The 57671-nt window shown below is 36.8% G+C and carries 45 protein-coding genes, 1 tRNA gene, 1 other RNA gene and 1 CRISPR repeat array (2 of these 48 running past the window's edge); of the genes, 24 read left to right on the top strand and 23 right to left on the bottom strand.

From position 1 onward, the window contains the following. Together EV200_RS16850 and EV200_RS16845 are read left to right on the top strand one after the other, a co-directional pair. Nucleotides 1-336: the final stretch of a 2,3-diaminopropionate biosynthesis protein SbnB gene (locus tag EV200_RS16850; RefSeq protein WP_132534707.1), read on the top strand. Its footprint begins 636 nt before the window's first position; only the last 336 of its 972 coding nucleotides appear in the window; its start codon lies off the left edge, out of view; it ends in the stop codon at nt 334-336. A 774-nt stretch (nt 337-1110) separates the two neighbouring features. Beyond that, entirely contained in the window at nt 1111-1629 is a 519-nt protein-coding gene (locus tag EV200_RS16845) for a UpxY family transcription antiterminator (protein WP_165877953.1), read from the top strand. Nucleotides 1630-2039: 410 nt separating this feature from the next. Here the strand turns inward: EV200_RS16845 and EV200_RS16840 are convergent, their stop codons facing one another. From EV200_RS16840 to EV200_RS16830, 3 genes are all read right to left on the bottom strand, one after another. Further along, nucleotides 2040-2270, bottom strand: a complete 231-nt coding sequence (locus EV200_RS16840) for a hypothetical protein (RefSeq protein WP_132534704.1) — start codon at nt 2268-2270, stop codon at nt 2040-2042. A gap of 140 nt (nt 2271-2410) precedes the next feature. Next, the gene (locus EV200_RS16835; protein WP_132534702.1) at nt 2411-2707 is read right to left on the bottom strand and encodes a UPF0758 domain-containing protein; all 297 of its coding nucleotides are present in this window, start codon (nt 2705-2707) and stop codon (nt 2411-2413) included. Nucleotides 2708-2770: 63 nt separating this feature from the next. Then, nucleotides 2771-3037 (bottom strand): DUF3276 family protein, encoded by a 267-nt coding sequence (locus tag EV200_RS16830; protein WP_132534700.1) that lies wholly within the window; start codon nt 3035-3037, stop codon nt 2771-2773. Between the two features lie 181 nt (nt 3038-3218). On the opposite strand from EV200_RS16830, the gene EV200_RS16825 reads away from it, so the two are divergent. From EV200_RS16825 to EV200_RS16800, 5 genes are all read left to right on the top strand, one after another. Further along, nucleotides 3219-3617, top strand: a complete 399-nt coding sequence (locus EV200_RS16825) for a hypothetical protein (protein WP_132534698.1) — start codon at nt 3219-3221, stop codon at nt 3615-3617. A 538-nt stretch (nt 3618-4155) separates the two neighbouring features. Next, nucleotides 4156-4686 (top strand): hypothetical protein, encoded by a 531-nt coding sequence (locus EV200_RS16820; RefSeq protein WP_132534696.1) that lies wholly within the window; start codon nt 4156-4158, stop codon nt 4684-4686. A 325-nt stretch (nt 4687-5011) separates the two neighbouring features. After that, on the top strand, nt 5012-5281 hold the full coding sequence (locus EV200_RS16815) for a helix-turn-helix domain-containing protein (protein ID WP_132534694.1): 270 nt from the start codon (nt 5012-5014) through the stop codon (nt 5279-5281). Nucleotides 5282-5806: 525 nt separating this feature from the next. Beyond that, the gene (locus EV200_RS16805; RefSeq protein ID WP_132534692.1) at nt 5807-6382 is read left to right on the top strand and encodes a BfmA/BtgA family mobilization protein; all 576 of its coding nucleotides are present in this window, start codon (nt 5807-5809) and stop codon (nt 6380-6382) included. Next, nucleotides 6355-7290 carry a DUF5712 family protein gene (locus EV200_RS16800; RefSeq protein ID WP_132534690.1) on the top strand — a complete coding sequence of 312 codons (936 nt, stop codon included), beginning with the start codon at nt 6355-6357 and terminating at the stop codon, nt 7288-7290. Before EV200_RS16805 ends, EV200_RS16800 begins: the two co-directional genes overlap by 28 nt. A gap of 116 nt (nt 7291-7406) precedes the next feature. Here EV200_RS16800 and EV200_RS16795 read toward each other — a convergent pair whose 3' ends face one another. The 3 genes from EV200_RS16795 to EV200_RS16785 are packed head-to-tail and all read right to left on the bottom strand — an operon-like array spanning nt 7407 to nt 8949. Continuing rightward, nucleotides 7407-8030 (bottom strand): hypothetical protein, encoded by a 624-nt coding sequence (locus EV200_RS16795; RefSeq protein WP_132534688.1) that lies wholly within the window; start codon nt 8028-8030, stop codon nt 7407-7409. 4 nt (nt 8031-8034) lie between these two features. After that, nucleotides 8035-8616, bottom strand: coding sequence for a HEPN domain-containing protein (locus EV200_RS16790; RefSeq protein ID WP_262707944.1), 582 nt, complete (start codon nt 8614-8616; stop codon nt 8035-8037). Nucleotides 8617-8640: 24 nt separating this feature from the next. Continuing rightward, nucleotides 8641-8949, bottom strand: a complete 309-nt coding sequence (locus tag EV200_RS16785; RefSeq protein ID WP_132534684.1) for a hypothetical protein — start codon at nt 8947-8949, stop codon at nt 8641-8643. A gap of 374 nt (nt 8950-9323) precedes the next feature. On the opposite strand from EV200_RS16785, the gene EV200_RS16780 reads away from it, so the two are divergent. Continuing rightward, nucleotides 9324-9644, top strand: coding sequence for a hypothetical protein (locus EV200_RS16780; RefSeq protein WP_132534682.1), 321 nt, complete (start codon nt 9324-9326; stop codon nt 9642-9644). Between the two features lie 118 nt (nt 9645-9762). Next, on the top strand, nt 9763-10311 hold the full coding sequence (locus EV200_RS16775; RefSeq protein WP_132534680.1) for a hypothetical protein: 549 nt from the start codon (nt 9763-9765) through the stop codon (nt 10309-10311). A gap of 284 nt (nt 10312-10595) precedes the next feature. On the opposite strand, the gene EV200_RS16770 is transcribed toward EV200_RS16775, so the two are convergent. The 4 genes from EV200_RS16770 to EV200_RS16755 all read right to left on the bottom strand — a co-directional run bounded on the left by EV200_RS16770 (nt 10596) and on the right by EV200_RS16755 (nt 13374). Continuing rightward, nucleotides 10596-11300, bottom strand: coding sequence for a nucleotidyl transferase AbiEii/AbiGii toxin family protein (locus EV200_RS16770; RefSeq protein ID WP_132534678.1), 705 nt, complete (start codon nt 11298-11300; stop codon nt 10596-10598). After that, complete coding sequence (locus EV200_RS16765; protein ID WP_132534676.1) at nt 11258-11758, bottom strand: DUF6922 domain-containing protein; 501 nt, start codon at nt 11756-11758, stop codon at nt 11258-11260. The genes EV200_RS16770 and EV200_RS16765 overlap by 43 nt, the downstream gene beginning before the upstream one ends. Nucleotides 11759-11841: 83 nt before the next feature. After that, a complete protein-coding gene (locus EV200_RS16760) occupies nt 11842-13053 on the bottom strand; it encodes a site-specific integrase (RefSeq protein WP_132534674.1) in 1212 nt (403 codons plus the stop codon). A gap of 248 nt (nt 13054-13301) precedes the next feature. After that, nucleotides 13302-13374 (bottom strand) — tRNA-Lys (locus EV200_RS16755). Nucleotides 13375-13790: 416 nt separating this feature from the next. Between EV200_RS16755 and EV200_RS16750 the strand changes: the two genes are divergently transcribed. Together EV200_RS16750 and EV200_RS16745 are read left to right on the top strand one after the other, a co-directional pair. After that, nucleotides 13791-15128, top strand: coding sequence for a sugar MFS transporter (locus tag EV200_RS16750; RefSeq protein WP_132534672.1), 1338 nt, complete (start codon nt 13791-13793; stop codon nt 15126-15128). A gap of 146 nt (nt 15129-15274) precedes the next feature. Beyond that, nucleotides 15275-15769 (top strand): D-glycero-alpha-D-manno-heptose-1,7-bisphosphate 7-phosphatase, encoded by a 495-nt coding sequence (locus tag EV200_RS16745; protein ID WP_132534670.1) that lies wholly within the window; start codon nt 15275-15277, stop codon nt 15767-15769. A gap of 210 nt (nt 15770-15979) precedes the next feature. Here EV200_RS16745 and fsa read toward each other — a convergent pair whose 3' ends face one another. Then, entirely contained in the window at nt 15980-16639 is a 660-nt protein-coding gene (fsa, locus tag EV200_RS16740) for a fructose-6-phosphate aldolase (protein ID WP_029285949.1), read from the bottom strand. A 112-nt stretch (nt 16640-16751) separates the two neighbouring features. Further along, nucleotides 16752-16851, bottom strand: an RNA gene (gene ffs / locus EV200_RS16735) — signal recognition particle sRNA small type. 681 nt (nt 16852-17532) lie between these two features. On the opposite strand from ffs, the gene gltB reads away from it, so the two are divergent. Next, nucleotides 17533-22032, top strand: coding sequence for a glutamate synthase large subunit (gene gltB / locus EV200_RS16730; RefSeq protein WP_132534669.1), 4500 nt, complete (start codon nt 17533-17535; stop codon nt 22030-22032). Between the two features lie 3 nt (nt 22033-22035). Beyond that, on the top strand, nt 22036-23502 hold the full coding sequence (locus tag EV200_RS16725) for a glutamate synthase subunit beta (RefSeq protein WP_132534667.1): 1467 nt from the start codon (nt 22036-22038) through the stop codon (nt 23500-23502). 286 nt (nt 23503-23788) lie between these two features. Here the strand turns inward: EV200_RS16725 and EV200_RS16720 are convergent, their stop codons facing one another. Then, nucleotides 23789-24991, bottom strand: a complete 1203-nt coding sequence (locus tag EV200_RS16720) for a DUF763 domain-containing protein (protein WP_132534665.1) — start codon at nt 24989-24991, stop codon at nt 23789-23791. Nucleotides 24992-25041: 50 nt separating this feature from the next. Beyond that, complete coding sequence (locus EV200_RS16715) at nt 25042-25875, bottom strand: alpha/beta hydrolase (RefSeq protein WP_229676862.1); 834 nt, start codon at nt 25873-25875, stop codon at nt 25042-25044. A gap of 263 nt (nt 25876-26138) precedes the next feature. Between EV200_RS16715 and EV200_RS16710 the strand changes: the two genes are divergently transcribed. Further along, entirely contained in the window at nt 26139-27185 is a 1047-nt protein-coding gene (locus EV200_RS16710) for a metallophosphoesterase (protein ID WP_229676861.1), read from the top strand. On the opposite strand, the gene EV200_RS16705 is transcribed toward EV200_RS16710, so the two are convergent. Continuing rightward, a complete protein-coding gene (locus EV200_RS16705; protein ID WP_132534661.1) occupies nt 27178-28350 on the bottom strand; it encodes a sensor histidine kinase in 1173 nt (390 codons plus the stop codon). The two genes, EV200_RS16710 and EV200_RS16705, sit on opposite strands and share 8 nt — an antisense overlap. 151 nt (nt 28351-28501) lie before the next feature. On the opposite strand from EV200_RS16705, the gene EV200_RS16700 reads away from it, so the two are divergent. Next, a complete protein-coding gene (locus EV200_RS16700; protein WP_132534659.1) occupies nt 28502-29974 on the top strand; it encodes a glycoside hydrolase family 130 protein in 1473 nt (490 codons plus the stop codon). A 131-nt stretch (nt 29975-30105) separates the two neighbouring features. Here the strand turns inward: EV200_RS16700 and EV200_RS16695 are convergent, their stop codons facing one another. Then, nucleotides 30106-32391, bottom strand: coding sequence for a glycosyltransferase family 4 protein (locus EV200_RS16695; RefSeq protein WP_132534658.1), 2286 nt, complete (start codon nt 32389-32391; stop codon nt 30106-30108). Nucleotides 32392-32528: 137 nt separating this feature from the next. Here EV200_RS16695 and ku point away from each other — a divergent pair, with 137 nt between their 5' ends. Then, nucleotides 32529-33299, top strand: coding sequence for a non-homologous end joining protein Ku (ku, locus tag EV200_RS16690; RefSeq protein ID WP_132534656.1), 771 nt, complete (start codon nt 32529-32531; stop codon nt 33297-33299). A 67-nt stretch (nt 33300-33366) separates the two neighbouring features. Here ku and EV200_RS16685 read toward each other — a convergent pair whose 3' ends face one another. Further along, the gene (locus EV200_RS16685; RefSeq protein ID WP_132534654.1) at nt 33367-34485 is read right to left on the bottom strand and encodes an alpha/beta hydrolase; all 1119 of its coding nucleotides are present in this window, start codon (nt 34483-34485) and stop codon (nt 33367-33369) included. Nucleotides 34486-34631: 146 nt separating this feature from the next. On the opposite strand from EV200_RS16685, the gene EV200_RS16680 reads away from it, so the two are divergent. Both EV200_RS16680 and EV200_RS21800 read left to right on the top strand, forming a co-directional pair. Further along, nucleotides 34632-35000: a SpoIIAA family protein gene (locus tag EV200_RS16680; RefSeq protein WP_132534653.1), complete on the top strand. Its 369-nt coding sequence runs from the start codon at nt 34632-34634 to the stop codon at nt 34998-35000. Nucleotides 35001-35021: 21 nt separating this feature from the next. Next, entirely contained in the window at nt 35022-35162 is a 141-nt protein-coding gene (locus EV200_RS21800; protein WP_165877952.1) for a hypothetical protein, read from the top strand. Nucleotides 35163-35323: 161 nt separating this feature from the next. Here the strand turns inward: EV200_RS21800 and EV200_RS16675 are convergent, their stop codons facing one another. After that, nucleotides 35324-35692 carry a response regulator transcription factor gene (locus tag EV200_RS16675; protein WP_132534651.1) on the bottom strand — a complete coding sequence of 123 codons (369 nt, stop codon included), beginning with the start codon at nt 35690-35692 and terminating at the stop codon, nt 35324-35326. Nucleotides 35693-35840: 148 nt separating this feature from the next. Here EV200_RS16675 and EV200_RS16670 point away from each other — a divergent pair, with 148 nt between their 5' ends. The 3 genes from EV200_RS16670 (at nt 35841) to EV200_RS16655 (ending at nt 39203) form a co-directional block, all read left to right on the top strand. Next, nucleotides 35841-38057, top strand: a complete 2217-nt coding sequence (locus EV200_RS16670; RefSeq protein ID WP_132534649.1) for an ATP-binding protein — start codon at nt 35841-35843, stop codon at nt 38055-38057. A gap of 199 nt (nt 38058-38256) precedes the next feature. Then, nucleotides 38257-38841 carry a biliverdin-producing heme oxygenase gene (locus EV200_RS16660; protein ID WP_132534648.1) on the top strand — a complete coding sequence of 195 codons (585 nt, stop codon included), beginning with the start codon at nt 38257-38259 and terminating at the stop codon, nt 38839-38841. Between the two features lie 182 nt (nt 38842-39023). Then, nucleotides 39024-39203: a hypothetical protein gene (locus tag EV200_RS16655; protein ID WP_029285984.1), complete on the top strand. Its 180-nt coding sequence runs from the start codon at nt 39024-39026 to the stop codon at nt 39201-39203. Between the two features lie 199 nt (nt 39204-39402). Then, nucleotides 39403-41572: a CRISPR direct-repeat array (repeat unit 46 nt; unit sequence GTTGTGATTTGCTTTCATTCTTTGAACTACTGATATTTACAACAAC). 122 nt (nt 41573-41694) lie between these two features. Here EV200_RS16655 and cas2 read toward each other — a convergent pair. The 5 genes from cas2 to cas9 form a co-directional block, all read right to left on the bottom strand. Next, entirely contained in the window at nt 41695-42024 is a 330-nt protein-coding gene (gene cas2 / locus EV200_RS16650) for a CRISPR-associated endonuclease Cas2 (protein ID WP_165877951.1), read from the bottom strand. A gap of 3 nt (nt 42025-42027) precedes the next feature. Beyond that, complete coding sequence (gene cas1 / locus EV200_RS16645) at nt 42028-43056, bottom strand: type II CRISPR-associated endonuclease Cas1 (RefSeq protein ID WP_132534644.1); 1029 nt, start codon at nt 43054-43056, stop codon at nt 42028-42030. A gap of 1 nt (nt 43057) precedes the next feature. Continuing rightward, nucleotides 43058-45673 (bottom strand): DEAD/DEAH box helicase, encoded by a 2616-nt coding sequence (locus EV200_RS16640; protein ID WP_132534643.1) that lies wholly within the window; start codon nt 45671-45673, stop codon nt 43058-43060. A gap of 2 nt (nt 45674-45675) precedes the next feature. Beyond that, entirely contained in the window at nt 45676-47325 is a 1650-nt protein-coding gene (locus EV200_RS16635; RefSeq protein WP_132534641.1) for a site-specific DNA-methyltransferase, read from the bottom strand. Nucleotides 47326-47564: 239 nt separating this feature from the next. Next, a complete protein-coding gene (cas9, locus tag EV200_RS16630; protein ID WP_132534639.1) occupies nt 47565-51839 on the bottom strand; it encodes a type II CRISPR RNA-guided endonuclease Cas9 in 4275 nt (1424 codons plus the stop codon). Nucleotides 51840-52164: 325 nt separating this feature from the next. Here cas9 and guaB point away from each other — a divergent pair, with 325 nt between their 5' ends. From guaB to EV200_RS16615, 3 genes are all read left to right on the top strand, one after another. After that, nucleotides 52165-53634, top strand: a complete 1470-nt coding sequence (guaB, locus tag EV200_RS16625; protein ID WP_132534638.1) for an IMP dehydrogenase — start codon at nt 52165-52167, stop codon at nt 53632-53634. 654 nt (nt 53635-54288) lie between these two features. Continuing rightward, nucleotides 54289-56868: a TonB-dependent receptor gene (locus tag EV200_RS16620; RefSeq protein WP_132534636.1), complete on the top strand. Its 2580-nt coding sequence runs from the start codon at nt 54289-54291 to the stop codon at nt 56866-56868. A gap of 291 nt (nt 56869-57159) precedes the next feature. Continuing rightward, nucleotides 57160-57671 carry the 5' portion of an LOG family protein gene (locus EV200_RS16615; protein ID WP_132534634.1) on the top strand. The gene runs 82 nt beyond the window's last position, so only the first 512 of its 594 coding nucleotides appear in the window; the start codon lies at nt 57160-57162; its stop codon lies off the right edge, out of view.

Raw genomic sequence — 57671 nt, 5'->3', positions numbered from 1 at the left:
ATTGCACCTAAAAAAGGTTCACTACAGTTAAACGTTTCTCTGAGAGATTACACAGTTGAGATGAGAAATTATATGAATCTAATTATTGTTGATGACTGGAAGGAAGTTTGTCGTCAAGATACGGATATTGAAAATATGCATAAAGTGAAAGGATTACTTGAAAATGATACTTTTTCAATTGCTGAAGTAGTGAGTACAGGAAATCTTAATAATCGGTCTGAATCAGACGTCGTTATGTTTAATCCAATGGGATTGGCTATTTTTGATATTGCTGTAGCAGTGTATTATTACCAGGAAGCACTAAAAAAAGACATAGGCTTTCCTTTACCCGACTAGTAGTGAATGGCATCGTGGTTATCCGTTTTAGTATTTGGATATTTTGGTCAAAATAATCATTTTGAAACAGAAAACTGAGGATTGGAAATCTCCGATCTTAATCTCTTATTCAAAAGAGTTATACCACTATTCAAAATCAAATAACTGCTTATATGAATCCGCATTCATCTGTTTTTCTCCATATATAACCTTTCAAATACGAAGAGATTGATTTGTTAGTTTCTGATTATATACATTACTTAGTTTTCACTTTACAGTTAGGTATATTTACTCGAAAAGGTATCGCTGGCACTAAATTCACATTGAATTTTCCGAATCTTTCTATGGTCTGTATCATGACGATTTTTTAACAGCAGTTTATTGGCAGATGAGATTTTTATAAGGGTAATGGACTAAAGATGCAGGTGTCTTTTATGCCACCTTGTCAAGGTAATATGTTAAATACTTGAATACTAATTGTAATTTTAGCCAATTCGTGTATTAGACTTGGTGGTTAGTGTAATTATCTATAATGATAATTTTTAATAGGTCAAATTGTAGTAAGATTCACTATGACTTCTCTAACGCTATGAAAAAGTTAATAAATTCAAATGAAAGTTGCAAAAAAGGCAAATGTTCTAAATTATTTCCGAACTATCCCTGATCTATTATATTCGCTTAACAATTTTTTGTTGGATAGTTGGTAAGAGAATTCTTCAGACTATTTTACAGGATTTTATCGTTTTCAGATTTTATTATCTAATGGGTTCATTGTTAAATTTTATTTTCAGGTATATGGATAAGAAAATTTTCTGGCATGTTATATATACAAGACCTAAACAAGAAAAGAAATTAGCTTCACAACTGTCTGACCTAAATATTAAATGTTTTTTACCATTAATTAAAGATGTTCGTCAATGGCATGATAGGAAAAAGGTAGTTGAGTTGCCATTATTTCCCTCGTACGTGTTTGTGAATATTACAAATACAGAAGAACTCTATAAAAGTTCAGAACTTAATGGGTTTGTAAGTTATGTGAAATTTGGAAGCCAGATGGCTAAAGTTGATTCGGTAATTATTGAAAACATAAGAACGACTATAACCAATTTTTCAAGTATTGAAGTAGTGACATCGTATTTTGGACCTGGGCAAACCCTGCTAATTAGTGATGGCCCATTGTGTGGGCTTAAATGTGAATTGATTCAATATAAAGGTAAACGTAAGGCTATTGTGAGAGTAGATCATTTAAACAAAAGTTTGTTAGTTGATATACCCATAAATCTTATGATACAAACCCAAATTGATCGAATTTGATATTCGCAATAACAGTATAGAGGATGTTAATGAATATACTCAAATACAAGTATCTGTAATTATCTTCATTCTGTTGTCACAAAATTTTCTGTGATCGTTTGGGTATGACCAACCAGTGCGGACAGGGTTAAAACAATGGGTATAATTAAGCGAAGGAGAGTATCAGATGAAGATTTCATTAGAGCGTGTATCAGAAAAATAAAAAAGACAGCGAAAAACTAGAAGATCACGTTAAGCACTTTCCGCTTCCAGCTCAAATGATTATTCAACTGCTTCCGATAAGTGACCACTCCCTGAGGTTTCTCTTTATACAGGGATAGCTTACCGCGTACACTGATCTTTTTGTGTAGGTATAATTTTAAGACATCTCCCACCAAATTTCTCATCCTTTTTGTAGATGAATACCGAGATCAACTGGTTAGGGAAACTGCCCCGACATTCAATACAGTATGGTTTTCAAAAGTCCTGCCGTCATAAACTGAATCCACCAGGACAACCTCTTTTCCGGCAGCTTTAGTAATATCCTTCAATTCCCAGTGGCCAATCACCTGGTCAACCCGACCTCCTGAGCTTTCAAACCAAAGGAAACAGGGGCCAGTAAACAAATCAATAAAAGCGTTTTCATGTACTAAAGATAGCATATCAAAATGAATTTAAATGTGCCAACAAATGACTTTCGTATAGACGTTTATGTAATTCATATCAAACTATGAAATAATAAGATGAACCCGAATCATGATTTAAGATACAGGCTCACCTTATTATTAGCTTCCGGCTGAAATCAACATTTTAGCAAAAGAACAACGTTCAGCTTACTTTTAGATTGAAAGGCAATTGGCAACTGCCTGTATCGATTGGATAGCTCCAGGGCAACCAAAATGTTAACAGCCTTTGCATCACCAATACCCGGGAATTTCGCTAGCCTTCTTACCGGGCATCTCGAAAGCGCTTCAAGATCTCCGCTCACAGATTTAAGGATACTGGAAGCAAGATCTACCGCAGTTTGTTTTGTAGTGCCTGAACCAATGAGCAGGGCAAGCAATTCCGCATCAGATAATGCCTCCGGACCCCCTGCCAATACTTTTCACGTGGACGCATTTCAGCAGGCCAGATTTTAATCCTACGCGGCTTAAATTCCGTTTTACAAATAATGAGGATGTTTCCTTTTTTCGCCAGATCTTGATTCTCTGTGGATCATGCTCGTGAAAAGCATAGAGAAACTTTCAATTAAAAAATGAAAGTCTTCCTGGAAAATACAGACTGAACTTTTCTTGTAACTATTGTCTGTCTGCTTGTCCGATCGTGTGATTTTAATGTAATTGCTATTGTTAGTAGCCCTGGCAAAGTCAATAAAATAATTCCGTTTGCCGTTTCCAAAGTTTTCGCTTTCCAGTATTCCTGTTTTCATAATTTCGGGTTTAAGTCGGCTCAAACCTCGAAGTCAGAAAATCCTTACCCGAAAAATATTCGAATAACACCCGTGTTTATCCGTGTAGCTATTTTTTATACGGTTAATGTGATACAGTCATTTTGTAGTAACAGTCTGAATTACATAACTTTGATAGTATGCTTATTAAATTAATGCTCCAATGATTAACAGTATTACCGATATTCCTAAAGAATGCCGCAACTGCGGTGAAAAAAATATTTTCGGCAGATCCGATAAGAAATTTTGCAACGATGCCTGCCGCATTGATCACAATAATAAACTGAAAATGGAGAAGCGAGGGGATTACCCGGAATTTGTTAAACACATAACAAAAATCCTCACAAGCAACTACCAGGTTTTGCGAAAGCTAAACAGAAACGCCAAAACCATCGTTAGCGAACAACAGTTAACAGATCTGGGGTTTAATTTCCATTACATTACCAGTTACCTTACCATCCAAAAAGGGGATGTCTATCACTTTTGTTTTGATCAAGGATATTTGAAAATCAAAGACAACCAGGTCTTGTTGGTCGCTCAGCCAGAACAGATTAAAACGTGAATGTTTTCATTCATACGATATGCCGGACAGTTTTTTAAAAAGGCAGTGCAATTTATCAATATTATAGATTTATCGTAATTAATTCTTAGATACAGAAATCATGGGATAGAAGACGAATTACAAAGAAGAAAGCGATATCTGTCTTGGAGACAAATACCGCTTTCAAAAATTAACGCTCTCGATACAACGTTAAATATTTTTACTGTAATTGGAAATTCAACAAGAAAAAATATGCTCGAAGACCCAAGAAATAATGACAGCAATGCTAATCACTCCGAAATATAAATTATGACCACGTTGATATGCGAGTGTTTTATAGAAAAGAGTTACAAATAAGTAACAGAGTAAAATTATTATTTAAAAATAAGTCAGTATATTGCCCTCTGTAAGTCAGAAACGCCGATTTTATCATATATTGATCCAAAGAACTGTAAGACTCATAATCTTTTACTCTTAAGCAAAAAATTATACTTATGACATTTTTTAAATGTGCATTCTTCAAAAAACCTTAAATTAGTTTGTTCAAGAATTATAACTTATGAACATCAGTTACTTCAAACCCCGTAAACCTTTTTCATTTTCTGCCCACCCATATGATCTGGGAACCTTTATGGGTCTATGGCACAGCCATGATGACAACCATTTTCTGTTGAACTTATACCGAATTAACGAAGAGAGGTTTTTCGAATACTACAATCACCATTTAAACTATGCCCTAGAAAATAATTTGATAAGTGAAGAGGACTTTTTCTGCCATGTTTGGCAGATTGTACAAACTAGAATCAAACACCTTGAGATTCAAGATCCATTTTCACGTAACCACGCAATCCACAGGCAAAGCATCGAAAAACTCCAACAGTTTCAAAAGTACCTTCACAGTATAGATCAATGGAATGCAAGGCCATCACATATCGTTATCGCTGAAAAAGATGAACTCATCCAAAACCAAAAAATCGAAAAACTAAATGCTGAATTGGCGGAGTTGAATCAATATGAAGTTTCACTGAAGATCCTGATTGATGATGGACATCTGCCAACTTTGATAGATGTTATCCAACAATTGCGTTAGGTACAACTGCCATTTGGCAGGAAACTTATAAAGAGCGACCACAAAATCCCGTATGCTAAGATGATCGCCAAATATTTCTCACACGGCGGTAAGGATATTCCCATCGAAACCGCTCGAAACTACTTTGTCGACAAAAAAGGAGATGTAACTATTAAAGGCACTTCGATACAACCAGAGCATCGCCTTTTCAAAGTTATACCAATAGAACCTGCCAAAAAATAGCAGGCAATTCATCCACTGTATATGACCAGACCAATCGGATGGTCATTGTTTCAACCATTTCCCGCTACAAATTTGCTTCCGTAAACTTAAAAACGGAGGCATTATGCAGATCGAGATCTTAACCAAAGAAGAACTCCAAAGGTTCAAGTTCGAACTTATAGAGGAGATCAAACAAACAATTAGAACCGATGAAACGGTAACCAATAAACAATTCCTTCGAAGCTCGGAGGTGAGGAAGCTTTTAAAGATATCATCGGGAACGTTGCAGAACCTTCGCATCAAGGGCATACTTCCCTATGAAAAAATAGGTGGCATATTCTATTATGCACATGCGGACATCGAACAATTGTTGGGCGAAATCGGAAATTCGTGATGGGAACCGCAGAACAACTGGCCAGCTTTCTGAAGTTCGCCAGCGGGAACAGGCGTTTCCGTCAATCGCACCTTAGCCTATATTCGGCTATACTCATGTACCACGACAGGGCATTATGCCAAAACCCTTTTCGGGTTTCAAGGCGGGAGCTGATGAAACATTCGGCCATCCGTTCCTATGCGACCTACCACAAATGCATGGGCAAGCTGGTAGCGAACGGCCTCATCGAATACGAACCATCGTACCATCCGAACCATCGTACCATCCGAACCTTGCCAGCCGTGTTACCTTGTTGGACAATAACGGTGAACCTTGAGGGATTGGCATATTGCAGAAAAGTCCTTTTCCCAAAAAGAAAAGGGGCAAGCGGAAGTTGGGCAGAGCCCAACTTCCGCTTGCCCCAGGCTACGTCATGGGGGTTTCCAGAACCCTCCAGGGGTTCTCGTCCACAGTTAAAGTGGCATAGAAGTCGAAATTGGAACCCCCTTAAGGGTGCGATATAATTAGTTATAAAGATATATGGATATGCAGGAAACATTGAGAACGGTAAAATATTCGGTAAGTGATGATGTGAAATTCGAGAAGATCGCCCTCAAGCTCGGCAGGTCAAAGCGTTTGGTATTTTCCCAGATGCTGGACTATTTCTATCGGAGCAAAAAAGATCCGACCGACCTGAACGATGAACTGTTGAAGAATACCATCCTTAAAGGACAAAAGGAATACATCGGCTTCATCAAAACACAGGAGACCGAACTGCTCATTCCCATCAAACGTGATTCGGCTAGGATGATAGAAGCGATGAAGAAGATAATTGACCGCTTCAATGGTCAGATACTGAAGCATAATGATGAGATGCTGTCAAACCAGTCGGCACAGGCAAAAAGACTGGGCACTTTGCACGAAGTAGCCAGCAACATCGAGATGAAAATAATCACGAAGGAACGGCTGAAAAAGAATTTCATGCTGATAATGAACAGCTACATCAGGGAACGGGAACGAATGGGCATGATGACATCAGGTAAGGAAAAAGAGGAACTGGCCGAACAGGCGCGTAAACAAATAGAACTGCTGATATGTACATCAATATTACCGACAGCCTAACCACAAACAACAAGGGAAGCAGCAGGGAGTTGGTGCACTATCTTGAAAAGGAGAACAGGATCAAAGATAAACTTGAGCCGGAATTTTGGTTTAATCATAATGGCAACAGGATCGAATCCTATGAGGTGCGGCATTTAATAGATAACAACATCGCCAAGCTCTGCAAGGCCGATGCAAAGTTCTTTCTGGTCAACATCAGCCCCAGCCAAAAACAACTAAAATATCTTGAAGAAAGCTATGCCGAAAAGGTAATGGACGAATATGCAAGAAACTTCAGGCGTGAAGGCATCAGTTCCGCCAAAGACCTGATGTGGTTCGGCAAGATCGAGAACCATCGCTACTACGGCCACAAGGACAAAGAAGTATTAAACGGTGAAAGGAAACGTGGCGAGCGAAAAGAAGGCAACCAGATGCACATTCAGATTATCGTAAGCCGAAAGGATGCCAGTAACAAAATCAAGCTGAGCCCAATGAACAATTCAAAGGGCAAGAACGAGGCACATTCCAAAAAGCTTGGGCAGTTCAACCGTGTTGCGTTAAAGCAATCGGGAGAAACCATCTTTGATAGGCTCTTTGGTTTTGACAGGGGGCTAAAGGATACCTTTTCGCATGCCAATGTCCAGAAGAACGGTAGCACCGCTCAGAGGGAACAGATGGATATTCTTGAAATGACAACAAATCAGCGCCATAATTTTGAGCATGTTAATGAACTGGCACGGGATGTAGCAGATGGGCTTTTTCACTCGGTTGCGGATATGGTCAAGGTAACTGGTCAATCGATCAGTGGATTTATCGAGGCAATGCTGGAACCAGTGCAGTCGATCGAGCCAGATGTAAATCCAGTGGAGCTTGCAGCACGGAAAAGGAGGAAGCGAAAGATGCAACAAAACCAAGGCCTTGGGCGGTAGTCTCAGATTTTCCCCCCGCGCATTTGCGGCCTGCAAAAACGGCCAGCCCCACACAGCCCCGCTGTTATTGTTCTGGTGTATACGGAAAAGGTTTGGCGGTTTACCTGACCTTTCCATTAGGCCGTTCGTTCAGTCGGGACGGAAAATAAAGTTTTATTGCCATCTTTTATGCGCTCACTGATCAGCCACGTAGCCTCAAATAGTTTAACCAATTGTTCGTAAACTTTGATTACTTCAGATTTGGACAGGCTTTCTTCCATGAAGGAGGTAATCAGCGCTTCGTGAAGCCATGTGTTCAGGATTTTTTTGTACCCGTCCAGTTTATAGATCCTGAACATTTTCTTTAGTACAGATGAAGGTTTTACGATTTCCCGAATGCTCAGATTTTCAGGATAGTCCCGTAGCTTCTTCCTTTCCGTTTTGATGTACCATTTTGCGATATCACTTTGCTGTTTGTCATCGAAGTCAAGTCTCGCAAGCTTGTGGCTCTTTAAGAGCCAGGCAGCCTCTATCAGCTTTATGGTCAGTTCGTAATTATAGACAAGGTAGGCTGGGCTACATTTTTTTGATTCTTCAGATTCAAGCGCTGCATCGTTTCGCCAGCGTTTCAGCATCTTCAAATGATTGGGCAAACATGAGTGACTGAAAAAATCGTTTACCACTTTTATCGGATCTGTGATTTCATCATTGTCAAGATAAACGATCCTGTTGTCAGATGTTTTTTTTGTTTGCTTTTTCATAATTTCAAATATTGGTTTGTAATATTTTTTCGATCTGTACATGATCAGCGTTTTTTAAGGCTGCATAATCTGATGCCGATTTGGCAAGCAGTTCTATTTTCTCGTTGCACATCTCTTTTGCCAACAAAAGAAAAGATGCGACCCGTTGATAAAGACGCTCCGCATCCTGCCGGGAAACCGTAAAATCATCTTTATAACGCGAACCAGAATAACTTTTTGCCATTACATCAAATAAGCGCTCATCTTCGGGAGTGGACAGGAAAAGCTGAAAAGGCTTTTCAGAAAAGCACTGGCACAAACGGAGCAGGCGGTAAAGGTTGTGGAACTCCGAACGGTAGGCGATATTAACCCGCACCAGACAGATACAAGTCTGTTCTACGGCCTGATGGAGCATAAAGGCACAAATCCCAAACCGTTCCTTCTCCAGACATTCGGATGCGCACATCAGAAATCCGTCAGCTAGCGGTATACGATGTTCATAATGTCTTATTGCCTTTATCGCACCCTTTGTGGGGATAAAAGCAGATATTGGATCATTGTCTAATAGTCCATCCTTACTATAGAGCAGTTTTCCATAGGTCAGCACCCCGATAAAAAAGCGGCTATTTTGCTATACTGCGTCCATAACCGATTGCCTGCCATGGCAGATAATGGTAATCGTTCCATGCTGATAATAGCTGTTGGCGAAATCCTGCATTTCATAATCTATTCGGGTTGCAGTTTCGGTAACTACCAATAGGCAATAGTTGCATTTAAAATGACTTTCATTGTCATTAAAATAGCTTTGGGGATTATGAGTGTAGCTGTTCTGCGAAAAGTTGAAGATCTGTAGCGGTTCGAACTTCTGGGCGAGCCGTTGGGTAAACTCCCTGAAATGGACAGCGTGTTCGGCTTCTTGTGATAATTTTGATGGTTCCATATTGATCTCATTTAAATTTCTTTCAAATGAGTCTTGGAAGTGGGCGGCACAAAATAAGGCGTGAAACCCACTTCCCGTCTTAGTGGCCCTGAGAAGCCTTGGATACGGAAAAGCAGGCTCACGCCTATGACGTGAGCACTACACTTACCTCTCGTATCCATTTGAAATTTCTCAGGTTTCTAAGACGAGACTCGAAGTGCGAATGCTTCAATATTTTGTGAAGTAATCGCTAAAAATAATTCTTTATTTTTTCATACCCAAACGTAGTAAAAAGTCCAGATAAAAAAAACTATTAGTATTTTTAAATTTACTAATAGTTCTTTTTAATAAACGAATAGTATTCTATTGACGACTTTAGTTGTAAATGCAGTAATATGGCTAATTGGAAGAACAACAATAATAGTCCCGAAAAAGACCTTTCGTCAATAGGCGCAATGTTTGAAACCAACAAGATTAAAAAGATGTATGATATTTCTGAGTTGTATCCAACTAAGATTATTAAATTGTTAGGCATCAATTCGGAACGGTATTCTGTGAAGTTGGCTGATCCTGAAAAGTTCACAGTTTCTGAAATACTACGTCTAGCATACGTACTAAATATTGACCCAAATCTGATCATCAATGTGATACAGGCAGAAACAGAGAAGAAGATAATCAGCAAGATTGGGGTTAATAAGGCCAAGCACACAAAATAGAAACTTTCTTTAAGACTGAAATGGATATTAACTATCTAACGGGCGACGCCACTAATCCGCTGGGATTCTCGATTATGCAGAGCCCTGTTTATCTAAAAAGCATGGGTTGGAGTAAATTATGAAAACCGAAATCGATATTTTATCTGATAGAGAAGTAGAAATTTGGGATTATGCCGAGTCTCAAAATGGAACTATGGACTTTGTAACCGAAAAACTTTCCGCGGAAGGAATATTTGACCAATATCGGAATATCCATAAATCTTATCTTGAACTCTATTTTCGCATTGATGACGAAGCAATAAAACTTGAAATCTTAAAGCGGCTGATATTTTTAAATTGGTACGCTCTGGTGGAGCCGAGTTGTTATACAGGAATTGAAGATCTTGACAATGCAACCGCATCTGAATCATATTCCATTTTAGATCAATATTTAATCGATGGAAAAATCGATTCAGAATTTAAGTGGATGTTGTCTTTTTATTCCAGTTGGGACTACACGATACTTCCATTTTCAGAAAATAAACTTGAAGCCTTAACTGCATTTGTAAAAGGGGTAGATACTTCCATTTTAAGCTGTCCTAAAAATCAGTTGCCAAAAGGCGTAATGGATAACAGGGGACAGATGGGAATTTACTGGATAAGTATGTCAGTTGAAAAGAAAAATTAACGACTAACATTTAACGAATGCCAATGATGAATGTGGTTGCAAGCTGGTATTGAGCGACAAAACTATTTGGACAAAAATTCCTGATGAATTAAAGGGAGAAATGCTAAAATTGCTATAAAAAAAATTAAAAAAAATCGGAAGTCGCTCTCTATCAACTCCAACTTATTTTTCTTTGAGCAAATCATGAGAAAATTAAAATGCCTTCATATCTTAAGGTGCCAATTTGGTACCTTAAGATAGGTTATCACATTTCGTGATAACCTATCCTTGTTATTTGTGTAAATCTAGCGACCCATCCCTCTGCCACGGTCATTTTTTTGGCTATTTTTTGTTGCCTGAAGCTTACGGTACAATTCCCTGCTTTCTAGTAGACTGGTGTATTCACGTACTGCCTTTGAAATACTTTTCTGCACATCTTGCCATTTTAGCTTTGTGTCCATCAGTTTTACTGGAACATTAAAGTCGATATCGTTATAGTACATTAGGGATGACTTAGCGGTGTTGGGATTGACATTTGGGTATTTCTGGCCGTAGTAATCCAATATTTCATCCAAAGGCATTTCTTTTAGAAGGTAGTGCATATCGATAAAATCCTTGATCCGCTGCCCGCTATTCACAATTGCATTGATCTTCATGGCCGATATATCCTGATTGGACATCATCCTTATGCCTTCGATTGTTTCTATTGGCCTGATAGATGGATACTTGTGTGAGATAAAATCAAAATCAACTTCGCCAATACTACCACTTACATAGTTGCCCTTGTGGCGTTTTACATCTGCGCCATAGCTGTTCCTTAAGTGTACGGCGAGTTCATCACCATCAAAGTCCGATGAGCTGAAAAGGTCGATATCTATGGATTCCCTGTGTCCAATCCTTAAAGATAGTGCGGTACCTCCAACAAGGTAAAAGGAGTTGAGCTGATGGTCTTGCATCAGTGTCTTGATTAGATCCAGTGTCCTTGGTGTAACTGTTTCTTTGTGTAACATCTGAGTTTTTCTTTGCTCAACTGAAAATATTTACAAACGGCCTCCATGGTCATATCAGAAAGATAGGTGATCTCTTCTTTGAGGGCTTTCACTACATTTTCTCGCCCATAAAATCTAATCATTTCCTCCCAATCCATTAGATTGCCTTTGTCAAGCACGCGTTCGATAACGGTTTTGTAACTCCTGTTCCAGTCCAGTTTATCGAATTCAAAGTCCCAGAACAGTACCTTTGGAAGGTCTGGTCTTCTAACTTTCTGTATGAGTGGCTGTCTTTCAATTTTAATTTCATCGTTTTCGAACGGAACCTTTTTTTTGGAAAGATAGTTGTTCAATGTATGATAGTTATAGGTTGGGTAGCTGTCGCAAAATCCTTTCAGACTTGAAAATACATCGATATCTGTACTGGCAAATCTTTTCCAGTGCACTACGATTACTCTTTTGTTCAATTCCTTTAACATCCTACAAATCTAATCAAAACAAGAGTTAATGCCTAATATTTTTAAATATTTGTCAGTTGACTGTGATTATTAAACTTATTGATTTATATCATAGCTAACTTTTTCTTTAGCACTGCCATGTCTTCGCTTACCTTGATATCCAAAATCTTCGCGTAATGCTGGGTAGTCCTGATGTTCGTATGTCCGAGCATCTTCGATACGCTTTCTATCGGTACGCCATTCAATAGCGTAACGGTAGTGGCAAAGGTATGGCGGGCAATATGCGAGGTGAGTTTTTTCTCAATTCCGCAGAGGTCAGCAATTTCTTTAAGGTATTCGTTCATCTTTTGGTTACTGGGAACTGGAAGAAGCAAGCCTTTATTAAGGCAAACTTTGTTGGTTGCGTACCTGTCGACAATCTCAACAGCTGTTGACAGTAGCGGAACCGACGATCTAGTTTTGGTTTTCTGCCTATTGGTAAAGATCCATCGGTCGCCATCAACTCCCTTTCTGATATTCTCTTGTTTCAGTTTGAAGACATCAACATAAGCCAGACCAGTAAAACAGCAGAAGATGAAAACATCACGAACCTGCTTCAATCTCTCGGAGAGAAACTCTTTTCCCGCGATATGAGCCAATTCCTCCTTTTTCAGATAAAAGCGGTCAACGTTCTTCGTTTTGCCTTTATAAGCTGTAAATGGCGATTTGTCTATCCATTCATTTTCCATACAGATACGAAGGATTTTCCCGAGGTTTTTGATGTTCTTCACCACATAGTTGTTCGCACAGTTCTTGTCAGACCTTAGATAATGGTCAAATCCGTTGAGAAATGCCTGGTCGATAGTTCTAATGTCCATATCGGCTACACCATATTTCAAAGGAATAAAAACCTTAAGGTGTCTTTCCAAAACTTTATAACGGTTCAATGTGCCTCGCACATAATCTTTACCTACAAGCTGTTCCATCTTTAAGTTATGGTCGGCAACCGCCTCCAATAGGGTGTGTGAATTAGTAAGCGTACCTTGATAACTTGATTTGATGGCAGTAATAGGCAGCCCCATATCGAAAACACGTTGATGGGCATAATAAACTGCATTCTGCAAGTGGTCAAGATGGGTGTTCAACACCTTGATCTCTTCTTTTGAGCCGATGGCTCTGCCACCCTTGGCGTTCCATCGTTTGGGGTCGCAATCACGATTGGTGGCCATCTCCGCACGGTTTCCCTCCACGGTAAGTCTCATGTAGATCGGCACATTTCCACTTACATAGTTCTTTTGCTTTTTCAGATAGAAAAGCAGGCTAAAATTGGTCTTCATAATCTCTCGATTTTAGTTAAACAAACATAGCTTTGCTTCTTAAAATACACAAGATGTTCAGTGTATAACAACCTGTTCAATAGATGGTTATACGCCATTCGGTGAGTCAATTTTAACCGTTTTGCCTTACTCACCGAATCACTCACCAAAGTTTTGTGAATTCGTGCGATTTTTGGCAATTCCCTAAAAGCAAAAACCCTGCTAATCGTGCGATTGCAGGGTTTTATACATTTTGATAGTCTTTAGCGTGATCCCGCTGGGATTCGAACCCAGGACCACTACATTAAAAGTGTAATGCTCTACCAGCTGAGCTACGGAATCTACTTTGTTTAAAACGTTGCTGTTTTCTTTAAAGTGTTGCAAATATAGGATTCAGATAGCGCTGTTGCAAATAAAAATAGGTGAAATATGCTACTGTATTGATTTATAAGGCGATTAATTATCATCGGTTCATTTTTGAAGACGTTTAAGTATTTTTTATGTAATGGTGCTTTAGTACCTATTATAACAAATAATCTCATCATTTTTGAAATGATAATTTTGATCATATAAGCGGTTGATTTTAAAATTTCTAATTTAAATCGGATAAATGTCCATCTTTTGTGCTTTGAATATTAAAATATTTCATAATTCTATCTGAATTTTATTTGATTCTGATAATAATCGTTAGTGTTAATTAATAAAACATAAAAATATTTGGTTAATTTGGTCGGATCAATCAATTATTAGCCAAACACATGTCAAATTCACCTCAAAAGCAAAATTATAGTTTTGCATTGTTCGTTATTGGTGTCCTCTTTTTTATTTTTGGATTTATTACCTGGGCAAATAGTCAGCTCATTCCATATTTAAAAATTGCTTGCCAACTCACCAGTACAGAATCGTATTATGTAGCTTCCGCATTTTTTGCTGCCTATTTTGTAATGTCGATTCCCTCATCATTTGTCTTAAAATTTACAGGTTTTAAAAAAGGAATGTCTGTAGGGTTGTTTGCAATGGCCATAGGAGCTGCTGTGTTTATCCCCGCCGCCTATGCCAGGAGCTTTCCTACATTTTTGCTCGGATTATTCATCATAGGAAGTGGTTTAGCATTACTTCAAACAGCTTCCAATCCTTATGCAGCAGCGCTAGGTCCGAAAGAAAGTGCAGCCAAGCGCATTAGTATTTTAGGGATATGTAATAAAATTGCCGGTATTCTTGCCGTTTACGTATTGGGAAGTATCATTCTGAAAGATAGCGATGCCTTTGAAGCCAGCTTGAAAACTATGGATGAAACGGCAAAAAATATAGCTTTAGATGGGTTGGCTCAAAAAGTGGTATTGCCTTATGTATTTATTGCTATCTCATTTGCAATTGTAGGTATTTTGCTGTTTTTCGTTCAACTTCCAGAGGTAGAAGAAGAACAGGATATTCTAGATCCAAATGCCTTGCCTGGAAATGCGCAGGTAGCTGCAACTGATAAGAATGTATTCAGCTTCCCACATCTAATTGTTGGTGTTTTAGCCTTATTTTTTTATGTTGGAATGGAGGTAATCAGTTACGATACCTTCGCTGGACTGGGTACACATTTAGGTTACAAACTTGATGTGTCCAAAAGCTTTGCTACCTATACCGGTTATGGATTATTGCTCGGTTATACTGTTGGTATCATTTCTATTCCTAGGTTTATTTCACAAAGAAATGCCCTGGTCATTTCCTGTATCCTAAGCATGCTATTGGTCTTATTAGTGGTTTTTATAAAGGCAGATCCCGGAATTTCTGTTCTTCATCTGTTTGGTCAGGATTTAAACTTGCCTACACACCCTGCTGTTTGGATTTTTGCACTTTTAGGTTTTTCAAATTCAGTGATGTGGCCTGCTATTTTTCCAATGGCTATTGATGGCTTAGGCAAATTTACAAAGATGGGATCGGCATTACTGATTATGGCTATTGTCGGTGGAGCAATTCTTCCACCCATTTATGGCTATATTTCTGAAACAACGGGAAATTCACAGACAGCATATTTAATGATGATACCTGCGTATTTGTTTATTCTGTATTTTGCATTAAGTGGTTATCGTTTAGCTAAGAAATAAGAAATTTATTACCAATTCAGGTTGATTATTCATAATAGCTTTAGCCGTTTAATCTTTCTTATGCCATAAATTTTTCCTTATTTTGATGCTTGATTTTACATGAGACTGAATCTTTATAAACGAAGTCTACAATTTATAATACCTAAATGAATAAAGCAATTTTCCTTGATCGTGATGGCGTGCTTAATCACGAAATTTATGATTACATCTGTAGGGTTGAAGATTTTAAAATTCTCGACTACCAGATTCCGGTTTTAAAAAAGTTATACGATGAAGGTTATCTGCTTATTGTGATTACCAATCAGGGAGGCATCGCATTGAAGCGATACACTGAACAGGAACTTGCCATCATGCACCAGATGTTAAGAAATGCTTTCGTGGCAAAAGGTGCTGATATTGCAGGGTTTTATTATTGCCCACATCATCCAACGGTTGGTGGCGAATGCAAATGCCGGAAGCCGGCTTCAGGAATGATTTTAGATGCGATAGATATGTATGATATTGATCCGGCACAGTCTGTTATGATTGGGGACAAACCTAGGGATGTAGAAGCGGCTAATGGGGCAGGAGTGAAAGGAATTCTAATTGCACCTGATGAGCAGATTAGTTATGAGAAGGTTAAGGAAGTTTTGAGTCATTAGTCTAGAGTCTTAAGTCGTATTTCTTTGTGCACTACTCTCCACTCCAAACTAAAGACTCCAAACTTATTTCTTACCTACCTAATAAAAAATCCTAAGTTTCAAGCAGATATTCTACTTAAAACTTAGGATTTCTAATTTTTATATGCTGTAAGCTCCTTAACTTTAGACTCCCGACTTAGGACTAAAGACTCCGAACTCACAACTCCAAACTTACTTCCCTGCTGCTTTAGCATGATCTGCTAAGAAGGTCGCTAAGCCAGAATCAGTTAATGGGTGTTTTAATAAACCTGCGATAGCAGCTAAAGGAGCAGTAATTACATCAGCACCTAATTTTGCACAGTTTACAATGTGTAAAGGACCGCGAATAGAAGCTGCCAAAATTTGAGTTTCGTAACCGTAGTTGTCAAAAATCGTTCTGATATCTTCAATTAAAACCAAACCATCACTAGAAATATCATCTAAACGACCTAAGAAAGGAGAAACATAAGTTGCTCCAGCTTTAGCCGCTAATAATGCTTGTCCGGCAGAAAAAATTAATGTACAATTGGTTTTAATTCCTTTAGAAGAGAAGTGTTTAATGGCTTTAACACCATCTTTAATCATTGGTACCTTAACAACGATTTTAGGATTTAAAGCAGCTAAAGCTTCACCCTCTTTAACAATTTCGTCAAATGTAGTAGCAATCACTTCTGCACTTACGTTATCTTCAACGATATCGCAAATGGCTTTATAATGGTTAATTACATTTTCTTCGCCAGTAATACCTTCTTTAGCCATTAAGCTAGGATTGGTAGTTACGCCGTCTAAAATGCCAAGATCATGAGCTTCTCTGATTTGATCAAGATTTGCTGTGTCGATAAAAAATTTCATGGTTATAAATTCTTAAATATTTGAGTTTTACAGATTCGAACCCTGAAGAATTTAATTGCCCCTTCAGAGTTTACTCCGATTTCACATCGGAGGCATTAAGGGAAAAAGAAAAAATGGGCAAGCAACTTCTATCGCACCGCTACAACCTTCTACCCTTGCTATGTTCCCATCCTGGGGGAGTTCAAAGGGAGCTGGTCGTAAAAGACTTGCCCGGCACAAAGGTAGAAAAAGAAGTTGTTTTGCAAAATGCATTTATTGAATTTTTTAGAGATATAGGCTATCTAACTGATTAATACGATAATAAAATTGTTAGGAGATGGAGAGTTCTCACTTTAACCCGACTTATGAGTTTGGATGGAATAGCGGGGAGGGAAACTTCGTCAGTCTGATAATTGCTTTTAGTGCAACTATATAATAGGTAATCTTTGTTTATGGAGGTAAAATCAGTATTAAAACCGGCGAAGTTTTGCCACGTTTCAGCCCTTTTAAACTTTGCACGTTAACCCGACTTATGAAGTTTGGATGGAATAGCGGGAAGGGAAACTTCGCCAGTCTGATAATTGCTTTTAATGCAACTATATAATACGCAATCTTCATTAATGCAGTTAAAGCTTTTATTAAAACTGATAGAATTTTGACATCGCTTACCGATTTTAAAGTTTGCAATTTGTCTAAACCACCTCTAAAATAAACCCATTAAAGCAATCTATACTCATTAATGGCTATTGTTATAATTGTAATTATAAACAAATATATTTGTCTATATTTTAATATTATCGATTAAAATTGTCTAAAAACTAAAATTATTCCAAAAATTGTAACAACTCTGTAATTTAACGATCGTTTTTTATATCTTAGTGTTTCCTATACACTAACAAACTAACGAGCAAAGAATGGAACCAAACAGTGGATTGTACGACGCGCAATTTGAACACGATGCCTGCGGCATTGGGTTCGTTGCACATGTGAAAGGGCGAAAATCGCATCAAATCATCTCCGATGCACTTACTATTTTAGAAAATCTAGATCATAGAGGGGCATGTGGAGCAGAACCAAATACAGGCGATGGAGCGGGTATCATGATTCAGATTCCTCACGAATTTTTTTACGATGAATGTTTAAAAGCTGGCTTTAGCCTACCTGAAACCAATAATTATGGTGTAGGTATGTTATTTATGCCTAAGGATATCAGATCAAGAGAAGAATGCAGAGAACTGATTTATCGCGCTGCCGAAAAACTAGGATTAGAAATTTTAGGTTTCAGAAAGGTAGAGGTAGATACCACTGATATCGGCAACATGGCCCTTTCAGTTGAGCCTGAGATTGAGCAGGTTTTTATCGCTCGTCCTTATGCTGTGAATCCAGGCGCCGATTTTGAACGGAAGCTTTATATCTTTAAAAATTACCTGATCAAATTAATTGCCAATACAGTAAATGGAGGAAAAGATTTTTACATCGTTTCACTTTCTGCACAAACCATCATCTATAAAGGTCAGTTAACATCTTTACAAGTACGTACGTATTTTACAGATTTAAGTGATAAGCGAATGGTTTCGGCTTTGGGTTTAGTTCATTCCCGTTTTGCTACCAATACTTTCCCCTCATGGCGATTGGCTCAGCCTTTCCGTTTTATAGCCCATAATGGTGAAATTAATACCCTTCAGGGAAATCTAAACTGGTTTAGGGCTGGTGTAAAATCATTCGCATCCGCCTATTTTACGCCAGAAGAATTGGATATGTTGTTGCCTGTAATCGATGAAACGAATTCAGATTCAGGATGTTTAGATAACGTGATTGAGTTATTGCTTCATGCAGGCAGAACCCTACCTCATGTGTTAATGATGCTGGTTCCTGAAGCATGGGATGGTAATGAAGATATGGATCCGGTTAAGAAAGCATTCTATGAATTTCATGCTACTTTAATGGAACCATGGGACGGACCAGCAGCAATCGCATTCACCGATGGTAAGCTAATTGGTGCCACTTTAGATCGCAATGGATTACGTCCTTCTCGTTATGCCATTACTTCCGATGACCGTGTAATCATGGGTTCAGAAGCGGGTGCATTGGCGATTGATCAAAGTACCATCATTGAAAAAGGTCGTTTAACCCCAGGCAAGATGTTTGTGGTAGACATGGAGCAGGGAAGGATCATCAGTGATGAAGAAATTAAAACCAAAGTTTGTGGTGGAAGTCCATATGCAGACTGGATCAATCAATATCAGATTCGTCTGGAAGAATTACCTGATCCACGTGTAATGTTTACAGGCCTTTCAGAAGAATCTATTTTTAAATATCAGCAGGTTTTTGGTTACAGTAGAGAAGATATAGATTTACTCCTTAAACCAATGGCCATTGAAGCCAAAGAACCTATCGGTTCAATGGGTACAGATACACCACTGGCCATTTTATCAAAACGCCCACAGCATTTATCAAATTATTTTAAACAATTATTTGCACAGGTGACCAATCCGCCTATTGATCCGATTCGGGAGAAGGTGGTGATGAGTCTGGCCAGTTTCATGGGTAGCAATGGAAACCTTCTGGAGCAAAATCCTTTACAGGCACATTGCGTAGCCATCAAACATCCTATTTTAACCAATCAGGAGTTAGAAAAACTCAGAAGTATTGATACGGGTGTATTCCAGGCCAAAACATTGCAAACCTATTTCAGGGCCGATGGTAAGCCCGGTGCAATGGCAAAAGCGCTGGATCGTTTATGCCGTTATGCTGTTGATGCTGTTGAAGATGGTTTCCAGGTAATTGTATTAACGGATAGGGCAATCGATTCTGAACATGCAGCTATGCCATCATTACTGGCCGTTTCTGCAGTACATCATCACTTAATTCGTAAAGGTTACCGTGGTGCTGTAGGTATTGTAATCGAGGCAGGAGATATTTGGGAAGTACATCACTTTGCTACGCTACTGGGTTTTGGCGTAACAGCAATCAACCCTTATCTGGCATTAGAAACAATTAATGGTTTCCAGAGCGAATCTGGTTTATCTGCAGAACAGTTAACCAAAAATTATATCTATGCAGTTAACAGTGGTTTGCTAAAGATCTTCTCTAAAATGGGAATCTCTACACTACAATCTTATCAGGGTGCACAGATTTTTGAAATTTTAGGACTGAACAAGCAGGTAGTTAATACTTATTTCACGGGAGCAGTTTCACGAATTGGCGGTTTAGGCTTAGATGAAATTGCGAAAGAAACGCTGATTAAACATCACCGTAGCTTCGGACCAACCACACAAACGGAAAACTTATTGCCTGCTGGTGGTACTTACAAATTCAGACGTAAGGGTGAGGCGCATTTATTTAATCCTCAAACCATCCATTTATTACAAAACGCAACCCGCAAAAACGATTACAGTATCTTTAAACAATACTCAAAACTGGTAAATGAGCAAACACAACAAGCTTATACCATCCGCGGATTGTTTGATTTTAATTATAGCCGTCCTGCAGTTCCTCTAAATGAGGTGGAATCTACTGAGGCCATTCTAAAAAGATTTGCAACTGGTGCTATGTCATTCGGTTCCATTTCTCATGAGGCACACTCTACATTAGCCATTGCGATGAACCGCATTGGTGGAAAGAGCAATACGGGTGAAGGTGGTGAAGATGAAATGCGCTACACCAAAATGGAAAATGGCGACAGTATGCGTTCCGCCATTAAACAAGTGGCATCCGCTCGTTTCGGTGTAACCAGTTATTATTTAACCAATGCAGACGAGCTACAGATTAAAATGGCTCAAGGTGCAAAACCTGGTGAAGGTGGGCAATTACCCGGTCACAAAGTGGATGATTGGATTGCAAAAGTTCGTCACTCTACACCTGGTGTAGGTTTAATTTCTCCTCCGCCACATCATGATATCTATTCCATTGAAGATTTAGCTCAATTGATATATGATCTGAAAAATGCCAATCGCGCAGCCAGAATCAATGTAAAACTGGTTTCTAAAGCAGGCGTTGGTACCATTGCAGCTGGTGTGGCGAAAGCACATGCAGATGTAATTTTGGTTTCAGGTTTCGATGGAGGTACTGGTGCATCGCCATTAACATCTATTCAACATGCTGGCTTGCCTTGGGAACTTGGATTAGCGGAAGCGCACCAAACTTTAGTAAAGAATAAATTGCGTAATCGCATCGTTTTGCAAACGGATGGACAACTAAAAACAGGTAGAGACATTGCCATCGCAGCACTTTTAGGCGCTGAGGAATGGGGAGTGGCTACAGCGGCTTTAGTAACAGCGGGCTGTATCATGATGCGTAAATGCCATTTAAATACTTGTCCGGTTGGTGTGGCTACGCAAGACCCTGAATTAAGGAAATTATTTAGCGGAGATGCAGATCACGTGGTGAATTTATTTCATTTTCTGGCTGAAGAACTACGTGAAATTATGGCTGAACTTGGTTTCAGAACCATTCATGAAATGATTGGACAGGCAGATATTTTAAAAGTACGTGAATTACCAACGGAAGATTGGAAATTAAAACATCTGGATTTATCTGCTATTCTGTATAAGGCAGAAGATAACGGTTTGCCATTATACAATACAGAACAACAGGATCACGGTTTAGCGCATGTGTTGGATCATCAGTTAATTGCAGCTGCACAGCCAGCGATTAGTAATAATGAGCCCGTTTTCGCAAGTTTCAATGTGAAAAATACAGACCGTTCTTTGGGTACCATGTTATCCAATGAGATTTCGAAAGTGCACTTAGGAGCCGGTTTACCTCCAGATACCATCAATTTTAAATTTGTAGGTTCTGCAGGGCAAAGTTTTGGCGCTTTCAATACGCGTGGAGTAACTTTATCTCTAGAAGGTGAAGCGAATGACTATGTAGGTAAAGGTTTATCAGGCGCACGTTTAGCCATTTATCCTTTTTCAGCCTGTACATTTGTTCCAGAGCAAAATATCATTATTGGTAACGTAGCACTTTATGGCGCAACCTCTGGCGAATTATTTGCTCGTGGTAAAGCTGGTGAACGTTTTGCCGTTCGTAACTCTGGTGCAACAGCGGTTGTAGAAGGTGTTGGTGATCACGGCTGTGAATACATGACAGGTGGTGAGGTATTAATCCTTGGAGATACAGGAAGTAATTTTGCCGCCGGGATGAGTGGTGGTGTAGCCTGGATTTATGACGCCAATAGTACCTTTGCACGAAAATGCAATAAAGAAATGGTAGATCTTGATCCATTACAATCAGAAGATGAACAACGAATTTTGGCACTACTTAAAACACATATCCGTTTAACAGATAGTAAAGTAGCAGAATTTATCTTAAGTGATTGGAAAACACAATCGAATCATTTCGTAAAAGTATTCCCTAAAGAATACAAAGCAGTTTTAGCCAAGCGTAATCAACAAGTAAAAACACACTAAGCCATGGGAAAAGTAACAGGATTTCAAGAATACGACAGAGTTGCGCCCACCAGAGAAGAGGCTAAAACTCGTGTTAAACACTACGGGGAATTTTTAAATGAATTACCCGCACAAGAATTAAATAATCAAGCAGCCCGCTGTATGGATTGCGGCGTCCCTTTTTGTCAGTCAGGTTGCCCTTTGGGGAACGTGATTCCAGAATTTAATGACGCTGTTTACCAGGCAAAATGGGAGCTTGCTGCAAATATTTTATTGAGTACAAATAACTTTCCAGAATTTACAGGAAGAATTTGTCCGGCACCATGCGAATCAGCCTGCGTCTTAGGAATTAATCGACCGCCGGTGGCCATTGAAGAAATTGAAAAGCACATTATAGAAATCGCTTTCGACAAAGGCTTTATCAAAGCAAAAGCACCATTAATCAGAACTGGTAAAAAAGTGGCGATTATTGGTTCTGGGCCTGCGGGATTAGCAGCGGCTGCACAGTTAAATAAAGTTGGACATGAAGTAACTGTTTTTGAACGTGATGATGCTCCCGGTGGCTTATTAAGATATGGCATTCCGGATTTTAAATTGCAAAAGAACGTAGTTGATCGTCGGATTGATTTAATGAAAGAGGAAGGCATCATTTTTAAATGCAATGCCAATGTAGGTGAGAATGTAGAAATCAGTACCTTATTGAGAGACTACAACGCGATCGTTTTAGCTGGTGGATCAACCATTCCACGTGATTTGCCTATCGAAGGTCGTTCAGCTAAAGGTGTTCATTTTGCAATGGATTTCTTGAAACAGCAGAACAAACGCGTAGCCAATAGAGAAATTACTGCCGAAAATATTTTAGCGACAGGTAAAAATGTAATCGTAATTGGTGGTGGAGATACAGGCTCTGATTGTATTGGAACTTCAAATCGCCATGGTGCTAAATCAGTAACTCAATTTGAGATTATGCCAATGCCACCTCAAACGCGTACTGAAAATATGCCATGGCCAACTTATCCGATGCTATTGAAAAATACTTCTTCACATGAAGAAGGTGCGCAAAGAGCATGGTCGGTAAATACCAAAAATTTTATTGCTGATGAAAATGGAAACCTGAAAGCATTAAAAGTGGTAGATGTTGAATGGGAAATTGATGCATCTGGCAGACCGTTAACTTTTAAAGAGGTTGCTGGTACAGAAAGAGATTTACCTTGTGAACTGGTATTTTTAGCAATGGGTTTCCTTCATCCTCAAAAAGAGGGCTTGATTGAAAAATTAGGCGTAGAACTGGATAATCGTGGAAACGTAAAAGCCTCAGAGCACACTTATCAAACCAACATTGGTAAAATTTTCGCAGCAGGAGATACCCGTCGCGGACAATCGTTGGTGGTTTGGGCCATTTCTGAAGGTAGGGAAGCCGCCCGTAAAGTAGATGAATACTTAATGGGTGTGACTAAACTGGCATCTAAAGATGCTGTAGCTTATGCTTAAGTAGGTTTAAATTCTATATTTTTGAGGTCGTGGTGCAAGCCACGACCTTTTTTGTTAGCCGCAAATTCGCAGATTATTTTTTCGGAAATTATTTAATCTGTCCTGTCCTTAAATCCAACTATAAACGTCTTGCTGAACTCGATTCAGCATCTTCTATTTATAGCTTTATTCATTGGGTCCTGAATTAAATTCAGGATGACGAGGTGGCGATAGCGATGGTTTGGCTCCAACTATGAACGGTCGTCCTGCTGAACTTGATTCAGCATCTTTCTAATTGGAAAATTTTCTAAAATAGTTTAAGCTGCTCATTTCTGGGTGGTTTCTCCTTCCCAAAAATAGTTCTACCCCCGTATTTCCAACTATCTGCTCTTTCCCTCTCAATTACCTTTTCAAAATCCATGTTAGGAATAAAATCCTGTTCTGCATTTTTAGCGATCTGATGGAGTGATTTAATCGCCTGTTGCTTATCAGTCTCACCAATCTTAGCCTTTGCTACAGCTTTTTGTAATATAGAAATGGTTTCATCGTAAACCTGCTCAGGTACTGGAAAAGGGTGTCCATCTTTTCCCCCATGAGCAAAGGAATATCTCGCCGGATCAGAAAAACGTGATGGTGTACCATAAATAACTTCACTAACTAAAGCCATAGACTGTAAGGTTCTCGGCCCCATGCCTTCCAGCAATAAAAGTGATTCGAAATCGGCTGGCTGTTTTTCATGTGCTAACCATAAAATACTGCCTAAACGTTTAAGGTCAACATCTTTTGATTTTACTTCATGATGATTGGGCATAACCAGCCTTTGAATTTCAGAAATCATTCGATCTGGCGATTCTTCTGTCATACCCATCAAGGTTTTTCGGGTAATATTAGCCTCATTTGAAGTGAGATTAAGTATTTTGCCTTGATTAATACCACAAATCCCGGTATGTGGCTCCTCTACAAATGACTTTAAGTTTTCAGAATGCCAATGATATCTTCTCGCCGTAGAACTGGCATCGCTCATGCCTTGCTGAACAACAGCCCAGTCGCCATCACGGCTGAGTATAAAACTGTGCAGGTATAATTGAAATCCATCCTGAATGGCTGTATTATCTACCTTGGCACTAAGTTTACTGGCCCTTACCAATTCATTGCCGTTTAAACCTGTTTGATCTGCAATTTTAAAAAGTTCATGAGGTGTTTCTCGACTGGACTTTCCCTTTCCTCCACAAATGTAGATGCCCAATTCTTTAGATAGAGGATTGATTGATTTTTTAAGTGCGCCCATTACAGAGGTCGTAATGCCAGATGAGTGCCAATCCATGCCCATTACTGCACCAAGGCTTTGAAACCAGAATGGACTACTTAATCTTCGAATGACTTCAGCTTTGCCATATTCCAATAAAATGGACTCCACTATAGCCAAGCCAATTTTGGCCATACGTTGTGCCAGCCAAGGTGGAACATGGCCATAATGTAAAGGTAAATCTGCGCTTCCTGATCGTTTCAATACTAACAAAATTAGTAAATTATATAAGAAAACAGACTCTATTTATTTAATTAATTAAATGGCTGTTTGCTATGGCTTAATTGTTTATCTAAGAAATTCAACATGATGGAAGAAACCTGTTCAAACCAAGGATTAAATAACCAAAATGGATGAGGTGTATCTGGTAGGGTGTGTATCTCAGAATAAATACCAAGTGGTTTTATTTTAGCGATGAGGTCATCTCTTCCCGCATGAAAACGTGGCGTAGAACTATTAATAAACAGTAATGGAACTGTATGTTGATCTGCGTGATTAAGAGCAGATGCTTGATGCCACAATGCTGGGTTTTCATTTAATTCTGCTCCGAGCCAAATTGCTGCCACTGATTTTCGGTTAGGATCAGTACTTACTTCTGCGGACTCTGGATGATCAAAAGCCAGTACACCATCAACATCAATCACCGCTTGAACACTGCTGGTATGCCCGTTTATTTTCTCTTTTTCAAATTGAGGATCGCTATTCGTAGTGCCAACTAAAGCAGCCAACTGACCACCTGCAGAAAACCCTGTTATGGCAATCTTTGTGGTATCGATATGATATTTTACTGCATTTGCCTTTATCCACCGGATAGTATTTTTGAGATCGTAAACCGCTGCAGGGAACTTTGCATGAGTAGATAAACGATAATCAGTAGTAATTGCTACATAACCATTTTGAGCCATTTTTTGTGCAAGTGGAATGTTTTGGGCACGATTACCAGATCGCCAGCCGCCACCAAAAACAAATAGTACAACTGGTAATAGCTTGTGGGTTTGCTTCGGGTAAATCACATCAAGCGACAAGTTTCCAGTTGGGTATTTTGCATAAATAATATTGCTTTTGGTTTTGAAATTGCCTTTAGCCAATGGTTGTGCAATGCTGATATGGACGTTTCTTTTTTTCTTTAAGATAGGTTGTATACACGCTAAAAGAAGTATCAGCTGGTATTTTTTGAGCTTGAGCGGCTGAGTAAATAAACAGTATTAAAACGATATAGAATTTCATTATTGTAAATATATAGAATAGTTGATCATCGTTTAACCTTAATTTTGTTATGTTTAAATTTTAATGAAGAAAGTGTTTAATGCGCAAATTTTTACAACGTCTGTTTGCTAATTGGGTAATTAGAATGTCGAATAGGTTTGGTTCACGACCAGATCTTAAACGCATTCATGAAGCCTTAAGCAAGCTTTTTAATACCATTACGAAGGAGCCGGGAAAGCGAGGTTTGATTTTTGAAATTACCGAAAAAGATAAGTTTATTATTTTTTCTGATCAGCATAAGGGTGCCCGTGATAACGCAGATGATTTTATACTATCAGAACGCAATTATCTGCAGGCCCTGGATTATTATAATACCAAACTGTTCCATTACATTAGTCTGGGTGATAGTGAGGAATTGTGGGAAAACTTGCTTGAATCGGTTATTAAACACAATAAGCAGACCTTCGAACAGGAGAAATTATTTATTAACCGCAATGCTTTTACCAAAATTTTTGGAAATCATGACCTTTACTGGGATAATGATCCATTGGCTGGTTTCAACCTAAACCGTATTTATGGAAAAAAGATTTCGATTTACGAGGGGGCTATTTTAAAAATGAAGTTTCAACATCAGGTACTTAATATTTTTCTAACCCATGGCCACCAGGGCGATTTACAAAGTGATGGAAATTGGTTTAGTAAATGGTTTGTAAGTACGGTATGGGCACCGCTGCAATCTTATTTACAAATTAATCCAAATACGCCAGCCTATGATAATCAACTGAAAACAGTACATAACAGTATGATGTACAGCTGGCAGGCAGATCAAAAAGATACCGCATTAATAACCGGGCATACGCACCAGCCCGTATTTGCTTCACTTACACATCTGGAGCGGGTTTATTTGAAACTCAAGAATGCAACGGCAGAACATCAACAACCTGAAATTGATAAATTAAATGAAGAGTTAAAGAAAAGGGTAAAAAAAGGGGATGAGGTGCCAGAATTTAAAGCGTACAAACCTGGTTATTTTAATAGTGGTTGTTGTTGTTTTAGTGATGGTGATATCACCGGTATAGAAATAGAAGATGGTTTAATTCGACTAATCAAATGGTCTTTTCAAAAATCTGGCATTCCTGAAAGAAGTGTTTTGGAAGAGATGAAATTATCTCAATTGCTGGATATTACTTAATAGGTAATTCCACAAAAAAGGTTGTTCCCTTATCTTTTCCCTCACTTTCTGCCCATAGCTTGCCTTTGTGCATATCAGTAAACATCTTTGCGGCAATTAAACCCAATCCATTTGAGTTTTCATGGTTGGTTGGCGTTGAACTTAATCGGGAAAATTTGATGAATAAACGGTCGAGGTCATCCTCGTTCAAACCTACACCATGGTCTTTAATTGCAATGGTAACCAGATTTTCGTTGATTTGATGCGTAATCTGAATTTTACTTTCAGCATGTGAGAATTTGCTTGCATTATGAAGTAATTGATAGAAGAGTTCACTGAGTTTAACTTCATCTCCAAAAATTTCTACCGGTGTATCTATGTTAATGTTAAAAAACTGTTTTTTATCTCTGGTAACAATTTCTAAATCCTTAATGCTGTTTGATAATAGCTCACGAAGATCTATTTTGTTTTTCTGCGGTTTAAAAGACCCGTTTTCTTTTCTGGCTGAACTCAGAATCTGATTCAGATTGTCAACCATCCGCTTTGATTGGTGATTGATTTTTCCAGCGATGTTTATGGTTCTCTCATCAGCATCCGGGATTCTACTAACCAATTCAGATTGCAAAGAAATGGTCGTCATAGGATTTTTCAAGTCGTGAATGAGCACATGAAGGCGGTCATCTTGTGCCCTTAGTGTTTTTCTTAGCGCCTTTCTCACTTCCAGTTTTTCCGAAATCATTTCTGCCAATCGATTCAACATGTTCAATTGGTGCGGAGTGGCGATAGATGGATGGTCACCATATACTATTATAGCACCCAGAGATAAATCATCCGTTAATTTGATACCAGCGCCAACAATAAAGCGAATTGAAGATTGGCTAACATCTGCAAATTGCTGCGTAACCTCTATTACACCAGCATCACCCGTCGCTTTTAGCGAATCAAAAATATGCTGCTGGAGATTTGAATCCAATTGATCACCTATTACAGCTTTTGTAAAAACTTTATTTTCAGCAAAAAAACCTAAAACAGCATTTGGCATTTCGAATATATCTGCGGCCAGTTGTGCAAAATCATCAAAGCTTTTCTCGGCAGGTGTATCTAAAATTTCATATTCTGATAATTTTTGCAGGCGCAATTCTTCACTAACAGGAATAGTTGAAGCTGAAATTTTTGCTGAATACATTTGCGGGATTTTTAAAATAGGATTATGAGTTAAAGGTAGAAATTATCATCAAATGCATAAATAATATAAACAATTAAGTTGTAACTTTAGTTACTATAGTTCATGCAAATTGTTAAAAATTAACAATAACTTTCAAAACATTGATTAGATAATGAGATTATATATAGAACGTAAACCTGTTAAGGTTAACCCTGATACCAAACGCGTAATTGCCCGTTTTTTTTTTAACGGAGAAGAAAGAGCCTTAGAAGTAATTCGAAAAGTTTTAGAATTTTCAGATGAGAAAGTATTTGCACTGATCTCGCCGATACTTCAGGAATATTCTAAACGACACCGAAACATCACCAAAATTTTAAATCGACACTGTAAGAAGTTAAAAAAACAATTCACCGCCCTTGGTAAGGATGTAGAAGACCTGGATCAATATACCAGATTGCTCATTGGTGCATACTTTACACATGAATATTCAATTGAATCTGCTGCCTTTTTTAATCCGAGTATTGTAGACGATCCTGATCAGACTGACTTGGTTGAAGGGGAGAAACGGGTCATCATTAGTTTCAGGGCTGTAGGTGAAGGACATATATCTTCTATTGTTTTTCGTCGTGCACTGATTGATAAAAACAATAATATCCAGGTTTTACCTGTGGGAAATTATGTAGATGAAGCCGAAGTTGTTAAAAATGCAATTTACGTTAAAAAGTTATTCTTCAAAAAAGCAGCTTACGCACAGATTGATCCATCAGTGATTGAAGAGATAGAAGCTAAACTTGATGACAAATTTGAATATACAAGTTTGAGCAATATTATCAAGGACTCTAAAAACCTGCATACCGAAAATCCTGCCCGATTAATGGAATATGATAAGGTACTTTGGTTATCAGATACTTATCATACGATTTCCTTCTCTAAAGATACAGATATATCTGACCGCGTGATTTTTCCCATTTCAGAATTTGAACGCAAAGGAATTGAAGATGCCCGTTTTGTAAAGTTTGTTAAGGATGACGGGAAAGTTTTATATTACGCTACCTATACCGCTTTCGATGGTTCGCTTATTATTCCAAAATTGGTTCAGACAGAGGATTTTTATGAGTTTAAAGTCATTCCATTATATGGTGAGGGTGCACAAAACAAAAATCTCGCTCTTTTTCCACGTAAAATAAATGGAAAGTATGTGATGATGAGTAGAATTGATGGATGGAATAATTACCTCATGTTTTCTGATAAGGTAAATGTTTGGGAAAACCCTATTTTACTAAAGCAACCTCGTTATGACTGGGAATTGGTTCAAATAGGGAATTGTGGCTCGCCAATTGAAACAGAAAAAGGCTGGTTGGTAGTTACGCATGGTGTGGGGCCAATGAGGCGTTATTGCATCGGTGTGGTATTGCTTGATCTGGATGACCCAAGTAAAGAGATTGGTCATTTAAAAGAACCGCTAATTATCCCAAATAATGATGAACGTGAAGGATATGTACCCAACGTGGTTTATTCATGCGGTTCTATCGTAAGCAATGGCGAACTGATCATTCCTTATGGATTATCTGATTATAGCTCATCTTTTGCGACGGTTAAGCTAGATTTGTTGTTAAATCGATTATTAGAAAATGGACAGTCATAATTTAGCTTAGCATAAGTTTGATAATTAATTACAGTCTCATTTATGTGATTAAGTTTCAGATCAAAAATTTAAACATATTTAATAAACACAAAAAAGGCTGATTCAATTTGAATCAGCCTTCTAACATTTACTTAAAGTTTTTTGGTTTTTGCATATTCATCCTCCTCAAACAGGGGAGGAGAAAGTGTTTCATATTCTGCCTCTGCAGCTTTTAATACTGCTAAATGTGAAACAAAATAAGCGAGTGTACTTTCTGCGCCTTGGTTTCTGTTTACGCTATTAAACTGCAAGCCATCTGCACAACCATGTGTTTCAAAATCGTATAGTGGAATGTGTAAACTATTCTTACCTAGAAACCATTCATAACTGGTATACATTAAACTAAGGTATTTACTATCTTTTGTAACGTCATAGGTCTTACCATATAAAAGCACCATCGCCATTGTTTCAATAGCTTGCTGATCATATATTGGATTTTTTCCGTGCTTCTTCATCCAACCAGCGTTACCTACAGGATTTAAATAGCCATTTTCAAAAGAAAAACTATTTAAAAAATCAATACTTTCCATCGCTATTTTGTAAGACTCTATATTACCTGTTGCCTCAAAATGATGTAAAAGTGCTAATGGTAAGATGGCATTATCATAAGTTAGTATATCTTCAAACCAATGCCAGTTTTCATCCTTATTGGCTTTGTAAGCATTTTTTAAACTATTGGCTAATTGGTTAGCTTCTTTTATGATTAATTCATCTCCCGGATGTGCACTTAAATAATAAGCAACACCAATAAGCGTATTGGCCATGCCTCGTAAGTGCTTTAGTGCTTTAAAATGAGCAACTGAATTGGAAAAAAGCTCCCTTCCAAATTCACGGTAAGAATTATTTGGTGCTACATTTATTAAATAACCCAAAGACCATATTGTTCTCCCAAAAGAATCTTCAGAACCCACTTCATCCAAATAATTTCGATTGAAACTTAAAAAGTTCCTGAAATTTCCATCATCTGTATGCATATACTGAATAAAACTTAGGTAGATAGGCATCAATTTCAAAGCAGAGTGATTTTTATTTTGCTCATAGGCCATTAAGGCCAATATTAATGCCCTGGCATTATCATCTATGCAATATCCTTCTTTAAGATTTGGAATACCAAAACGTGCATGTTGAATGATTCCGGTATCATCTGTTAACAAATTGATGTGGCTAAGATTGAGCGCCGGCATCTTTTCAACATCAATAATTGGTGGACTAATTCTTCCAGGTTTTTCTCCGGCATCTATAGCATTTTGTAGCGTTTTCAAATACACATTACCAATAGCAGGCCACCTTAGTTTTAGCCCATACTGATAAGCGTTCATTTTAAGCTCATGATATTTGCTTTCGTCAGAAAGCAGTTCATTCACAATATTTGCCAATGCAACATCATTTTTAAAATCGAACAACCTTCCACGTTTCTCAGCTAAAAGCTCTTCTGCATGCCAATAAGGAGTAGAAACCACCGCCGCACCTGCCCCAATAGCATATGATAAAGTTCCGCTGGTAATTTGAGCTTCATTAAGATATGGCGTAATATATAAATGGCATGCAGTTAAATATTGATGAAGTTCATTTTCAGATACAAATTTATTGACAAAAGCAATATTGTTTTCTACACCTAAATCTTTAGCTAGCACCTTTAAACTATCACGGTATTCTTCACCATTATGTTTTACCACACCAGGATGTGTATTGCCTAAGATAACATACAGCACATCAGGATGTTGCGCAACAATGCTAGGCAAAGCCTTAATCACGGTCTCCAATCCTTTGTTTCGGCTAATTAAACCAAACGTAAAAAGCACTTTTCTGTTTCTGAATAATTCGCTTTGTGAAATCTCATTATTTACAATAGGTTCCAGATCCGGAACACCATGCTCAATTAGTTTTATTGAAGTGCTTGGAATTTGATAAATACTGGTTAAAAATAAAACAGCTTTTTTACTCATCACCACTATTTTAGAAGATTTTAATGCGATCTCCTTAATAATGGTTTGTTGCATAAAATTTGGTTCTTTCAATACCGTATGTAAAATTGTAATGAAAGGTTTCTCTAATTTATTAATCAGTGAAAGAAGAAATACGCCACTATTGCCTCCGTAAATTCCAAATTCATGTTCGATTATACAGGTATCTACTTCGCTATTATTAATGAAATTTGCCGCTTCAATATAGTCCTGTTGATTCTGCTGTCTAATTACAAATTTAACTTCATTCGGATAAGCATGTTCATTTATATCATCAGACTCATTCATTGCAACAACAAAACTCTTGTCAGCCTCATAAGATGGATTAATGCTCAATGCATTCACTAAATTTTGATTGAAGGTAGCTAGACCGCATTCGCGAGGGGGATAAGTTGAAATATATGCGATTTTCATAGTATTACTGTAGATTAATGTAATTATACAACACAATAAGAGGCTAAATGGTTTTATTTCAGCCAGATTTATCAAGATTTTGAAAAAACAATATCAATTCTTCTCTTGTTCATTTCAAATAATTATACAATACTATTATGAGATCAATTTGGAAAGGCTCAATTGGATTTGGGTTGGTAAATATCCCTGTTAAGTTGTTTTCTGGCGTACAAACTACACATCTAGATCTGGATATGTTAGATGAACGGGATCATGAAAAAATTCGTTACCAGCGCGTAAATGATAAAACGCATAAAGAGGTTCCTTTCGATAAAATTGTTAAAGGTTATTTTTTGAAGGATAGATATGTGATATTAGAAAAGCATGATTTTGAAGAAGCATCGCCTGAAAAAACCAAAATTATTGAATTAGAGAATTTTGTTGATATAAAAGAAATCAATCCCGTCTATTATGAAACATCTTATTATACTGAACCTGAAAAGCAAGGGAAGAAAGCTTACGCATTGTTATTAAAAGCACTTCAAAAATCCGGTAAGGCTGGCGTTGGACGCTTTGTGTTAAGAAATACTGAAAATCTTTGTGTCATTCATCCAATGGAAAATGTGATCATCATTACGAAGATTAGATTTGAACAGGAAATAAGAAGTTTAGATGAAATTAATAAAGCAGACGACATCACCATTACTAAAAAAGAAATGGATGTTGGGCTTGCGCTGATCAAACAATACAGCTCAAAGTTTGATTTAAGCTCATTTAAAGATGATTATAGCAATGAGTTATTAAAGATTATTAAGGCCAAAGCAAAAGGAAAGCGTGCTACGGTGAAAAAGATGAAGCCTCAAAAAGCCACTAGTGATGATTTATATGATCAGCTAATGCAGAGTTTAGGATCAAAAAAAGGTGCTTAAATTTAGGGATATCAGATATTTAAAAATTCATCTGAATTGGTATCAACCAATTCAGATGAATAATTTATTATTTGAAAGCAGCTTTTAATTGTTCTGCAGCATAAGCCTGTGCGGCCTTAGCCTCTGGAACTACAGCAGCCATCCCAAAGAATTCATGTGAAACTCCTTCATAATTTCTACTGCTTACCTTTACACCAGCATCTGCCAGTTTATTGGCTATCATGGTTCCATCATCATGTAAAGGGTCAATTTCAGCTGTTATAATTGTAGTGGGTGGCAAACCTTTTAGTTTAGCATTAACCAAGGATATTCTTGGATCCTGAGCTTCGATCATTGTATTTACATATTTTTCCGTAAACCAAGTCATCATCGCTTTATTTAAAGGTTTAGCATTGGCATACATTTTATAAGATTCGGTATTCATATTTGCCTGTGCAATTGGATACACTAAAACTTCATGCACTGGAACCATGATGTTTTTATCTCTGGCCATAATGGAAACATTTGCTGCCAGGTTTCCTCCAGCACTTTCACCAACAACAGCAATTTTAGCTGGATCACCTTTAATACTCACCGTATTTTTAACTACCCATTCATAAGCAGCAAAGGCATCCTGGTGTGCGGTAGGGAATTTATTTTCTGGTGCAAGGCGGTAAGCCACTGAAACTACAACTGCATTCACCTGTTCTGCCAAACCTTGTGCTGATGCATTATAGACATCCAAATTTGCAATGACAAAACCACCACCGTGATAATAAACAATCACCGGAAAAGGTCCGTTTCCTGATTTCGGAGTGTAAATGCGTAAGTGAACTTTGCCACCAGCTACATTAATATCTTTTCCAGTGGTATCAACTTTTGGAGCAGGAATTTCAATTTTATTTAATGCAATCAAATCCATTACAGCATCAGTAGGGGTGTGGTTCTTTCTTGCATCTGTGGCATCTAAAGTCTCTATAGGTTTGTCACCATAACTTGCTAGTTTTTCAATAACGGCTTGCATTTCTGGCTTAATACTTTGTCCCCATTCTGGTGGCGGACCTGCTGGTTTTAAGGATGAATTGGCTGTGGAATCAGTTTTTAAAGAATCCCTTGAGGTTGAGGTTTTTGTATCATTTGTACAGGCAGATACCATAATAGATAAGGCAAGTGCCGCGGTAGATAGCTTTGTTAAATTGCTTTTCATGAGTTTAGTTCTTGTTTTTTATGAGAGATATTTTTATAACGTAATCATCAGATAAGAGTTTTAAATGATTCACAACTTTTTTAGAATTTCACTAATTCTCAAACATCTTTACTATTTATAGTGTTCTTTACCAAAACCCACACCATATGTTAACAGAAATTACAGGGTTACCCGACCATATTTTTGGTGTAAGGGCTACTGGAGAAGTAACAACCAATGATTTGAAAGACGTTTTGCTTCCTGGTTTAGCCAGGACTTTCGATCGTTTTGGAGAGATCAGGTATTTATTGGTGTTGGATACTGAAGTGAAGAATTTTACTACAGGTGCATGGATTCAGGATGTGAAGGCAGGATTGCAAAATTTTACGAAATGGAAAAAGATTGCAGTAATCAGCGCGGAAAAAAGTGTAGAATGGTTTTCAGACTTCTTTACATTTTTAACGCCAGGTAGCGCTAAGGGATTTAGGCCTGAAGAAATAGAAAAAGCAGAATTATGGCTGGCAGCCGAGGATTAAATATATATAAATCAAAATACGATGAAAGATTCAAAAACAGCAGCAGAAAAAAAGAAAGCTACCGCATCAGATACTGGAAAGGCTAAAGGTGCAGAGGAAAAAGTAACTTCAGCAAAAGATGCTAAAAAAGTAAATACTGCGAAAAAGAAAGATGTTGAGTAGGCTGATTAGCCTTATTGCAATTTAATAGTAAGTGAACAATTTCTAGTTTAACTTATTTCATTTTAGTTACTGATGCATCAAATAATCATAATTAATTATTTGATAAGTAAAGTTAAAACTGAAAGGAGTAAGGTAATCAAGATTCGGTGTAAAATTTAAGCCTAATTCTTTAGAAGGGCATAAATTTTATCCATTAATTCATCAAAATTAAATGGTTTTGCCATAAAGTCATCCGCATGAATTCCGTTCAGAACATAGTTATTTGCGTGATATCGTGCTGAAATCATTAATACCGGAATGTGACTGGTAGATGCTGTTTCCTTTAATTCTTTTAATAGTTCTCTTCCATCAATATCTGGAAGCATAATGTCCATTATAATAACATCAGGGCCGAATTCCTGGACATGATTAAGGAAGTTTATGCCATTGTTTAGGCCTGCAACATTGAAAGCTTCGCTTTCCAAAATGAGCGTGATAACATCTAATATTGCATGGTTATCTTCAATAACCAATATACTTTTTTTAGCCAAGATTTGAAAGGTAATTTGTAAATTTTAAACAAATATAAAATAAAAAATAAATCTCAAAACTAACGTGGTAAATTGTATCCTTATTAAACCCATGCTACATACTAATTAATTCGAAAATTCTAATATTTTTGTAGCATCTAAATTATATATGAATAATTTTTCTGTAGATCTTTCAAATTGTGACAAAGAACCCATCCACATACCTGGTAAAGTTCAATCACATGGTTTTTTAATTGCCGTAGATAAGATCAGTTTTTTCATCACCTATGTCAGTGAAAATATTGGTGCCTTTTTGAACGCATCGTCTACAGACTTTCTTGAGAAGCCACTTTCATCAATTCATAGCTTTTTAACTCAACAAGAACCTGAAGTGAGTATTGAAGATTTACTAAAACTGGGTATCATTAGAAAAAGTTTTGATGCAATTAACCCACATCCGGTAAATATTGATAAGAACCCATTTTATATCATCATTTCTGAATCAGAAAATAATTGGCTCATTGAATTTGAACCTGCCACATTACAATATGATATTCAAGGTTTAATTGGACGTTCTGCATCGATAATGCTGCAGGGGAAGAGTGTTTCAGCTTTATTAAAAGGTGCGGCAAGTGAAGTTAAAAAACTTATTCATTATGATCGGGTGATGGTTTATAAATTTCTTGATGATGGCCATGGTGAAGTGATTGCCGAAGATAAAAATGATGATCTTGAGCCATTTTTCGGACTTCATTATCCGGCATCAGACATTCCCAAACAGGCAAGGGAGTTGTATAAGTTAAACCTAACACGGCTTATTGCTGATGTTAATCAAGATGATTCTCCTATTGTTACTTTTCTAGCTGATCAACCGCTGGATTTAACGAAGTCAGGTTTGCGGGCTGTATCACCCATTCATATTCAGTATTTAAAGAATATGGGTGTGCATTCAAGCTTTAGTATCTCATTAATTTCTCATGGAGAATTATGGGGATTAATTGCCTGCCATAATTATTCTCCCAAAATTATCGATTATAAGGCCAGAGAAGGAGCCAAGCTGATTGGCCAGATACTTTCATCAGCTTTAGAATATCGTGAGGATGAGGAAGACGCTCAAATGGTTGAGCAATTTAAAAGTACTGCAGCCATACTCTCAGAGCATCTTAGTCGGGATAAGTATTTATTAGATGCCATCACCAGTCATGAAAGAAATATTTTAGAAGTTACCAATGCAACAGGTGTAGCAGTTCTTTTTGAAAAGAATATAAAAACCATTGGTATTGTGCCCAGCGATGAAGATATTTTAGAATTAGCAGAATGGTTAAAAGCTACCAGTGATGAATCGATATACTATACACACCGTTTATCCGAATTACATTTACCAGCAAAAAAATATAAAAGTATTGCTTCTGGGATTTTAGCTTGTTATATTAGTAAAGAGCTCGGTGAATTGATTATCTGGTTTAAGCCAGAGCTGATCGCAAACATTAATTGGGCTGGTAATCCAGATAAACCCGTAGTTTCATCAGAAAATGGCTTACTCAGTTTATCTCCCAGAAAATCTTTTGAATCTTGGTCTGAGGTGGTTAGTAACACTTCAGAGAAGTGGTTGACAGAAGAAATTGCATCCGTTTTACGTATCCGAGAGATTATTATTAATGATGTAAATAAAAAGGCGAATGAAATCAGGTTATTAAATGAAAAACTACAATCGGCCTATGAGGAATTGGATACGTTTAGTTATACCATATCACATGATTTAAGAACCCCTCTTACTTCAATTAAAACTTACGCAGAGTTGATGCTCAAAAACAAGACCCTTGATGATACCGCAATCAAAATGTTAAGCCGAATTTTGATTGGTGCAGATAAGATGAACTTTCTGATTAAGGAAATTTTAAACCTGGCTAAGGTTGGCCGTTCTGAAATCAGTTTTGAGCATATTAATATGCAAACTTTGCTAAATGAAATTGCCTCAGAAGTATGGATAGCTTTTAAAGCAGACAAAGCCGAATTGATTTTAGGCCAATTGCCAGACTTAAAAGGAGATAAGACCATGATTGCTCAAGTGTTTACAAACTTGATTAGTAATGCTGTTAAATATTCTTTAATGATAGAGAAGCCAATAATTGAGATTTCTGGATATATTGAAGGTGGCGAAATAATTTACGCAGTTAAAGATAATGGTATAGGAATCGATAATCGATACTACGACAGGGTTTTTGAGCTATTTAAGCGCATGGATAATGTTAAAGAGATTGAAGGTACAGGAGTTGGTCTTGCTATTGTGAAACGAGTGGTTCAGCGACATCAGGGGCGGGTATGGTTTGAGAGTAAACTAAATGCAGGATCTACGTTCTACGTAGCTTTTAAAAATATAAAATAATAAATACGCCCGGATATATTATACATGTTTATCGACCAAGCCAAAAGGTTATGATAATCTTGTAAAGTGTATACATCCCGTGCACAACTTTTGGTTTAATCAGCATCTAAGGATGAATTGATACATCACGATTTAGAATGTAAAGATTCGGATAGTCTATTCGAATCTTTTTTTATCTTATTTTAAAATAAAAAAAATAATGATTGCCGACTTATTAAGAACAAAAACAGCAGAGAAGCATAAGGAATTGGAATCGCTGATGTTTGTAAATGACATCATGGATAATTCTTTGAGCATAGATAATTATAAAAAACTACTCACTATAAATTATATTATTCATCAAAAGCTAGAGAATAGGTTAGCCAATATGCTGGAGAATAATCTCGCACAGGAATTGGAAATGAATAGCCGATTTAAATTGCATGCCTTAGAGAGGGATTTGGAATACTGGCATATTGATAGTTTAACTTTACCAGCATTGGATTTTGAATTGTTTATTCCAGATCATAATAGTGCAGCAATTTTAGGTGCACTATATGTATTAGAAGGAGCAACCTTAGGCGGCAACGTGATTAAAAAGCACATTTTAGCCAATTCTAATTTTAAAAATGATGAAGGTGGCCTTAATTATTATGGAGTATATGGATCAGAATTAGGATCTAAATGGAAAAGTTTCGTTAGCGTGTTGAATGAAAGGGTTTCAGCAGCTGATTTTGATGATTGTATAAATAGTGCAAATCAAACCTTTGATAATTTAATAAAGCTTTCAAAGCAGTTTAACTAATTGAACAGATTTTCTCACTTAATTACAAAAAATACTTCTGAAACAGCGTAAGGGCATTTTTAGATTGTGAATATGTGTAAAACTTATTGCAAATTAATATATGCATTATCTTGTTAATTCAAGGTAAATATGTATTATTGGAAATAAATAATTTTTTTAAACCTTAAAAACATCAATTAGCGATGGAAAAATTCTCAAAAGTTAAAGCTGCTGTTGCTGCAATTGAAGCAGATGTAGAAAAATTTTATAATGCTGGCAATGCAGCTGCTGGTACTCGTGTGCGTAAAGCAATGCAAGATCTTAAAGTATTAGCACAAGAAATTCGTGCAGAAGTAACTGAAAAGAAAAACTCTGAAAAATAATATTTCGTGAGTATGAAACAAAAAGGGTCTCCGGTAATGCCGGGACCCTTTTTGCGTTTAAATTAAATCGGACTATTTTAAAGGTTTTATTGAAATTTAAAATCAATTTATTTTAGGTTCTTATAACAAATTTGAGGATAAAATTATAATTTTAAGCGGTCTGAAATAGGTAACCAGTTCATATCTGATACATTAACATGTTGTCATTTTCTTTCATTCTTTGAACTACTGATATTTACAACAACAAGATTGTTTTGCAAGGATCTAGTAACTTAGTTGTGATTTGCTTTCATTCTTTGAACTACTGATATTTACAACAACGCACTAATAACAAGTAATGCACTGTTATATGTTGTGATTTGCTTTCATTCTTTGAACTACTGATATTTACAACAACCCCCGTTGATTCCTTTTTCCGAAGCCTAGTGTTGTGATTTGCTTTCATTCTTTGAACTACTGATATTTACAACAACTCTTGGTTATGTTTTTTCTATTTCTTATTGGTTGTGATTTGCTTTCATTCTTTGAACTACTGATATTTACAACAACATTATTTTGCTAACAACTTTACGACTCCCGGTTGTGATTTGCTTTCATTCTTTGAACTACTGATATTTACAACAACATTGCTCATGATTATTTTGATTTATGCCGTGTTGTGATTTGCTTTCATTCTTTGAACTACTGATATTTACAACAACATGTAAAACCGTTGCTTCAACCGCCTACAAGTTGTGATTTGCTTTCATTCTTTGAACTACTGATATTTACAACAACCCAACGCAAAGCATATCCTTTGGTGGGTGCGTTGTGATTTGCTTTCATTCTTTGAACTACTGATATTTACAACAACATTCCGGCTGGATATACTATGGAGATACAAGTTGTGATTTGCTTTCATTCTTTGAACTACTGATATTTACAACAACACAAAATTTAACGCCAGTTTCAACTAATGGTTGTGATTTGCTTTCATTCTTTGAACTACTGATATTTACAACAACTCAAATATGCTAAAATAACACAAACAATTAGTTGTGATTTGCTTTCATTCTTTGAACTACTGATATTTACAACAACTGTAATTGAAAACTCTTTTAATGCTCGGTGTTGTGATTTGCTTTCATTCTTTGAACTACTGATATTTACAACAACTTATGCTGAATATGGCGGTTCATGGAGGTAGTTGTGATTTGCTTTCATTCTTTGAACTACTGATATTTACAACAACGCATTGTCATTGTCGGTTTAGCTATGTACTGTTGTGATTTGCTTTCATTCTTTGAACTACTGATATTTACAACAACAAGGTAGTTAAATAAATCGAGCATAGCGTGTTGTGATTTGCTTTCATTCTTTGAACTACTGATATTTACAACAACAGGAAGATGGTAAAGCATCTGGTAAACTCCGTTGTGATTTGCTTTCATTCTTTGAACTACTGATATTTACAACAACTCTTTCATAACACACGCTCCCATCCCTATCGTTGTGATTTGCTTTCATTCTTTGAACTACTGATATTTACAACAACTAAATTCTCGTACTAGTCTTTCATCTAACTGTTGTGATTTGCTTTCATTCTTTGAACTACTGATATTTACAACAACTATCGGTGCTAAAATCTCTATGACCAACTAGTTGTGATTTGCTTTCATTCTTTGAACTACTGATATTTACAACAACGCGAACAATTTAACTGTAGATAGGGAATATGTTGTGATTTGCTTTCATTCTTTGAACTACTGATATTTACAACAACAATCCTGATATTCGTAAGTCTTGCTTACCTGTTGTGATTTGCTTTCATTCTTTGAACTACTGATATTTACAACAACAATGCCAAAGGCAACAAAAAATCCTTGTCTGTTGTGATTTGCTTTCATTCTTTGAACTACTGATATTTACAACAACGCCAGCTGGCCAGTTAAGTAGCGTTAACCTGTTGTGATTTGCTTTCATTCTTTGAACTACTGATATTTACAACAACGAAGCATTACTTTTCAAGAGGTAGCGGATAGTTGTGATTTGCTTTCATTCTTTGAACTACTGATATTTACAACAACTCGATGTTATTTACATAAACAGTAGACCTTGTTGTGATTTGCTTTCATTCTTTGAACTACTGATATTTACAACAACAAACGTCACCGACTTTGAAAAGACTTGTTTGTTGTGATTTGCTTTCATTCTTTGAACTACTGATATTTACAACAACTCGACACAACAAAGATGCAAACTTTATTTGTTGTGATTTGCTTTCATTCTTTGAACTACTGATATTTACAACAACAGCCCCTAGTTTATCCCGTATGGCAATAAAGTTGTGATTTGCTTTCATTCTTTGAACTACTGATATTTACAACAACATACCTTAGTTCAATTAACTATCCGTCAGTAGGTTAGTTCAAAAATTAGAATTAAAAAAATCCTGATGTAATTGCATCAGGATTTTTATTCTAAGTATTTCTATTATCCTAAATTGTTATTTTTAAAATAATTCGAGCTGTTGTGGGGTATCAGGTAACTCTTTTTCTTTCTTTCCATAAAATAATTCCATCATGCCAAATTGTTTATCGGTAACCGTCATTATACCAACGTGGCCTTTTTCTGGAAGTAATTTTTTAACTCTTTTAATATGTACATCAGCATTTTCTCTACTATTACAATGCCTCAAATAAATCGAAAACTGAAACATAGCAAATCCATCACGCATAATATCCTGGCGAAATCTGCTGGCTACGCTACGTTCTTTTTTGGTTTCGGTAGGTAAATCGAAAAAAACTAATATCCACAAAATTCGATATTCATTTAAACGCATCAATTAAAAAGGTAATTCGTCATCAGGTTTTTGGTATCCAGATTCTGTAATTTCATTTATAGTGATAGACTCCGGGATTTCTTCCTCCCTGTAATTAAATGTTCTCTTTGTCTCAAAACTTTTCATCATTGGATAATTAATTCTTCGAATCGTTCCTTCATAACATTTGGCTAAAGATGAAGTAGTGCTTTGTAGGCCAACCATTAGCGGACTTCTATTTTTATCGAAATGTACATCAACAGTAGCGATGCCTAAAAGTTGTGTTTTGATAGAACTTCCCAACTCCAAGAAGTTTTCGCCACGATCTATCATGCCCAATACAATTTCATCAACATAAGGTCGGTAGGGCTCCATAATGTCATCGGCTAGACAGTAAGCATTGTATTTGTTTCGATGATGAATGCCGAGGGTAGGGAGCAGACCAGAACAAACCAATCCACGAGCAACAATGGCCCTTAAAATGGCATAGCCGTAATTAAGCAGATTATTGGGTGGATCGCCCTCCCGGCCACGAAAGAAATCTAACTTTTTTGGAAATACATTTTTCCAGTAATAGGCTGCGGCCCTGCCTTCATAATTGTCAGGATCTCCAGAACGAACAGATTTGGCCCAATGTACCATATTGTCGCAGGCAATACCTCGGTTGAAAAGTATAGCAGCCTGATTCAAAATTTTAGCTTGCGTGGTTTGTTGCCACAATTGTTTTTTCAAGGGTTGTGAAGCATCTATCTGGTAGCGAAAACGTTCACTTTGTGTATTATGGCCATCTATTGGCAGCATCATGCCTGTTGGAAGTCGGCTTTGATTACAGGTGATAATTGCAGCGTTATTATCCAATAATGCTGCAATACATCCATGCGTAATGGTGATTTGCTGATGATCTAAAATGATAATTCCAATGTCTTCTATCGGAATCGACTTCTTTGATTCTTTTTCTCCCAGCGATTTTAAATGTGGTAAATCAATGGCCAGCTGGTTTTTCTGTAAACTTAAGTATGCCGGATTTGAGAAGTGGAGTGTTCTTTTAATCATTTTACAGCTCCTTTATCAATTCAATCGATTTATTTATACTGAAAGCGCCTTCAATTTGGTTTTGTTCAAAGACCATAAAGTAGTTAAATTTCTCACCAGCCAATTCTGCCCATTTATTTCCTAACCTGCATTTAGATCTACTATCAGAATTATCTCTATCATCGCCTTTTGTTTCCAGCAGGATAATTCTTCCAGATTTGGTATATAAAATAAAGTCAGGATAGTGGTTTGATTTAAAACCATTGATATTAAAACCTTTTCCTTTACTTAAATTGCGATGCCAGAAAACAATATTCTGCAGTGCAGAAACTGCAGATATTACAGTAGTCTCAAAACCATTCATTGTTCCTTCCCGTTCATAAAGTGATTTGCTGATAGAAGCACCCACATTACCAGGTACAGTTTGTTCGGGAAATGTCCATGCAGGTTCGGTATTTATTTTGCCGAGTTTAATCATGTCATTAAATCGTTGTTCGGCATAGCCATCTGCATGGTGTTTTATTCTTGCTTTAATTTTCTTTGAATAATCATCCTTTCGGGTTAAAATATCCTGCAACTGTTCTGGATTAAGAGAGGACAGCACCCTTTCAATATAGAGTCTTATTTCCTGATCGGGGATAGGGTACATATCTCCGATAATTTTCATCAGCTGATGTACAATATCTTTTATTTGTCGCTCCGGAGGTTTAGACATGATGTAGGCAACCACTGGTTCTCTAAACATCAAATCTTCAATTTTAGAAAAGCGGGCATCGAAATCATTTTTTCCAACTTCTTCAAGATCTACTTTATATAAATCGGATGAAGTGGTGTTAAAATCTATCTTAATATCCTCGTTGCTTAACTTAAACTGATTTAATAAGGGTTCCTGACTTAAACTAATTTTTCCAGTGCTAAACAAACTGTTCTGTGTGGTGTGCAGGTAAAATTTAGGTAGTTTTAAATCGATTAAGTGTTTTTTATGCTGTTCAATTAATCGGTAACGTCTAATCTTTTCGCCCATTTCTTCGAAAATATGATCATCATTTATTTGTGTTTTTTGACTAGCAATAAGTTGTTGCATGGTTTCACTTTGTTCAAAAGCGACCTTTTCAATATGATTGACAACGGGTTCGATGACCGATGCTTTATCAAAATTCAGGTTTTGAAGGTCGATTTCTGTTTCAATGTCTACAGTATCTGTTAAATTGAGCTGTTTATTTTCGATGATGATCTGCTCCGAATTATCCATACGCTCCATCATATCGACACCACGATAATCATTATCGCTAAAGCCTGATGACTGTAAGCCTTTTACGATACTTTGTAAGGTGTCATTAAATTTGACCGATGCCGTTAGTACATAAGATACATTCAAAAGGTAATTTTTATGTTTTTGAACATAAGGTTGCCGCAGTACTCTACCCAGAATCTGCTCGACATCCACAGCAGAAGACTTATCGGCAAGAGACGCTAAAATGTAGGCAAAAGGACAGTCCCAACCTTCTTTTAGTGCATTAATGGTAATGATGAAACGAACTTCACAGGTGCTAGACATGAGGTCTATTCCCTTCAATTCATCCATAGTAGCTGTTTTAATTTTGACTTGATTTTCAGGAATGCCAATTGAAATTAGTTGTTTTTTTAATTTCTCATAAGTTACATTTTCATCGCCTGTGTTGGGCTGAGCCTGAAATAATACAATAGGCCTAATATATCTTCCGCCAGTTTTTTCCTGCTCAACGGCCAGCAACTCTAGCCTTCTTTGCAAATGAAATGCACTGTTTACCACCGCTGTTCGGTCGTGATGATTATAAACGATTACTGGTAATTTTACCATGTTTTCCTTCTTTAGCTCAATTGCCGGCACCATACTGATAATGTTGCTGTTATTTTTGGGCGTAGCAGTTAAGTCGAGTACAAAAGATGGATTCAGCGCCCTTAGCATGTCTATACTCAGTGCGCTTTCTGCATTATGACTTTCATCCACCACAACCACAGGCTGAAGATTTCTGATGACATTAATTAGCGAGGTTTCTTCGGTATCATCCTGAAAATGATGACTACTCTTGAAAAAAGAAGCAAATGAAGCCAGTTGTCCATTTTCCTGGTAAACTTTTCGATCTTCTTTATTTTTTGCCCTTAAACTGGCGAAACTCATTACAAAAATAGAAAGCTGTTTTTGTACAATTGATGGGTTGAAGTTTGCGCCTTGTAGCAAATCTTTCTTCTGATAAATTTCTACCCGGTGGTTAAAAAGACTGTTCAGTTTTTGTCGGTAAGGGTGGTCTGGACTGCTAAGCGCAGCTACGGTTTGATCGAGCAGATTACTCCACGGAACCAACCAGACTACCACTTTTGGCATGCTTAATGGATAAGCGCTAAAAACAGTATGAAGTGCATTACAGGCAATAAAAGTTTTGCCACCAGCCGTTGGAACTTTTATACACACATTTGCTGCATTTGGAATAGTATTTTTGTAAGGCTGCATACCTTCGCCAGTTAAGGCGTTGTAGCTACCAATCCGATCTTCCCAGAACTGGTTGAACGATTGATCCGTTTTTTTATATTGCTTGATGTAATTTAAATAAGTTTCCAAATCTTGAATAACCTTACTTTGATAGTTTTTCAGTTCCATAATTAAAAGCGGCTAATGTCTCTTGGTATTTTTTTGAAAATGATATGATGATTAAGCAAGAATTCTTTTGATAGCAGGCAGTTATCTGCGTAAATGATATATTGATCAGCCTGAATATTTATGGTTTCCAGTGTTTGATAATCCAGCGAAGAAAATTCTTTTGCGTGGTAAAGGAGGTAATAGGCTGTACCCTGATGCTTTCCAAGAAAGGGATGGTCGATATGGATGTCGTTCAATAAAGGACTTCTGGTTTCGCTATACCAAACGTAATTTCTTATTTTATCTATGCCAACGGCTTCGTTAAGGTATTCGTTATTTTCGCCAGTAAATAGTGATTCGCCCAGGCTGTAGTAAGAAAAAGAACCTCCAGTTCCGGTTTTATTCGCATAACCATTAATTACTCTTTTAACCCTTTCTGCAGTGATACTTTCTGCATACTTTTCCATTTCTATGAGAATGAATTTGCGGTTTCCTCCATCTTGTTGATTGAGGTTGAGCACGGCGTGTGCAGTTGTTCCACTACCAGCGAAGCTATCGAGGATGATGGAGTTGGAATCGGTACAGAAACTAATTAATCTTCTAACTACGGTTTCCGACTTAGGATTTTTAAATATTTCCTTTTGAAACATCGATTCCAGATCTTTTGTGGATGCTCTTCCATCCTCATAAACTACGCTTCTCAATCTATCCTTAACATTTTCTATCCTTTTTTTTGGTTTGATTAATGTATTTTCATCATCGCCAAACATAATGTCATCATTTGCTATTAATGATTTCATGGTTTCTTCAGGAAACCTAAATCCTTTTTCTGGGATTTTGCAAGGTTTGCCTGTAGTAGGATGTAAAATCTCATAAGCATAACCTCCAAATTTTGTGTTAGCTACATCTGCATCATGGAAAACCCCCTTCTGATCAACATTATCATAATGTTCGACTAGATTTAACTTCGACTTATTTGATTTAATCCATTTTCTAAGTTCAGCTTGAATTTTAATGGTATCAGATAAATATTTTACTTTTAAGTCATCGTATTTCGACTGGATAGTTTCGGCAGCCTGTGATTTTGTGAACCATTCCTTTTGAAGTGTTTTATTTTTAGCGTAGCAAAGTACGTATTCATGTTCAACTGAAATCTGCCTTGGGTTGTGGTCTGTAGCAGTTTCCCAAATAATATTTCCAATAAAATTATTTAATCCAAAAATTTCATTGAGGATTAATTTAAGGTTGAATACTTCATGATCGTCTATTGAAATATATATTACTCCATCCTTCGACAAGAGTTTTTGTAAAAGCTTAATTCTGGGGTACATCATGCAAAGCCACTTATCGTGCCTGGAGAGGTCTTCGCCTTCCTTTCCAACTACGTGATCAAGCCATTTCTTAATGGTAGGATGTTCTACTCTGTCGTTGTATTTCCAAGCATCTTTGCCTGTATTATAGGGCGGATCGATGTAGATGCATTTCACTTTACCTTCGTATTCAGGTAGGAGAGCCTTAAGTGCTTCGAGGTTGTCGCCGTGAATGATTTTACTTTCATTGTAATGATTTTCATCATCAGCATTGAAGGTATATTGTTTGTTTAAAACTTTGAAAGGTATATCATGATGGTGATTGATAACCTTTTCTTTTCCGATCCAGTGTAGTGAGGGCATTAGCGTTAGGGTTTAATGTTTTAAATTAAACACCCAGAAAAAGGTGGCCCTTCGCTTAAGCATACGACAGATGGTACCGCGAAGAACCGAGCGCATTCAAAAGCATAGGAAACACCTGTTTCCAGGTGCAACCATTCTGATTAAATCTTCCCTCGTCGAAATTCGCGGTTTTTCTGTGGAAGAAGTTTTAGGAGTGGTTTGCTATTTATATTTTAATTATGTTCTGATGTGTTTAATGATTAATATTCTCCTATTTTAACAATCTGGCCAATATGGTTTATGCGAACCTTAATAATTTTTGAAATGGCATTTAATCCTAATTGGGGTTTGTAGGTTGTATCTTTTAACTCTTTCCTTTCTTCAACTGTAGTCTCTAAATGATGTCTGAAAAAATAATTTTTTGCCGCAATTTTCTGTACTCTAAATAGGTTAGGGCTAATTTCCTTATTGTTTTTAGGATCTAATAAATCAATACTTTTAGGATCAAAACCAGTTTGTTCATTAGGGAAAATAAAGTATTCATTTTGTTTCATAGTAAATAAAAATTGCCATCCTAAACCTTGGTTATAATCTTTAGTTATTATAGGTTCTCCAGCATTTACCAACTGAATAGCTTCAAATAGAGAAACCACTCTTTCTTGTAAGTTTCCTTTTTCGTCTTTATAAATCGCTACATGATGGTTATTTCCAGTACTCACAAAATCTACTAGAATCGGTTTTTCATTTTCATCTAAAATCCTATTACCTAAATGATCTTTTTTATAATGTAAAGCTTCTACATTGTTAACGCCACTAATCTTAACCTTTTTAATCGAAATGCTCTTTTCCTTATTCAGCCAAATTGGATTTTTATCTAAATCAGAAAAAGCTTCTTTCGGATTGTTATTGTATTCTGCTAATCTCTCTTTTAAAATGCGCTTTACACCCTCATCTAAAATTTTATCAACAACTTTAGTGTCCTTAAAATTATCAGGTGTGATGTCTTTTCTTATTGAGTAATCATCCTTTAACCAGATTAGTTTTACTGTTTCTGGTAAGATTTCGGTTTTAGCATCATTTAAATAAATTGGATTTTTACTTAAAACATTTTTCCCCGTAAATGCCTTTTTAGGATCGTTACCATATTCTGCTAAACGCTGTAATAGAAGCTTTTTATAATTTGGGTTAGATATTTTGTTGATTGTGTTCTGATCAAATTTAATTCCTATTTTCTCTTCTTTGCTAACGTAGTATTGATACTTTCCATAAACCGTTTCTTTATGTAGTTGCCCTCTTGGTGTTAATTCAATTTTTGTTTTTTCGCCTTTGGCAGATTTAGTTTTATTCTTGTTTTTGGTAACAACCTTGTTTTTTGCCTTGTGAGAAACTAATATGTTTTCTAAATGCTTTTTGGCTTCTTCTCTAAAATTGGATAGTGGTAACTTAAATATGCGTTTCTTGTTTCCATCATCATCGTATTTCCAAGTAGTTTCTTTTCCCTCAATACCAATAATGGCGTTATGTTCTTTGTGATTTTCGTTTTTTCTGGCATTTAAAAAATTGAGGTATTGAATGTGGCTTTGTTTCGTAAAAGCAATAGTTAAGGCATCCATGGCATGGTGCCGATGGTCGTTGCGTTTACTCCAATCAATAATACGTTCTTTAAAACTGCCATCTTTTTTTTCAACCTGTTCAGTTAAACCCAATTTCTTAAATTTATCGAAATTGAGTTCTTGCATAATATTGATTAAATCCCAGTCTGATCGAAGTTTATCAGTTATACTTCCGGTTGTAGGCGTAACAATTCTACAAATTTCATAAAGCATGTTTCTTGCTTTCTTTGCAATGTACTGGCTATCTCTTAAATCACGTTCAATAAATCCGTCACCAATTTCGGCTTCTTGTTTTAATAGTTTTTGATATTTTGCTTTAGAAATTCCTTCTTCTTTATTTTTTTTTCCTTGCTCAAAAAGAAATTCTATTCTCTGTTCAAAATCAGTTAGTTTTTCTTTGCCGAATTTGCTGTCGATATAATCGTATGCTGTTTTATTCCCTTTATCTAAATTGTCTTTTCTAAATACAACAGTTTTGTTAGAAAAACTATCATCAAATACTTTAGATTGGGGAATAATATGTTCAATGTCCACTTGTTTGCTAAATAATATCTCTCTTGCGATATATGTATTTGTATATAGATCTTTATACCCATTATTTTTTAATTCTTCATAAAGCTTATATCGAATAATATCATTTCTAGTTGGGTTTTTTACGCCAAATTCTGTTTGTAATAGTTTAAAAATTTTCTCGTGAGCAATTTTTGCCGAATTGATATTTGTGGTCATTTCTGCCCGCTCTTTTGCATTTTTCTTTAAATCTCTGGCCAGCTCAATTCTTATTTCATCAAATTTGAAGTATTTAATGATTTTGCCATCTGCATCTTTTTCACTGTTCGTTTCAATTAAAGTATTTACTACATTAACTACCTGATTAAGGATTTTCTCTACAACAGGATTACGTAAGCTATTTTTCTTTAGTAAATCTAACCTGTCTTTTAATGGTCGATTGGCAATTTCTTCTTTAGTTAATGATGATGCAGAATGTTTATATCCGGCTTGAAAGCAAGCCTTATCATAATGTAATTCTTTTATATGTGGATAGATTTTTCGTATCGCTTTAGCACTTAAGTTTCCATAATCATCAGATAAACTTACATTAGCTAAAATTTGAGCATGCTCTTTTTTAAAACCATACTTCTGCTCAAGTAATTCGTGCAATTTATCATTGCCGCTTGCAGAATTATCTCCCTCATAAGCATATAGTAAGTGCCACAATTGATAAGATGCTTGTTTTTCAAAATCTTTGCCATCTAACTCTGCATCGAATTCTAAAATATTTTGGTCGATTTCTAAAACTTCAAAAATACGCTTAACCATATCTTTAATTTCTGCAACAGGTGTGCTTAGTTCGGTAATATTGATTTCATCTTTGTCAGATAGTTTTAATAAATCTTCATTATAGCCTTCTGTTTCCAGTATTTTAAAATATGCCTCATATAAAGCTTTATTGGTTCGATTACCTTCAATCTCAGTATAATTGATTTCCCATTCTTTGGCCTCTCGGCCTAGTAATTCGATAATCTTATTGGCTTTTAAATTTCCTTTGATGTTTAATTCATTAAACAAAGTCTGTTTATCTTCTAAGCTTAGGCTAAAAATTTCTTCTTGATTAGCATCTTTTAGTACACGTTTTTTACTACCTTTTTTTCTGATCAGCACATTGTTTAATACCTGCCAAATCTTAAATTCTTGAAATAGGGGGGAAGATTTCGGCGCAACTTTTAAACCAATAGTTTTTTTAACTTTTTGTCCATTTCTATCAATCTCAATCTCTTTATTTTCAAATTCACAAAAACTTATTAGGCCTTTCTGTGATTTTAATTTTCGTTGATAAAAAATAATAATGTCCCGAATTTCTTTTTTTAATTCTTCCGTTAACTCAGGATGAAACTTTGATTGTGTTTCCCAAATGGTTTCAAACTCATCGAAATAATCCTGACGGTAGAAAACTTGATTTTTTAATCTTATATGTGGATTATCCTGAATTTGTTTATACAGGTACTGACCAACAGTCTGTTTGTTAAAATACAATTCTTTGCTTCTGTCGCTAATTGCACCAAGATAACCGCTTGAATTATTTAAATTATTGTTGATCTCCGTAATTACATATGCAACTTCTTCTTTATCTAATTGTTGACTGATCGAGTTATTTCGCCATTGATAAGCTTTTAATTTTTTTTCTTCTCTACTGCCTTTTATATCTGAAGTATTGAAATTGTATGTTTTCCAAAAAATAGCAGATGTTGCTCTCTGCCCTTTTCCAATAAGCTCTTTTTTAAATTGATCTGTTAAAATTTCAGGATAAAATTGTCTCTGAAATTCCCACACTTTATCAAGTTCTGCTTGTAAATCAGATCGATAAAAGTCTGGCAATTGTTTCTTTCCTTCTTTTAGTAATTGATAAGAGAGTTGACCAGGAGTTAGATTTTCATCATATAATTTTTTGGCATTTAACATTCCATCAATTGCCTGGCCCTCATCTTCATTATTAGCCTTACGACTACTTTTGTAACCTCTTTTTTTATTTATGGCTAATAGAATTCTGGCGAACTCATCTTTTTCTACTTTCTCAACAGCAGATTTAGCCCTTAGTGCAAAAGTAGAATGAGTAGTATTTTTTCCATCTTCGGCCAAGATGGTATCATTATTAATGATATAAGCTTTAACTAATGCATCAATTAAATTAGAACGCCTAAGTTGATAACGATCTAATGTTCTTCTAGCTCCGCGTTTTAATGTTCTGTCTGCATTAATAGTAATAGGCTTGCCTTTTTCAAAATTGGTTTGTTCATCTGTAGTTAATGGATTTACACGAACACCAATTTTTTCTATTGATGAATTTGTGAAATCATCGCTTTCATTTATATATGCAAATCCAATAGATGTTGTTCCTAAATCAAGTCCTAATATTTTCTTCATGAGCGTTATTTTAATATTTTAACAATATCTGGTTTAATTTTTTCAATCCCAACAAACCGACATCGTTAATATCATATTCAAACTTAAATTCATTTATTTTTAATTCATTACGGTTTCCCGTATGCTGTATATTAAAATAAATTATACCTTTGACTTGAAAGCAAATCACAATAAGGATTATTCCGTTGTGAAAACATTTAGCGCCTCGACTATCTTCGGGGCATTTTTATTTCCTTTTTACATTTCCAAAACAGAATCCAGTTTTAAAAATCAACTTATTTATCTTATCTTTGCCTGGCAAATAATAAATCGTAATTTATTTGCTATGCAACTCGACTCCACAAAATTTATTGCAACAGGTTTAACATATGACGACGTACTTTTAGTACCCGCTTATTCTGAAATTCTGCCCCGCGATGTAAATACAGCCACTTTCTTAACCAAAAAAATCAAGCTTAACGTTCCTTTGATTTCTGCAGCGATGGATACCGTAACCGAAGCCGAACTTGCCATTGCCATTGCGCAAAATGGGGGTATTGGGATGTTACACAAAAACATGACGATCGAAAGACAAGCCGAAGAGGTCCGTAAAGTTAAGCGTTCAGAAAGCGGAATGATTCAGGATCCGGTTACACTATTGGAAACAGCAGTCGTTGCCGATGCTTTCAAAATCATGAAAGAGCACAAAATTGGTGGTATTCCAGTGGTGAGCAGCGACAATAAACTAGTTGGGATTATTACTAATCGCGATTTGCGTTTCCAGAAAAACATGGCCAGGCCAATTGCTGAAGTCATGACAAAAGAAAATCTAATTACTGCGCCAGAGGGAACAAATCTGGTTCAGGCAGAAGAAATTCTTCAGAATTATAAAATTGAAAAATTACCAGTTGTTTCTAAAGATGGTTATTTAAGTGGTTTAATCACTTTCAAAGATATTTCAAAAGTTAAAAATTATCCTGCTGCTTGTAAAGATGAACGTGGTCGATTACGAGTAGGTGCCGCCGTTGGCGTAACTGCTGATACTCTACAGCGTGTTGATGCTTTAGTTCATGCAGGTGTTGATGTAATTACCATCGATACTGCTCACGGACATTCGAAAGGGGTAGTGGATAAACTAAAAGAAGTAAAGGCGAAATATCCTGATCTACAGGTAATTGTTGGTAATATCGCCACTGGTGCAGCCGCTAAATTTTTAGCAGATGCTGGTGCTGATGCGGTGAAAGTTGGTATCGGTCCGGGTTCTATTTGTACCACCAGAATTATCGCAGGTGTTGGTGTTCCTCAATTATATGCCGTTTACGAATGTGCCAAAGCATTAAAAGGAACAGGAGTTCCAGTTATTGCAGATGGGGGTATTAAGCATACCGGTGACATTGCAAAGGCAATTGCATCCGGAGCAGATACCGTAATGGCTGGTTCGTTATTCGCAGGAGTGGAAGAGTCTCCAGGTGAGACGATCATCTACGAAGGACGTAAATTTAAATCTTACCGCGGAATGGGATCTATCGAAGCAATGGAGCAAGGTTCTAAAGACCGTTATTTCCAGGATGTTGAAGATGATATCAAGAAATTAGTTCCTGAAGGAATTGTTGGTCGCGTTCCTTTTAAAGGTACTTTAGCCGAAGTAATGTATCAATACATCGGCGGACTTCGTGCCAGTATGGGCTACTGTGGTGCCGCTACTATTGAGGCTTTACAGGAAGCGCAGTTTGTTCAAATTACAGCTGCTGGTATGCGTGAAAGTCATCCACACGATATTACCATTACTAAAGAAGCACCAAATTATACGAGATAGGATTAAAGACGAAAGCTAAAAGACTAAAGCTTTATAGTCATTAGTTCTTCGACCGTATTAGAAAAGCTTCTAAAATAATAATATTACAATGTGGGGCGTCCTAAAGATAGCCCCACTTTTTTTATACTTAGTTTCTCCTACCTTAATAAGGTATAAAATTTGCAAAGGCTTCTTCACTTTTGGAAATTAGACAAGCGATCTAAAATCTGCGAATCTATGGCCAAAAAAGCGCTATCTATCCCGTGTTACTTTGTGCTTCCGTGGCAACAAAACTTTTCATTAGTTCAAGGTCATTAGTGCATTTGTTTGGGTACAAATCGATCCGTGTTGTTTTGTGCTTTCGTGGCAACAAAATTGTTCATTGGTTCAATGGTCTGTTCATTGATTCAATGGTCATTAGTGCATTTGTTTGGGTGCAAATTGCTTGGCGAACATTTTTAAATCCTCAGATAATAATTATCACAAAATAAAATTTGGCAAATACTTTTTTTTAATATATTTGTCGACTAAATCTATAGATTTAATATAATTAAATATGAAGCCAATCAATCTGAAATCAAAAACATGTTGCTGCTCTGCGCTAAGTGCTCAAGCAAAACATTTCCGAAAGGATCAATAATCAATATATCTAAACCAAACACATTAAATGTAATTATGAAACAAAGTTTACTTATTTTATTTGCTATTATACTATCTGCAACTACTGTATTCGCTCAAAATACGGTAAAAGGAATAGTGAAAGGTACCAATGGCATAACCATTCCTGGTGCAACCATTACGGTAAGAGGCACAAAAATTGCAACTATTACCGATGTTGAGGGTGCCTTTGCCATCGATGCCAAACAACAACCTCCATTTTATATCCGGGTGAGTTATGTTGGATATAAACCTCAGGATTTTCAAATTTTGCGACTTCAGGAGGCTCCAATTGAATTAGTTTTAGTAGAAGACACCCAGCTTGATGAAATTGTAGTAACCTCAAGAAGACGTTCGGAAGTTTTACAGGATGTACCGATTCCAATCACCGTTATCGGCGGTCAGGCGGCAGAAAATGCAGGTGCTTTTAATGTTAATCGTTTGAAAGAATTGGTTCCTTCGGTTCAGTTGTATGCTTCAAACGCCAGAAATACCACATTAAATATTAGGGGATTAGGTTCTACTTTTGGATTAACGAATGATGGAATTGATCCAGGTGTAGGTTTTTACGTGGATGGCGTTTATCACGCACGCCCGGCTGCTACTTCTACCGATTTCCTTGATATTGAACAAATTGAAGTTATCCGCGGACCACAAGGAACGTTATTTGGTAAAAATACAACCGCAGGTGCCTTTAATATCACCACCACTAAACCTACACAAACGCCGACAGCAAAAGTTGAAATGAGCGTTGGTAACTATAATTTTATTCAGGCTAAAACATCAGTTTCTGGTGGTGTTGCAAAAAATCTTGCGGCAAAAATCTCGATATCTGGTACACAACGTGATGGTACGATTTACAATACTAGAGAGGAGCGAAGATATAGCGGTCAGAACAATTTAGGTTTCAAGAGTCAGTTATATTTTACGCCATCTGATAAATTAAAAATCTTATTAAGTGGAGATGTGAGCATTCAGCATCCGGCAGGTTATCCTTTAGTCATTGCTGGTGTTACCACAACCGAAAGAAGTGCCTATCGTCAATATGCCAGAATTGTTTCAGATTTAGGATACCAACAACCCAAAATTAATCCATTTTCAAGAGAAATCAATACCAATACGCCCTGGAGACATAATCAATCAATTGGTGGTATTTCACTAAACGTAGATTATAAAATTGGCAACGGAACATTAACTTCTACCACGGCCTGGAGGTTCTGGAATTGGGATCCAACAAATGATAGAGATTTTTCTGAATTATCTGCACTTACTAAATCACAAGGTAACTCGCGTCACGATCAATACTCACAAGAGATTAGATATGCAGGCGACATTACCGAAAAGTTAAGTGGTGTTTTCGGTGTATTTTTTCTTGGTCAAAACCTGCAGGGTTTGGGTCAAACGGAAGAAGTGGGCAAAGATCAATGGAGATTTGTGCAAACCGCTAATACGGGCGCACAAGCGCTATACTCCACGCCAGGTTTGTTAGATGGATTTGGAATTAAGACCAATTCAACTATTAAATCATTAAGTGCTGCAGTATTTGGTCAAATCGACTGGGAAGTAATTGAGCACTTACACGTGCTGCCAGGTTTAAGATTTACCTATGATAAAAAAGATGTAAATTACGATAGAAACACTTATGGTGGTTTGCAAACTACTGATCCTGCATTATTGGCACTTAAAGCAGCAGTTTATGCCAATCAACAGTTTGCTACGAAAGTTGATAATAATAATTTATCTGGAAATATCACTGTTTCTTATCGTCCAACGCCGAAGGTAAATGCTTATGCCACTTTTTCTACAGCCTACAAACCAGTTGGGGTTAACGTAGGTGGTTTACCAACTACATCAAACGGACAGGCAGATTTAACATTGGCCGTTGTGAAGCCCGAGTATGTAGAACATTATGAACTTGGCGTTAAAACAAAACCTTTTAAAGGAGCGATATTAAATGTAACGGCTTTCAATACCGATATTAAAGATTATCAAACCAATGTACAATCGCCACAACTCGGTGTAAACAGGGGCTATCTTGCCAATGCCGAAAAAGTTCAGGTTAAAGGATTGGAGATTGACGGAACTTATCAGTTGGAACGTTTCTTAACCTTAAATGCAGCTTTGGCCTACCTGGATGGAAAATATGTAACCTTTACAAATGCGCCGCTTCCGTTAGAAGAAACCGGTCATACCGAACTGGTAAACGGTGTAGCAACGCAGGTAGCATTTAAAGATGCATCGGGTGGCAGATTACCAGGAATCTCAAAATGGAACGTCTCCGGCGGTGCAGAATTTAGTACACCGGGTAATTTAGCTACTAAACCAGGTCGTTACTTTATCGCCGGCGATGCCAGTTACCGTTCTACATACTCATCAAATCCAACACCATCAAGCGTTTTAAATGTTCAGGGATATTCGCTGTTGAATGCGAGACTTGGATTTAAGTCTGATAAGTTCTCCGTATTTGTATGGAGCAGAAACCTAACCAATAAAAATTATTATGAGCAATTACAGGCAGCAGCAGGTAACTCAGGTTTGTATGCAGGTGTTCTTGGAGATCCGAGAACTTATGGCGCTACTTTCCGTTACAGTTTCTAATTTTTAACAGAACCTTAAGAGTCTTAAAAGCTGTTAAAGTTTGTATAATTTCTCTTTATTTGGATTAGAAGCGTCGATTGTTCGGCGCTTTTTATTTTTAAGATCTGAATTGTTTCAGAGGAAGCTAATTATTTCAAAACTTCAATATATTTGGAATCATGGTTAATAACCTATAAAATACACTACTAAAAAAGTATTTTAAATCACAAAAACATTAAATTAACAGCTTTGTGCAGAATAAAATTTATAGCAAACGGATAAAATCTTAACTTCGCTAAATTTTTAAATCGGATGAATAAGCTAAGAGCGGTTTGTGTTTATTGTGGCTCAAACTTTAATGGAGATCCACAGTTGCGTAAAGCCATTAAACAGTTGGCAGATACACTTGTCAGGGAAGAGATCAGGTTAGTTTACGGCGGAGGAAGTGTAGGAGTGATGGGCGTACTGGCGAACGATATTTTAGAAGCTGGTGGTTTGGTTACCGGCGTGATTCCTCAGTTTCTGATGGATAAAGAGGTAGGCCATAAAGGTGTTACTGAAATGATTTTAACCGAAAACATGCATCAGCGCAAGCAAAAAATGGCCGATTTAAGCGATGGTTTTGTGATTTTGCCTGGTGGTTTCGGTACGCTGGAAGAATTTTTCGAAGTGCTTACCTGGCTACAATTAGGCCTCCATCATAAACCAATAGGAGTTTTAAACGTAGGTGGATTTTACGATCCGCTATTTGCACAAATGGAAACGATGGTTCAAAGCAAATTTTTAAAGCCTGCCAATCGCGATTTGGTTTTCAATGAAACTGA

Source organism: Pedobacter psychrotolerans (genome assembly GCF_004340665.1).
In the GTDB taxonomy this organism is placed as follows: domain Bacteria; phylum Bacteroidota; class Bacteroidia; order Sphingobacteriales; family Sphingobacteriaceae; genus Pedobacter; species Pedobacter psychrotolerans.
Note: the sequence above shows the minus strand (reverse complement) of the source record. Positions and strands in the feature narration are given on the sequence as shown.

Bases quoted from the DNA above. Each gene is read 5' to 3' on its own strand.
- EV200_RS16770 (WP_132534678.1), bottom strand. From the start codon at position 11,300: ATGTTACACAAAGAAACAGTTACACCAAGGACACTGGATCTAATCAAG.
- EV200_RS16800 (WP_132534690.1), top strand. From the start codon at position 6,355: ATGTACATCAATATTACCGACAGCCTAACCACAAACAACAAGGGAAGC.
- gltB (WP_132534669.1), top strand. From the start codon at position 17,533: ATGGAACCAAACAGTGGATTGTACGACGCGCAATTTGAACACGATGCC.
- EV200_RS16820 (WP_132534696.1), top strand. From the start codon at position 4,156: ATGAACATCAGTTACTTCAAACCCCGTAAACCTTTTTCATTTTCTGCC.
- fsa (WP_029285949.1), bottom strand. From the start codon at position 16,639: ATGAAATTTTTTATCGACACAGCAAATCTTGATCAAATCAGAGAAGCT.
- EV200_RS16840 (WP_132534704.1), bottom strand. From the start codon at position 2,270: ATGCTATCTTTAGTACATGAAAACGCTTTTATTGATTTGTTTACTGGC.
- cas2 (WP_165877951.1), bottom strand. From the start codon at position 42,024: ATGCGTTTAAATGAATATCGAATTTTGTGGATATTAGTTTTTTTCGAT.
- EV200_RS16640 (WP_132534643.1), bottom strand. From the start codon at position 45,673: ATGGAACTGAAAAACTATCAAAGTAAGGTTATTCAAGATTTGGAAACT.
- EV200_RS16725 (WP_132534667.1), top strand. From the start codon at position 22,036: ATGGGAAAAGTAACAGGATTTCAAGAATACGACAGAGTTGCGCCCACC.
- EV200_RS16830 (WP_132534700.1), bottom strand. From the start codon at position 3,037: ATGAAAACAGGAATACTGGAAAGCGAAAACTTTGGAAACGGCAAACGG.
- EV200_RS16805 (WP_132534692.1), top strand. From the start codon at position 5,807: ATGCAGGAAACATTGAGAACGGTAAAATATTCGGTAAGTGATGATGTG.
- EV200_RS16775 (WP_132534680.1), top strand. From the start codon at position 9,763: ATGAAAACCGAAATCGATATTTTATCTGATAGAGAAGTAGAAATTTGG.
- EV200_RS16655 (WP_029285984.1), top strand. From the start codon at position 39,024: ATGGAAAAATTCTCAAAAGTTAAAGCTGCTGTTGCTGCAATTGAAGCA.
- EV200_RS21800 (WP_165877952.1), top strand. From the start codon at position 35,022: ATGAAAGATTCAAAAACAGCAGCAGAAAAAAAGAAAGCTACCGCATCA.
- EV200_RS16745 (WP_132534670.1), top strand. From the start codon at position 15,275: ATGAATAAAGCAATTTTCCTTGATCGTGATGGCGTGCTTAATCACGAA.
- EV200_RS16760 (WP_132534674.1), bottom strand. From the start codon at position 13,053: ATGAAGACCAATTTTAGCCTGCTTTTCTATCTGAAAAAGCAAAAGAAC.
- EV200_RS16700 (WP_132534659.1), top strand. From the start codon at position 28,502: ATGAGATTATATATAGAACGTAAACCTGTTAAGGTTAACCCTGATACC.
- guaB (WP_132534638.1), top strand. From the start codon at position 52,165: ATGCAACTCGACTCCACAAAATTTATTGCAACAGGTTTAACATATGAC.
- EV200_RS16635 (WP_132534641.1), bottom strand. From the start codon at position 47,325: ATGCCCTCACTACACTGGATCGGAAAAGAAAAGGTTATCAATCACCAT.
- EV200_RS16815 (WP_132534694.1), top strand. From the start codon at position 5,012: ATGCAGATCGAGATCTTAACCAAAGAAGAACTCCAAAGGTTCAAGTTC.
- EV200_RS16750 (WP_132534672.1), top strand. From the start codon at position 13,791: ATGTCAAATTCACCTCAAAAGCAAAATTATAGTTTTGCATTGTTCGTT.
- EV200_RS16710 (WP_229676861.1), top strand. From the start codon at position 26,139: ATGTCGAATAGGTTTGGTTCACGACCAGATCTTAAACGCATTCATGAA.
- EV200_RS16620 (WP_132534636.1), top strand. From the start codon at position 54,289: ATGAAACAAAGTTTACTTATTTTATTTGCTATTATACTATCTGCAACT.
- cas1 (WP_132534644.1), bottom strand. From the start codon at position 43,056: ATGATTAAAAGAACACTCCACTTCTCAAATCCGGCATACTTAAGTTTA.
- ku (WP_132534656.1), top strand. From the start codon at position 32,529: ATGAGATCAATTTGGAAAGGCTCAATTGGATTTGGGTTGGTAAATATC.
- EV200_RS16670 (WP_132534649.1), top strand. From the start codon at position 35,841: ATGAATAATTTTTCTGTAGATCTTTCAAATTGTGACAAAGAACCCATC.
- EV200_RS16765 (WP_132534676.1), bottom strand. From the start codon at position 11,758: ATGTTAAAGGAATTGAACAAAAGAGTAATCGTAGTGCACTGGAAAAGA.
- EV200_RS16685 (WP_132534654.1), bottom strand. From the start codon at position 34,485: ATGAAAAGCAATTTAACAAAGCTATCTACCGCGGCACTTGCCTTATCT.
- EV200_RS16845 (WP_165877953.1), top strand. From the start codon at position 1,111: ATGGATAAGAAAATTTTCTGGCATGTTATATATACAAGACCTAAACAA.
- EV200_RS16705 (WP_132534661.1), bottom strand. From the start codon at position 28,350: ATGTATTCAGCAAAAATTTCAGCTTCAACTATTCCTGTTAGTGAAGAA.
- EV200_RS16785 (WP_132534684.1), bottom strand. From the start codon at position 8,949: ATGGAACCATCAAAATTATCACAAGAAGCCGAACACGCTGTCCATTTC.
- EV200_RS16780 (WP_132534682.1), top strand. From the start codon at position 9,324: ATGGCTAATTGGAAGAACAACAATAATAGTCCCGAAAAAGACCTTTCG.
- EV200_RS16695 (WP_132534658.1), bottom strand. From the start codon at position 32,391: ATGAAAATCGCATATATTTCAACTTATCCCCCTCGCGAATGCGGTCTA.
- cas9 (WP_132534639.1), bottom strand. From the start codon at position 51,839: ATGAAGAAAATATTAGGACTTGATTTAGGAACAACATCTATTGGATTT.
- EV200_RS16825 (WP_132534698.1), top strand. From the start codon at position 3,219: ATGATTAACAGTATTACCGATATTCCTAAAGAATGCCGCAACTGCGGT.
- EV200_RS16680 (WP_132534653.1), top strand. From the start codon at position 34,632: ATGTTAACAGAAATTACAGGGTTACCCGACCATATTTTTGGTGTAAGG.
- EV200_RS16795 (WP_132534688.1), bottom strand. From the start codon at position 8,030: ATGAAAAAGCAAACAAAAAAAACATCTGACAACAGGATCGTTTATCTT.
- EV200_RS16660 (WP_132534648.1), top strand. From the start codon at position 38,257: ATGATTGCCGACTTATTAAGAACAAAAACAGCAGAGAAGCATAAGGAA.